47 protein-coding genes and 1 pseudogene are annotated in these 54,768 nt (G+C 70.2%); 18 read left to right on the top strand and 30 right to left on the bottom strand.

What is annotated here, in order from left to right; translation table 11 throughout:
• Positions 1–219: 219 nt before the first annotated feature.
• The 5 genes from FFK22_RS26965 to FFK22_RS26945 all read right to left on the bottom strand — a co-directional run bounded on the left by FFK22_RS26965 (position 220) and on the right by FFK22_RS26945 (position 4,976).
• Complete coding sequence (locus tag FFK22_RS26965; protein WP_138890823.1) at positions 220–1,164, bottom strand: PLP-dependent cysteine synthase family protein; 945 nt, start codon at positions 1,162–1,164, stop codon at positions 220–222.
• Positions 1,165–1,232: 68 nt separating this feature from the next.
• Positions 1,233–2,204 carry a TauD/TfdA family dioxygenase gene (locus FFK22_RS26960; RefSeq protein WP_138890822.1) on the bottom strand — a complete coding sequence of 324 codons (972 nt, stop codon included), beginning with the start codon at positions 2,202–2,204 and terminating at the stop codon, positions 1,233–1,235.
• Positions 2,205–2,250: 46 nt separating this feature from the next.
• On the bottom strand, positions 2,251–3,342 hold the full coding sequence (locus tag FFK22_RS26955; protein ID WP_186002670.1) for a PhnD/SsuA/transferrin family substrate-binding protein: 1,092 nt from the start codon (positions 3,340–3,342) through the stop codon (positions 2,251–2,253).
• A gap of 34 nt (positions 3,343–3,376) precedes the next feature.
• Entirely contained in the window at positions 3,377–4,087 is a 711-nt protein-coding gene (locus tag FFK22_RS26950; RefSeq protein ID WP_138890820.1) for an ABC transporter ATP-binding protein, read from the bottom strand.
• The gene (locus FFK22_RS26945; protein WP_306770176.1) at positions 4,077–4,976 is read right to left on the bottom strand and encodes an ABC transporter permease; all 900 of its coding nucleotides are present in this window, start codon (positions 4,974–4,976) and stop codon (positions 4,077–4,079) included. Before FFK22_RS26945 ends, FFK22_RS26950 begins: the two co-directional genes overlap by 11 nt.
• 284 nt (positions 4,977–5,260) lie before the next feature.
• On the opposite strand from FFK22_RS26945, the gene FFK22_RS26940 reads away from it, so the two are divergent.
• From FFK22_RS26940 to FFK22_RS26895, 10 genes are read left to right on the top strand one after another with little or no spacing between them, the layout of a single operon-like run.
• Positions 5,261–6,889, top strand: coding sequence for an ABC transporter substrate-binding protein (locus tag FFK22_RS26940; protein WP_221938882.1), 1,629 nt, complete (start codon positions 5,261–5,263; stop codon positions 6,887–6,889).
• A gap of 44 nt (positions 6,890–6,933) precedes the next feature.
• Positions 6,934–8,568, top strand: coding sequence for an ABC transporter substrate-binding protein (locus tag FFK22_RS26935; protein ID WP_221938881.1), 1,635 nt, complete (start codon positions 6,934–6,936; stop codon positions 8,566–8,568).
• A 33-nt stretch (positions 8,569–8,601) separates the two neighbouring features.
• On the top strand, positions 8,602–9,603 hold the full coding sequence (locus tag FFK22_RS26930; RefSeq protein WP_138890818.1) for an ABC transporter permease: 1,002 nt from the start codon (positions 8,602–8,604) through the stop codon (positions 9,601–9,603).
• Between the two features lie 10 nt (positions 9,604–9,613).
• Positions 9,614–10,468 carry an ABC transporter permease gene (locus FFK22_RS43990; RefSeq protein WP_221938880.1) on the top strand — a complete coding sequence of 285 codons (855 nt, stop codon included), beginning with the start codon at positions 9,614–9,616 and terminating at the stop codon, positions 10,466–10,468.
• Complete coding sequence (locus tag FFK22_RS26920) at positions 10,462–12,129, top strand: ABC transporter ATP-binding protein (protein WP_221938879.1); 1,668 nt, start codon at positions 10,462–10,464, stop codon at positions 12,127–12,129. The genes FFK22_RS43990 and FFK22_RS26920 overlap by 7 nt, the downstream gene beginning before the upstream one ends.
• Before the next feature lie 17 nt (positions 12,130–12,146).
• Positions 12,147–12,773 carry a GNAT family N-acetyltransferase gene (locus FFK22_RS26915; protein ID WP_138890815.1) on the top strand — a complete coding sequence of 209 codons (627 nt, stop codon included), beginning with the start codon at positions 12,147–12,149 and terminating at the stop codon, positions 12,771–12,773.
• A 22-nt stretch (positions 12,774–12,795) separates the two neighbouring features.
• A complete protein-coding gene (locus FFK22_RS26910; protein WP_138890814.1) occupies positions 12,796–13,755 on the top strand; it encodes an LLM class flavin-dependent oxidoreductase in 960 nt (319 codons plus the stop codon).
• Positions 13,756–13,775: 20 nt separating this feature from the next.
• Positions 13,776–15,098: an LLM class flavin-dependent oxidoreductase gene (locus FFK22_RS26905; RefSeq protein ID WP_138890813.1), complete on the top strand. Its 1,323-nt coding sequence runs from the start codon at positions 13,776–13,778 to the stop codon at positions 15,096–15,098.
• Between the two features lie 8 nt (positions 15,099–15,106).
• Positions 15,107–16,177 (top strand): LLM class flavin-dependent oxidoreductase, encoded by a 1,071-nt coding sequence (locus FFK22_RS26900; RefSeq protein WP_138890812.1) that lies wholly within the window; start codon positions 15,107–15,109, stop codon positions 16,175–16,177.
• Positions 16,178–16,200: 23 nt separating this feature from the next.
• Positions 16,201–17,529, top strand: a complete 1,329-nt coding sequence (locus FFK22_RS26895; RefSeq protein ID WP_138890811.1) for an NtaA/DmoA family FMN-dependent monooxygenase — start codon at positions 16,201–16,203, stop codon at positions 17,527–17,529.
• 29 nt (positions 17,530–17,558) lie between these two features.
• Here the strand turns inward: FFK22_RS26895 and FFK22_RS26890 are convergent, their stop codons facing one another.
• Genes FFK22_RS26890 through FFK22_RS26860 form a run of 7 tightly spaced genes read right to left on the bottom strand, consistent with a single transcriptional unit; the run spans position 17,559 to position 25,020 of the window.
• A complete protein-coding gene (locus tag FFK22_RS26890) occupies positions 17,559–18,380 on the bottom strand; it encodes a sulfurtransferase (RefSeq protein ID WP_221938878.1) in 822 nt (273 codons plus the stop codon).
• Positions 18,371–19,396, bottom strand: coding sequence for an ornithine cyclodeaminase (locus FFK22_RS26885; protein ID WP_138890810.1), 1,026 nt, complete (start codon positions 19,394–19,396; stop codon positions 18,371–18,373). The genes FFK22_RS26890 and FFK22_RS26885 overlap by 10 nt, the downstream gene beginning before the upstream one ends.
• A 7-nt stretch (positions 19,397–19,403) precedes the next feature.
• Positions 19,404–20,399 (bottom strand): 1-aminocyclopropane-1-carboxylate deaminase/D-cysteine desulfhydrase, encoded by a 996-nt coding sequence (locus tag FFK22_RS26880; RefSeq protein WP_138890809.1) that lies wholly within the window; start codon positions 20,397–20,399, stop codon positions 19,404–19,406.
• Entirely contained in the window at positions 20,396–21,757 is a 1,362-nt protein-coding gene (locus tag FFK22_RS26875; RefSeq protein ID WP_138890808.1) for a M20/M25/M40 family metallo-hydrolase, read from the bottom strand. The genes FFK22_RS26880 and FFK22_RS26875 overlap by 4 nt, the downstream gene beginning before the upstream one ends.
• On the bottom strand, positions 21,754–22,668 hold the full coding sequence (locus FFK22_RS26870; RefSeq protein ID WP_138890807.1) for an ABC transporter permease: 915 nt from the start codon (positions 22,666–22,668) through the stop codon (positions 21,754–21,756). The genes FFK22_RS26875 and FFK22_RS26870 overlap by 4 nt, the downstream gene beginning before the upstream one ends.
• A gap of 7 nt (positions 22,669–22,675) precedes the next feature.
• Positions 22,676–23,530 (bottom strand): ABC transporter permease, encoded by an 855-nt coding sequence (locus FFK22_RS26865; RefSeq protein ID WP_138890806.1) that lies wholly within the window; start codon positions 23,528–23,530, stop codon positions 22,676–22,678.
• Positions 23,527–25,020: an ABC transporter substrate-binding protein gene (locus FFK22_RS26860; protein WP_138890805.1), complete on the bottom strand. Its 1,494-nt coding sequence runs from the start codon at positions 25,018–25,020 to the stop codon at positions 23,527–23,529. The genes FFK22_RS26865 and FFK22_RS26860 overlap by 4 nt, the downstream gene beginning before the upstream one ends.
• A gap of 182 nt (positions 25,021–25,202) precedes the next feature.
• On the opposite strand from FFK22_RS26860, the gene FFK22_RS26855 reads away from it, so the two are divergent.
• Positions 25,203–25,916 carry an FCD domain-containing protein gene (locus FFK22_RS26855; protein WP_221938877.1) on the top strand — a complete coding sequence of 238 codons (714 nt, stop codon included), beginning with the start codon at positions 25,203–25,205 and terminating at the stop codon, positions 25,914–25,916.
• Between the two features lie 13 nt (positions 25,917–25,929).
• Here the strand turns inward: FFK22_RS26855 and FFK22_RS26850 are convergent, their stop codons facing one another.
• Genes FFK22_RS26850 through FFK22_RS26810 form a run of 9 tightly spaced genes read right to left on the bottom strand, consistent with a single transcriptional unit; the run spans position 25,930 to position 37,455 of the window.
• Entirely contained in the window at positions 25,930–26,715 is a 786-nt protein-coding gene (locus FFK22_RS26850; RefSeq protein ID WP_221938876.1) for a carbon-nitrogen hydrolase family protein, read from the bottom strand.
• Complete coding sequence (locus FFK22_RS26845; protein ID WP_138890803.1) at positions 26,712–28,115, bottom strand: aminotransferase; 1,404 nt, start codon at positions 28,113–28,115, stop codon at positions 26,712–26,714. Before FFK22_RS26845 ends, FFK22_RS26850 begins: the two co-directional genes overlap by 4 nt.
• 23 nt (positions 28,116–28,138) lie before the next feature.
• On the bottom strand, positions 28,139–29,746 hold the full coding sequence (locus tag FFK22_RS26840) for an ABC transporter substrate-binding protein (RefSeq protein ID WP_138890802.1): 1,608 nt from the start codon (positions 29,744–29,746) through the stop codon (positions 28,139–28,141).
• Between the two features lie 26 nt (positions 29,747–29,772).
• The gene (locus FFK22_RS26835; protein ID WP_138890801.1) at positions 29,773–31,803 is read right to left on the bottom strand and encodes an ABC transporter ATP-binding protein; all 2,031 of its coding nucleotides are present in this window, start codon (positions 31,801–31,803) and stop codon (positions 29,773–29,775) included.
• Positions 31,800–32,645 carry an ABC transporter permease gene (locus FFK22_RS26830; RefSeq protein WP_138890800.1) on the bottom strand — a complete coding sequence of 282 codons (846 nt, stop codon included), beginning with the start codon at positions 32,643–32,645 and terminating at the stop codon, positions 31,800–31,802. Before FFK22_RS26830 ends, FFK22_RS26835 begins: the two co-directional genes overlap by 4 nt.
• Positions 32,642–33,592 carry an ABC transporter permease gene (locus FFK22_RS26825; RefSeq protein ID WP_138890799.1) on the bottom strand — a complete coding sequence of 317 codons (951 nt, stop codon included), beginning with the start codon at positions 33,590–33,592 and terminating at the stop codon, positions 32,642–32,644. Before FFK22_RS26825 ends, FFK22_RS26830 begins: the two co-directional genes overlap by 4 nt.
• A gap of 2 nt (positions 33,593–33,594) precedes the next feature.
• Positions 33,595–35,247 carry an ABC transporter substrate-binding protein gene (locus tag FFK22_RS26820; protein WP_186002669.1) on the bottom strand — a complete coding sequence of 551 codons (1,653 nt, stop codon included), beginning with the start codon at positions 35,245–35,247 and terminating at the stop codon, positions 33,595–33,597.
• A 43-nt stretch (positions 35,248–35,290) separates the two neighbouring features.
• A complete protein-coding gene (locus FFK22_RS26815) occupies positions 35,291–36,076 on the bottom strand; it encodes a DUF427 domain-containing protein (protein WP_138890798.1) in 786 nt (261 codons plus the stop codon).
• A 20-nt stretch (positions 36,077–36,096) separates the two neighbouring features.
• Entirely contained in the window at positions 36,097–37,455 is a 1,359-nt protein-coding gene (locus FFK22_RS26810) for an LLM class flavin-dependent oxidoreductase (RefSeq protein WP_138890797.1), read from the bottom strand.
• A 576-nt stretch (positions 37,456–38,031) separates the two neighbouring features.
• On the opposite strand from FFK22_RS26810, the gene groES reads away from it, so the two are divergent.
• Both groES and groL read left to right on the top strand, forming a co-directional pair.
• A complete protein-coding gene (groES, locus tag FFK22_RS26805) occupies positions 38,032–38,349 on the top strand; it encodes a co-chaperone GroES (RefSeq protein WP_138890796.1) in 318 nt (105 codons plus the stop codon).
• Positions 38,350–38,375: 26 nt separating this feature from the next.
• Positions 38,376–40,004, top strand: a complete 1,629-nt coding sequence (gene groL / locus FFK22_RS26800) for a chaperonin GroEL (protein ID WP_138890795.1) — start codon at positions 38,376–38,378, stop codon at positions 40,002–40,004.
• Between the two features lie 95 nt (positions 40,005–40,099).
• Here the strand turns inward: groL and FFK22_RS26795 are convergent, their stop codons facing one another.
• Positions 40,100–41,713: an ABC transporter substrate-binding protein gene (locus tag FFK22_RS26795; RefSeq protein ID WP_138890794.1), complete on the bottom strand. Its 1,614-nt coding sequence runs from the start codon at positions 41,711–41,713 to the stop codon at positions 40,100–40,102.
• Between the two features lie 159 nt (positions 41,714–41,872).
• Between FFK22_RS26795 and FFK22_RS26790 the strand changes: the two genes are divergently transcribed.
• From FFK22_RS26790 to FFK22_RS26780, 3 genes are read left to right on the top strand one after another with little or no spacing between them, the layout of a single operon-like run.
• Positions 41,873–42,880 (top strand): LLM class flavin-dependent oxidoreductase, encoded by a 1,008-nt coding sequence (locus FFK22_RS26790; RefSeq protein WP_138890793.1) that lies wholly within the window; start codon positions 41,873–41,875, stop codon positions 42,878–42,880.
• Positions 42,881–42,905: 25 nt separating this feature from the next.
• Positions 42,906–44,246, top strand: a complete 1,341-nt coding sequence (locus FFK22_RS26785) for an LLM class flavin-dependent oxidoreductase (protein WP_138890792.1) — start codon at positions 42,906–42,908, stop codon at positions 44,244–44,246.
• Entirely contained in the window at positions 44,246–45,412 is a 1,167-nt protein-coding gene (locus tag FFK22_RS26780; RefSeq protein WP_138890791.1) for a M20 aminoacylase family protein, read from the top strand. The genes FFK22_RS26785 and FFK22_RS26780 overlap by 1 nt, the downstream gene beginning before the upstream one ends.
• A gap of 186 nt (positions 45,413–45,598) precedes the next feature.
• On the opposite strand, the gene FFK22_RS26775 is transcribed toward FFK22_RS26780, so the two are convergent.
• From FFK22_RS26775 to FFK22_RS43985, 4 genes and pseudogenes are all read right to left on the bottom strand, one after another.
• The gene (locus FFK22_RS26775) at positions 45,599–46,111 is read right to left on the bottom strand and encodes a GNAT family N-acetyltransferase (protein WP_138890790.1); all 513 of its coding nucleotides are present in this window, start codon (positions 46,109–46,111) and stop codon (positions 45,599–45,601) included.
• A gap of 69 nt (positions 46,112–46,180) precedes the next feature.
• Positions 46,181–47,131: an ABC transporter substrate-binding protein gene (locus FFK22_RS26770; protein ID WP_138890789.1), complete on the bottom strand. Its 951-nt coding sequence runs from the start codon at positions 47,129–47,131 to the stop codon at positions 46,181–46,183.
• A gap of 96 nt (positions 47,132–47,227) precedes the next feature.
• Entirely contained in the window at positions 47,228–47,998 is a 771-nt protein-coding gene (locus FFK22_RS44545; protein WP_306770177.1) for an amino acid ABC transporter ATP-binding protein, read from the bottom strand.
• Between the two features lie 165 nt (positions 47,999–48,163).
• A pseudogene (locus tag FFK22_RS43985) lies at positions 48,164–48,802 on the bottom strand (amino acid ABC transporter permease); the annotation flags it as partial.
• A 457-nt stretch (positions 48,803–49,259) separates the two neighbouring features.
• Between FFK22_RS43985 and FFK22_RS26760 the strand changes: the two are divergent.
• Positions 49,260–50,330, top strand: a complete 1,071-nt coding sequence (locus tag FFK22_RS26760) for an LLM class flavin-dependent oxidoreductase (protein ID WP_221938875.1) — start codon at positions 49,260–49,262, stop codon at positions 50,328–50,330.
• Between the two features lie 18 nt (positions 50,331–50,348).
• On the opposite strand, the gene FFK22_RS26755 is transcribed toward FFK22_RS26760, so the two are convergent.
• The 4 genes from FFK22_RS26755 to FFK22_RS26740 are packed head-to-tail and all read right to left on the bottom strand — an operon-like array spanning position 50,349 to position 53,778.
• Positions 50,349–51,143: an ABC transporter ATP-binding protein gene (locus FFK22_RS26755; protein WP_138890786.1), complete on the bottom strand. Its 795-nt coding sequence runs from the start codon at positions 51,141–51,143 to the stop codon at positions 50,349–50,351.
• Positions 51,137–52,159, bottom strand: a complete 1,023-nt coding sequence (locus tag FFK22_RS26750) for an ABC transporter permease (protein WP_138890785.1) — start codon at positions 52,157–52,159, stop codon at positions 51,137–51,139. Before FFK22_RS26750 ends, FFK22_RS26755 begins: the two co-directional genes overlap by 7 nt.
• Positions 52,160–52,195: 36 nt before the next feature.
• Complete coding sequence (locus FFK22_RS26745; protein WP_221938874.1) at positions 52,196–53,206, bottom strand: ABC transporter substrate-binding protein; 1,011 nt, start codon at positions 53,204–53,206, stop codon at positions 52,196–52,198.
• Positions 53,207–53,229: 23 nt separating this feature from the next.
• Positions 53,230–53,778, bottom strand: coding sequence for an OsmC family protein (locus FFK22_RS26740; protein ID WP_143956876.1), 549 nt, complete (start codon positions 53,776–53,778; stop codon positions 53,230–53,232).
• Between the two features lie 313 nt (positions 53,779–54,091).
• On the opposite strand from FFK22_RS26740, the gene FFK22_RS26735 reads away from it, so the two are divergent.
• On the top strand, positions 54,092–54,768 hold a 677-nt coding region (locus tag FFK22_RS26735), incomplete at its 3' end, for an ABC transporter substrate-binding protein (RefSeq protein WP_306770173.1).

The raw sequence follows: 54,768 nt of genomic DNA, 5'->3' as shown, positions 1-54,768 counted from the left end.
CAAAAGCCCCAGCAACTCATTGAGTTGCTGGGGCTTTTGCTTTTTGGGCTCGGGAGGCGAGCCAACAAAATCAACCACTTGCACTCGTAGGTTCAAATCACCCGCAACCAGTTGCAAGCAGTGGTCAGGACCGCGCCTGGTGCCCGGCCCCGCTCCAGGCGCGGAGTGGTCGGGACCGCCAGCAAGGGCGGGCGCACCGAAGGTCGGACCGGAGCGGCGTCAGAACGACGTCAGGTAGCGTTCGCCGAGATCGGGCAGGATGGCGACGATGACCTTGCCGGCATTCTCCCGCCGCGCCGCCAGCCGGGTCGCGGCCCACAGTGCTGCCCCGGAGGAGACGCCGGCAAAGATGCCTTCCTCCGCCACCAGCGCCAGCGCCGCTTCCTTGGCATCCCGGGTGTTCAGGGCGATGACCTCGTCGGCGATGCCGGTGTCGAAGTTCCTCGGCAACTGCTCGGGCGGCACTTCGGTGACCTTGTGCACTCCGTCGATCTGGGCGGGATACGGGTTCTCCTCCGTGGGCAGGGAGTCCTCGGCCGGCTCGGCGATCACCACCTTCAGTCCGGGCTTCTTCGACTTGAGGAACCGGCCACTGCCCGAAAGGGTGCCGCCGGTCCCCACGCCGCCGACCAGGATGTCCACGGCTCCGTCGGTGTCGCGCCAGATCTCCGGTCCCGTGGTCTCGAAATGCACCCGCGGATTGGCCGGGTTGGCAAGCTGGTCGGTGAAGAACGCGCCCGGGTTCTCCTCCTGGATGCGAAGGGTGATCTTCTCGAGGGCCTGGGGGTCGAGGAAGAACTCGTTCCTGACCGGCACCACCTCGGCCCCGAACAGGCGCAGGATCTTGACCTTGTCCGGGCTGATGTTGTCGCTGGCGTAGAACTTCGCCCTGTAGCCGCGTGACGCGGCGACGGCGGCCAGGCCGATGCCGGTGTTGCCGCTGGTCACGTCGACGATCAAGTCCCCGGGGCGGAGCTTCCCGGTCTCCTCCGCGTTCTTCAGGATGGCCCAGGCGATGCGGTCCTTCACGCTGCCTGCCGGATTGAAGGACTCGATCTTGACGAGGATCCGGGCGGGGAGATCGCGCCTGCGGCGGTAGTTGTGCAGCTCGAGAAGCGGCGTGTTCCCGATCAGCTCGGCGATGCTGTTGAAGACTCTCGGCATGGCGGATGTCTCACCTTCTCCGGGTCGTTGGCCGCGAAATTCCGCAACCGCGAGCTGCACAAGGGCAGTCAGTGGGCGTTGCTCGGCGTATAGGCCTCGAAGGGCTCGCCCTTGATCGCGGTCGACGGACGGCCGTCCACCCCGACCGGGACCTCGCCGCGCAGGGTGATGCGGTAGAGCTGCCGGTTGAAATCCAGGCTGTAGATGTCCCGCGGCGCCAGATGCGCCGTCGCGCGATTGTCCCAGAAGGCGATGCTGCCGGGCTGCCAGCGGAAGCGGACGGTATATTCCGGCCGCGCGATGTGCTCGAACAGCAGCTCCAGCAGCTGCTGGCTCTCGCGCGGGTGCAGTCCGGTCACGCGCTTCAGGAAGGACGGGCTCACGAACAGCACGCGCTCGCCGTTCTCCGGGATGACGCGGACCAGCGGGTGCTCGCTGACCAGCGGACGGGCCTGGTTCTTCTTGATGAAGGAGTCGGTCGCCTCCTGGCCCTCCGGCGGCGAGAAGTAATGGACGCCGCGGAGCGTGTCGACGAAGGCGCGGAGAGTCTCCGACAGGCCCTGATAGGCGACGGCGAGATTGGTCCACAGCGTGTCGCCGCCATAGGGCGGGATGTCGACGCCGCGCAGGATCGAGGCGGCGGGCGGGTTGACCGCCGCTGTGACGTCCGTGTGCCAGCCGGTCCAGGGGCGGATCAGCGGCTCGCCGACATGGCGCTCCGCGAAGCGGTCGCGGGCGACCGAATAGACCTGCGGATGCCCCTCGACGAAGCCGAACACCGGATGGCCGACGGTCGGGGCGCCGAAGGCGCTGGCGAAGGCGACGTGCTGGTCATGGGTCAGCGGCTGGTCGCGGAAGAACACCACCTTCCACTTCAGCAGCGCGGCCTTGATCTCGTCGACGACGGCGGCGTCCAGCGGCTGTGTCAGGTCGACGCCCGAGATCTCCGCGCCGATCAGCCCGGTCAGGGGATGCACGCCGATGTGGCGGGGTTCGGCGTCCGGCGCGGGCGTCGAGACGGCGAGGGTGGCGTTGGTCATGGCGGTCTCCATCGTTGGTGCGACAGCGCGCGCGGCTGCGGGGGGATCAGTGGGTGGGCTGGATGAGATCGCGCGGGACGACGCCGTCGGCCTGGTTCTGCCAGGCGACGATGTCGTTGAAGCGCGGGTCCAGGTAAGGCGCGATCCTGATGTCGCGCTTCAGCGCGCCGGTGGCCTTCAGTCCGTCGGCGATCTCCTGGAAGACCTCGGCCGCACGGTCGTCGACGAGGTAGTAGGAGCCGAGCCCGTCATTCTCGAACAGGCGCTTGCCCTGCTCGAAGGTCAGCCCCTGCTGCCCGACATAGCTTGCCTGGATCCAGGCGTCGGGGTTCGCCCGCTGCCAGTTGTAGAACTGGACCGCGCGGCGGACGAAGTCGGCGACCGCGGCCGTCTTGGCAGGGTCGTCGAGCAGCGTCTTGTGCACGACGATGATGTTCCAGCCCCAGTTGTGGCCGCGGCCGTCGGCCAGGATCGGCGGCTCGCCGATGCGGAAATACTGCTGGCCGAGGACGACGGCCGCATCGACCGCGCGGGAGGAGAAGGTGGGGGCGACCTCGGCGCCGGCGAGCTCGACGCCCTTGACGTCGGTCTCCAGCGACAGCCCCGCTTTGTGCAGGATGCTGGCCAGCGCCATGTGCCGGCCGGTGCCGGGCGGGTAGGCGACGGTGCGGCCGCGCAGGTCGGCGACCGAGCGGATGCCGGAATCGGGCTGCGCCACGACATAGTAGTTGCCGGCGGTGCCGGGATTGGCGCTCAGCGCCACCGCGACGAGATCTTCGACGCCGGCCGCGATCGCGATCGGCAGCGGCGCCTCGCCGATATAGCCGATATCGGCGCCGCCGGAGATCAGGGCCTCCAGCACCGCCGGGCCGCCGTTGAAGTTGGCGAACTCAGCCTCGTAGGGGACGCCCTCCGAGGCCTTGGACAGCGTCCACGGGATCGAGGCCTGGTCGTTCTGCTCCGCGATCACGAGGCGCACCCCCGGTGGGACCGCGGCGGCGAGGCGGGCGGCGAGGTCCTCGGCCCGGGCCGTCCCGGCGAGCCCGACGCCGAGGGTGAGCGCTGCGAGGCCGGCGATCAGCGACGCGCGGCGAGAGAGATTGGTCCGTCCGCGGACTGCGAAATGCGGGTCGGTCACGCTGTTGTTCCCCCTTTCAGATCGGATCGTTGGTTCAGTCCGCCGTCACGCCGAGCTCGGCGAGCAACCGGCGGCGCTGGGCGGCGAACCGCGGATCGGACCGGCTGCGCGGCGCGTCGACACCAACGGGAAGGTCCAGCGACAACCGTCCCTTCGTCAGAACCAGGACGCGGTCGGCGAGCAGGATCGCCTCGTCCACATCATGGGTGACGAGCAGCACGGCGGGCCGGTGGCGCTGGTACAGGTCCTGGAGCAGCGCGTGCATGCGGATCCGGGTCAGCGCGTCCAGGGCGCCGAACGGCTCGTCGAGCAACAGCAGCTGGGGCTCGCGCACCATCGCCCGGGCCAGCGCCACGCGCTGAGCCTCGCCGCCCGACAGGGTCCGGGGCCAGGCCTTCGCCTTGGCCTCCAGGCCGACCTCCTCGAGAGCGGCGAGGCCGCGCTCCCGCGTCTCCCGGGTCTGCGGCAGGCCGATCGTGACGTTGCGCAGCACCGGCAGCCACGGCATCAAGCGCGGGTCCTGGAACACGATCGCCCGGCGGCGCGGGACGCGGATGAAGCCCTCGACCTCGGCGTCGAGCGCCCCGAGCCCGCGCAGGAAGGTGCTCTTGCCGGAACCGCTGCGGCCCAGCAGGACGACGAACTCGCCCGGCAGGATGTCGAGATCGACCCCCTGCAGCACCGCTTGATCCTGGAACGACCGGACGACGTCGCGGGCGACGACGGCTGCGGTCTCAAGCGCCATCGAACGCCCTCCGCCAGCGCAGCAGCCGGGCTTCCAGGGCGCGGGCAAGCGACAGCGAGCCGAGGCCCAGGGCGGCATAGACCGCGATCAGCACGAAGATCACGTCGACCCGGAAATACTCGCGCGCGTCGCTCATCATCCGGCCGAGCCCGGTCTTGGCGTTGATGGTCTCGGCGAAGATCAGCGCCAGCCAGGCGGAGGTCAGCGCCAGCCGCAGCCCGACCAGGAAGCCGGGCAGGGCGCCCGGCAGGACGACTGCCGTCACCAGCTCCCGGCCGCGCACGCCGAACGATCGCGCGGCCTCGATCAGCCCGGCATCGACATTGCGGATGGCGCTGTAGGTGTTGATGTAGACGGCGATCCAGACGGTGAGCGCGACCAGCGCGACCTTCGGCTCCTCGCCGATGCCGAGCCAGGCGATCAGCAGCGGCAGGAAGGCGAAGTTCGGGACTGCGTGCAGCACCTCCATATTGGCGTCGACCAAGCTCTCGCCGAGGCGCGAGAGACCCGAGGCCAGCGCGCCGATCACGCCGAGCGACATGCCGACGGCAAGCCCGCGCAACACCCGGTCGAGCGAGGCGAGCAAATGCCCCTGCAACTCGCCCGAGGCGATCAGGGCGATCGCCGTGTCCAGCACCCGGAGCGGGCTGGGCGTCGTGCGCAGGTCGAGGAGTCCGGCCGAGGCCAGGCCCTGCCACACGATCAGCAGGAGAACGGGGCCGGCGAGGCGCTGCAGCCAGCGCGGCACGCGCGAGGTCCTGGACGGGACGACGCCCTCCCGGCGCGGGTCGACCAGATCCGCTTCCGGAACTCCGGCCGCGGCGGGGGTCGCGACGCGCTCCGGCACGGTGAAGACGGCCGGCTTTCGGGACGCGGAGAACATGGTCATCGGCGGATTGCCCACATGGTTCGCGCTGTCTCGTGGCGTGATCCGGGCAGGGCGTCTTCGCATCACGCCGCCCGACGGCTGCCGATCCGATCCAGAGAGGGCAGCCTGAGTCACCGACGATGATCGTTGTTTTTTCGATATATGCAATGCGTAAGTGTTGATACGGACAAAAATTCTACATCATGACGTGAATAACATTTTGACTCACTCACGTTAGTCGTGAAATGACTCAGGCCTTGGTGCGAACGGCCGTTCGGCCCGGACGTGGCGGGAAGGGGATGACTGTGACGGCGAGAACGGGGCTGATCGGGGCTATCCTGGGCGTCGCGATGGCGGTGCTGGGCAGCCAAGCCGCGCTGGCGGAGGGCGAGGGGACGCCGGTGCAAGGCGGGTCGCTGACCTGGGGCGTCGAGACCGAGCCGACCACGCTGAACCCGCATCTCAACGGCCAGGCCAAGGCCAAGCTGTTGCTGCGCAACGTGTTCGAATCCCTGCTGGCCCGCACCGCCGACGGCGGCTACGTCCCTTGGCTGGCGACCGGCTACAAGGTGTCGGACGACGGCAGGACCTACAGCTTTACCCTGCGCGACGACGTCTCCTTCAGCGACGGCCGGAAATTCGACGCCGCTGCCGTGGTCACCAACTTCACCAAGGTCAGGGACCCCGCCTATTCCGCGGCGATCAGCACCGGGCCGATCTCACACCTGGCCGAAGCCAGGGCTGTGGACGACAGGACGGTGGAGCTGACGCTGAAGGACGCCTATGCCCCGTTCCTCGACTACGTCGCGGCGCTGGAGATCATCTCCCCGGCCGCCTTCGCCTCGCCGAAGCTGAAGGCCGGCGGGCCCGAGGTGGCCGGCACCGGGCCCTTCATCCTCGACCGCTACGTCAAGGGCCAGGAGGCCCATTTCGTCCGCAACCCGGCCTACAACTGGGCGCCGGCGACGGCGTCGCATCAGGGGCCGGCCTATCTCGACGAGGTGACCTACCGGTTCCTGTCCGAATCCTCGGTGCGCACCGGGGCGCTGAGCTCGGGGCAGGTCGACCTGATCGAGGGCATCTCCGGCAACGATGCCGGGCTGTTCCGGGACGATCCCGAATTCCGCTACCGGCACGCGCTGAACTCCGGCACGCCCTGCACGCTGTATCTCAACACGACCTACGGCCCGACCCAGGACGTCCGCCTGCGCCGGGCGGTGATCGCGGCGGTCGATGTCGACGCGGTGCTGCAGTCGGTCTACCGCGGCGAGCGCACCCGGTCCTGGGGCATCACCGCGCCGATCGACACACAGCTCTACGACGCCGGCATCGAGGGCAGCTACGGCAACGATCCCCAGTTGGCCAACGCGCTGCTCGACGAGGCGGGCTGGACCGAGCGCGACGCCGAGGGCTTCCGCACCAAGGACGGCCAGCGCCTGCGCATCGAGGCGACCCAGGCCCAGGCCACGCTGCGCGACCAGCGCGACGTGCTGCTGCAGGCGCTACAGGCCCAACTGCGGCAGAAGGCGGGAATCGACCTGACCATCGCTTATGTCGATCCCGGCACCTATGCCGACCGGACCGCCAGCGGCAGGTTCGACGCCATCCTCAACTCGACCACGCCGGCCGGCGACGGCTTCAACATCGAGTACCACTACCTGCCGGTCGATCGGGGCGGCCGCATCAACTACAGCCGCACCGCGGCCCCGGAGGTGCTGGACTGGCTGCAGGCCGCCGCGGCGACGCTGGACCGCAAGACGCGCTTCGACCTCTACGCCCGGCTGCAGCGCTTCGCCATCGTCGAGCAGGGGCTGGGGCTGCCGCTCTACGTACCGGAAGACCAGATCGCCGCTGCCTCGCATGTCCATGGCGAGGGATTCCGCCCGTTCCACCAGATGCCGGAGAACGCCTACGGCATCTGGCTCGACCGCTAGCCCGCATCCGTCATCGCCCGATCGGCCAGCAAGGAGACGTCATCTTGGTCCTGAGCAAGCATCTGCGGAGGCTCGCCGTCGCCGCCGCGTTCGGCGTCTCGGTTCTCGCTCTCGGCGCCAGGAGCCTTCCCGCGGCCGCGGACACGCCCGTCACCGGCGGCTCGCTGACCTGGGGCGTGGAGACCGAGCCGGCGACGCTGAACCCCCATCTGAACGGGCAGGACAAGACCAAGCTGCTGCTGCGCAACGTCTTCGAATCCCTGCTGGCCCGCACCGCCGAGGGCGGCTACGTGCCGTGGCTCGCCACCGGCTACAAGGTGTCCGACGACGGCAAGACCTACAGCTTCACCTTGCGCGACGACGTCTCGTTCAGCGACGGCCAGGCGCTCGACGCCGCCGCGGTGGTGACGAACTTCACCAGGCTCAAGGACCCGGCCTATTCCGGCAGCGCCAGCGCCGGCCCGGTGTCCCATCTGGCCGAGGCCAAGGCCGTCGACGCCAGGACGGTGGAGCTGACCCTGAAGGACACCTACGCCCCGTTTCTCGATTTCGCGGCGGGGCTGGAGATCCTCTCCCCGACCGCCTTCGCCTCGCCGAAGCTGAAGGCCGGCGGGCCGGAGGTGCCCGGCACCGGGCCCTTCATCCTCGATCGCTACATCAAGGGTCAGGAGATCCACTTCGTCCGCAACCCGGCCTATCGCTGGGCGTCGTCCAACGCGGCGCATCAGGGGTCGGCCTATCTCGACGAGGTGACCTATCGCTTCCTGCCCGAATCCTCGGTGCGCATCGGGGCGCTGAGCTCGGGGCAGGTCGACCTGATCGAGGGCATCCCGGGCAATGACGCGGCGGTGTTCCGGGACGATCCGGAGTTCAGCTACCAGAAGGCGCTGAACACCGGCACGCCCTATTCCCTGTTCCTCAACACCGCCTACGGGCCTACCCAGGACATCCGCGTGCGCCAGGCACTGGTCGCGGCGATCGACGTCGATGCGGTGCTGCAGTCGGTCTATCGCGGCGAGCGGACGCGGGCCTGGGGCATCACCTCGCCGATCGACACGCAGTTCTACGACGCCGGCATCGAGCGCAGCTACGGCCACGACCCGAAGCAGGCGAACGCGCTGCTCGACGAGGCCGGCTGGACCGGCCGCGACGCCGAGGGGTTCCGCACCAGGGACGGCCAGCGCCTGAGCATCGAGGTGGTGCAGGCCCAGGCCACGGTGCGCGACCAGCGCGACGTGCTGCTGCAGGCGCTGCAGGCCCAGGCCCGGCAGCAGGCGGGCATCGACCTGACCATCGCCTATGTCGACGCCGGCACCTACACCGACCGGCGCGCCACCGGCAGGTTCGGCTCGATCGCCAACTCCAACACGCCGACCGACGCGATCGACATCGAGCTGCACTACCTGCCGATCGACCAGGGCGGATCGATCAACTACAGCCGCGCCGCGGCGCCGGAGCTGCTGACCTGGCTGCGGCAGGCCTCGGCCACCTTGGACCACAAGACCCGTTTCGACCTCTACGCGCGGCTGCAGCGCTTCGCCATCATCGAGCAGGCCTATGCCCTGCCGCTCTACGAGCCGGAGGACCAGATCGCCGCCGCCGCGCATGTCCATGGCGTCGGCTTCCGCCCGTTCAAGCAGCTGCCGGAGAGCGCCTACGACATCTGGGTCAGCCGGTAGCCGTCCGTCCGCAGCGGACAGGAGCAGGGCAGCATGACGATCGAGAACTCCACCACCATCCGGCCGGCGCCGCTGGCCACCGGGCGCCGGTCGCGCGGCGGGCGCGGCTCGCTGCCGGCGCAGATCCTGGGCCGCGTCGGCTCGGCCGTGCTGGTGCTGTGGGCCGCGGTGACGCTGAGCTTCGCCAGCCTGCAGATCGCGCCGGGCGACATCGTCAACCTCCTGATCGGCGAGCAGATCCGCACGCCGGAGGTCGAGGCCGCGGTCCGCGCCGAATGGGGCCTCGATGACCCGCTGATCGTGCAGTACCTGCGCTATCTCTGGCGCGTCCTGCACGGCGATTTCGGCCGCTCCTACATGCTGCAGACCGATGTCGGCCCGCTGATCCAGTCGCAGCTCTGGCCGACCCTGAAGCTGACCGCCGCGGCGCTGGTCGTGGCGGTCGTCTTCGCCGTGGCGACGGCGGTGCTGACCGCCGGCCGCCCCTGGGCGCGGCGCATCGCCGGCGGGGTCGAGCTGGTGCTGGTGTCGACGCCGTCCTTCTGGCTCGGCATCGTGCTGCTGTTCGTCTTCAGCTTCACCCTCAAGCTGTTCCCGGTGGCCGGGGACCGCAGCTTCGCCGCGCTGGTGCTGCCGGCGCTGTCGCTCGGGCTGTCGCTCGGCGCCGTGGTCGGCCAGGTCCTGCGCGAGGGGCTGGAGCGCGCGTTGGAGGAACCCTTCGCCCTGACCGTCCGCAGCTGGGGCGCCAGCGGCCTGACCTTGCGGCTGCGGCATGGGCTGCGCCACGCCGCGCTGCCGGCGGTGACCCTGACCGGCTGGCTGGTCGGCGGGCTGCTCAGCGGCGCCGTGATCACCGAGCTGGTGTTCGGGCGCCCCGGCCTCGGCAAGGTCACGGTCGACGCGGTGCTCGGCAAGGACCTGCCGGTGGTGCTGGCGGTCGCGATCTTCTCGGCGGCGATCTATGTGGTGCTCAGCACCCTGGTCGACCTCCTCTACCTGGTCCTCGATCCGCGCCTGCGGGTGCGCAGCCGGTGAGGGGGGCGACATGACCGCGGCATCCCTCGCGCTCCGCCCGCGCCGGCTCTTCGCCGGCCTCCGCCATCCCGGCCTGCTGGCCGCGGCGGCCTTCCTGCTGGTCGCCGCCGTGGCGACGGTCTCGCCCGGCCTGCTCACCGGCGTCGATCCGATCGCGGCCGATCCGCTGCAGGCGCAGCTTCCGCCTGGCGCCGGCCACTGGTTCGGCACCGACCAGCTCGGCCGCGACGTGTTCTCCCGCGTCGTCCACGGCGCCCGCTATTCGCTGCTGATCGGCGTCAGCGCCATGCTGATCGCGGTGGTCGTCGGATCGCTGCTCGGGCTCCTCGCCGGGCTGGCGCGTGGGCTGGTCGACGAGCTGATCACGCGCTTCCTCGACGTCGTCTCCGCCTTTCCGGACCTGCTGCTGGCGCTGGTGCTGATCTCCTTCACCGGCCCCGGCACCGTCAATCTGATCGTCGCCCTCGGCGTGGCGTCGGTGCCGCGCTTCGCCCGGGTGGTGCGGGCCCAGACCTTCGTCGTCGCCGAATCCGGCTATGTCGAGCAGGCCAAGACCTTCGGCCTCACCCGGGCGACCCTGGTCTGGCGCCATGTGCTGCCGCACGCCGTGGCCCAGGTGCCGATCCTGGCCACGATCGGCCTCGGCACCGCGATCATCAGCGCCGCCGGGCTCAGCTTCCTCGGCATGGGCCCGCAGCCGCCGGTGCCGGAATGGGGCGCGATGCTCTCCGAGGGGCGGAGCTACCTGCGCAACGCCTGGTGGGTCGCGGTCTGGCCCGGCATCGCCATCACCCTGACGGTGATCTCGGTCAGCGCGCTCGGGCGTCGCTGGCAGGCCGCCTTCGAGGGCAGGAGGGTATGGTGACCGCGTCCGACGCCCTGGTCAGGATCCGCAACCTGACGATCCGCTTCCCGGGCGCCGCGGGGAAGGCGGCCGTGGTCCGCGGGCTCGACCTGACGATCCATCGCGGCGAGACCGTCGCCCTGGTCGGCGAATCCGGCTCCGGCAAGTCGGTCACCGCCCGGTCCCTGGTCGGGCTGACCGGGCCCGGGGCCGAGGTCACTGCCGACGCCTTCGAGATCGACGGCGAGACTGTGCTGCGGTACCGGGAGCGGCACTGGCGCCGGCTGCGCGGCCGGCGGATCGGCTTCGTGCTGCAGGATGCGCTGGTCTCGCTCGACCCGCTGCGGCGGATCGGCCAGCAGCTCTCCGATGCCTTCGGTGCCCGGGGCGGCCTGCGGCGAAGGAGCGAGGTGCATCGGCGCGCCGCGGCGTTGCTGCAGTCGGTCGGAATCCCCGATCCGGAGCACCGGCTGCGGCAATATCCGCACCAGCTCTCGGGTGGGCTGCGGCAGCGCGCGCTGATCGCCACCGCGATCGCCGGGCAGCCGGATTTGGTGATCGCGGACGAGCCGACCACCGCGCTCGACGTCACCGTGCAGCGGCAGATCCTCGAGCTGCTCGAGCAGCGGCAGAGGGCCGGCCACACGCTGCTGCTGATCAGCCACGACCTGGCCGTGGTCTCCCGGCTGGCGGACCGCGTGCTGGTGATGCGTGACGGCGAGGTGGTCGAGCAGGGGCGCACCGCCGACCTGCTCACCGCGCCGGCCCATCCCTATACGCGCCAGCTGCTCGACGCGGTTCCCTCCGCCGCCTCGCGCGGCCATCGCCTGGCACCGGCGTCTGGGGAGGGAAGGGCGCATGGCCGGCCGCGCCTCCCGCTGCCGGCCAAGCGGATCGATCCCCAGCGCCGGGTGCTGGCGGCGGAAGGCTTGCAGAAGCGCTACGGCACCGGCGCCGCGGCGGCGCTGGTGGTCGACGACGTCTCCTTCGCGCTGGCGGCCGGCGAGACCCTGGGCATCGTCGGCGAGTCCGGATCGGGCAAGAGCACGGTGGCCCGGATCGTGCTGGGCCTGGTTGACGCCGATGCCGGCCGGGTGCTGATCGACGGCCAGCCCTGGAGCGAGCTGGACGAGCGGCACCGACGCGCCCGCCGCGCCCGTATCCAGCTGATCGCCCAGGACGCGCTCAGTTCCTTCGATCCGCGCTACAGCGTCGAGCGGATCGTCGGCGAGAGCCTGGATGCGGTGCAGGTGTTCGGCGCCGAGCGACGGCGGCGGGTGCGGGAGGTGCTGGATGCGGTCCGGCTCGGCCCCACCTTCCTCGACCGCCATCCGCGCGAGCTTTCGGGCGGGCAGCGCCAGCGCGTGGCGATCGCCCGGGCCTTCGCGCCGCGGCCGCAGCTGCTGGTGGCGGACGAGCCGGTCAGCGCGCTCGACGTCTCGATCCAGGCCCAGGTGCTGGACCTCCTGGCCGAGCTCCAGGCCGAGTCCGGCACCTCGCTGCTGTTCATCTCGCACGACCTCGGCGTCGTCCATCACCTCGCCGACCGCGTGGTGGTGATGAAGGGCGGCCGGGTGGTCGAGTCCGGCGACGTCGCCGCGGTCTTCGCCGCCCCGCGCCACAGCTACACCCAGGCGCTGCTCGACGCGGTGCCGACCCTGGCCCCCGCGGCCGCAGCCTGATCGCCCAGGACGCATGCATGAGCGACATCATCATCATCCACTCCTCCCCGCTGGCCCCGGAAGCACAGCCGCTGGTGGAAGGCCTGATCGGCGAATATGACGGCCGCTACGGCGACCTGAGCCGTCCGGGCGGCGCCCGCGCGGAATTGCTCCGTTATCCGCCCCAGGCCTTCGCGCCGCCGTTCGGGGACTTCCTGCTGCTGTTGCGCGGCGGCGAGGCGATCGCCGGCGGCGCCTTCATGAGCCATGACGACGAGACGGCGGAGGTGAAGCGCGTCTGGACCCGCGGCGACCTGCGGCGCCAGGGCCTGGCGCGCCGCATCGTCCTCGCTTTGGAGGAGAGCGCCGCCGCGCAAGGCTACACCCGCGCCTATCTGACCACCGGCTTCCGGCAGCCGGAGGCCACCGCGCTGTATCTCTCGCTCGGCTATCGGCCGCTGTTCGATCCCGCGGCCGATCCGGAGCTGTACCGTTCGCTGCCCTTCGAGAAGCATATCGGCGCCAGGGCCGGCCAGCCCGGCCGCTCGCCGGTCCCGGGGCCCGCCGCCTCCTTCGAGGACGCCACCGCCCGCGTGACCGCGATCAAGGCGCAGCAGGAAGCGAAGATCGCCACCCGGCTCGCGCAACGGGAGACGGCGGCGTGATCCTCCAGACATGGGACAGAGCATGACGGACAAGGCTGGACTCCGCCTCGGCTTCGGCCTCGACGTGGCGGCGCTGAAGGGCTCCCGCGGCACCGGATGGCAGGAGCTTTGGAGCGCGGTTGCGGAGCGCATCGACGGGACCGCGGATTTCGTGACGCTGGAGGACGGGTTCGCCCGGCCCGCAGGCGACGGGCCGGACGCCGTGCTGCTCGCCAACTGGCTGGGCGCCCGGACGCGCGACATCGGCATCCTCGCAGGTGCTCCGGTGAATGTCCTCGAACCCTTCCACGTCTCCACCGCCATCGCGACCCTCGACTATGTGACCGAGGGACGGGCGGGCCTGCTGGTCCAGCCGCTTCGCGGCGAACGTGCCGCCGAGGCCGGACGCGCCATCGGCCGCCTCGGCGGCTTCCCGGCGGGCGATCCGGCAGCGCTCGGCCGCGACGCGCTGGATGCGGTCGAGGTCATCCGCCGGCTGTGGGACAGCTGGGAAGACGACGCGGTGATCCGCGACCCGGAGAGCCAACGCTTCCTCGATGGCGCCAAACTGCACAGCATCGACTTCAAGGGCGCCGGGTTCAGCGTGCTCGGCCCCTCGATCACGCCGTGCCCGCCGCAGGGGCAGCCGGTCGTCGCAACGACCTTCGCGGCAGGAGACGATCCGGCGCTTGCCGCCGCGGCGGATCTCGTCTTCCTGCGTCCCGGCGCCGAGGAGCTTCGCGACAGGACCAGGGGTCGCGGCCCACTGCGCTTCGCCGACGTGTCCGTCGGGACCGGCGAAGCGGCGGGCCTGGCCGCGCGGGTCGCGGAATGGTCGGCGGCGGGCCTCGACGGCGTCCGCTTCCTGCCCCGCGACCTGCCGGAACTGGTCGAGACGCTGCTTCCCGCCCTCCGCCAGGCCGGGCTCGGCGCCCGGGGCGGCACCCTGCGCCAACGGCTCGGCCTGCCGCCGGCCATCAACCGCTACGCCACCGCCGCCTGACCGCACACCGGAAGCCGATCATGTCGAAGAAGCAGGTCATCCTCGGGGCGCAGTTCCCCGGCGTGAACAATTTCACCGTCTGGAGCGATCCGGCGGCGGGCAGCCAGATCGCCTTCTCCTCGTTCCGGCACTTCGCCGAGACGGTGGTGCGCGGCAGGTTCGACTTCATCTTCCTGGCCGAAGGGCTGCGGGTGCGCGAGCAGAAGGGCCGCTTCCACGAGCTCGACGTGGCCGGCCGCCCGAACACGCTGGCCATCCTGACCGCGCTCTCCGCCATCACCCGTCATGTCGGGCTGATCGGCACGCTGACGACCACCTTCAACGAGCCCTACCCGCTGGCGCGCCAGCTCGCCACGCTCGACATCCTCTCGGGCGGACGGTCGGGCTGGAACATGGTGACGTCGCCCGGGGCGTTCACCGGCGCCAATTTCCGGCGGGGCGACCATCTGCCTTTCGCCGAGCGCTACGAGCGGGCGCGGGAGTTCCTCGAGGCCGCGCGCAGGATCTGGGCCGAGGGAGACTTCGCCGTCAGGTCGAAGCATGTCGACATCGCCGGGCGCACCGCCCTGTCGCCGCTGCCTCAAGGTGCGCCGGTGATCGCGCAGGCCGGCGATTCCGACACGGGGCGGGAGCTCGCCGCCGCCCAGGCCGACCTGATCTACTCCCGTCACGGCACCCTCGAAGACGGCCAGGCCTTCTACCGGGACGTCAAAGGCCGGCTGGCGCAATATGGCCGCCATCCGGACGAGCTGAAGATCCTGCCGGGCGCCGCCTTCGTCCTCGGCGACAGCGAACAGCATGCGCAGGAGCGGCTGGCCGCCATCCGGCTGCAGCAGGTCAGCCCGAGGAACGCCATCGTGTTCCTGGAGCAGGTCTGGAACCGCGATCTGTCCGCCTACGACCCGGATGGCCCGCTGCCGGAGGTCGATCCCGACGTGTCCCAGCAGGCCATCTCTCAGGGCCGCGCCGCCCGCTACGACCACCGGCTGGAGACCGCCCGCGCCTGGCGCGAGATCGCCGAGCGCGACAGGCTCAGCATCCGCCAGCTGATCATCCGGGTGACGGCGCGCCAGCATTTCGTCGGCACGCCCGAGACCGTGGCCCGCGAGATCAACCGATACGTCCAGTCGGACGCCGCCGACGGCTTCGTCTTCGCGCCGCATCTGACACCCACCGGCTTCGACGAATTCGTCGAGAAGGTGGTGCCCTATCTGCAGGAGTGGGGGGTGTTCCGCCAGGACTACGAACACCCGACCTTACGCGGGAATCTCGGCTTGCGAACCGGCGGACACGGCGAGCGCCGCCGGCTCGCGCAGGAAAAGCAGCCGGCTCCAAGCGAGTAGAGGCCCTCATGAGCGGCACTTCCGAATTCCTCTGGTACATCCCGAACGACGTCAAGGCCGGGCACCGCGGCGACACCGCCGTCGACAACCACAACAGCCTGGACACGCTGACCGGCCACGCCCAGGCGCTGGAGGCGCATGGCTGGAAGGGCGCGCTGATCGGCACCGGCTGGGGCCGGCCCGACACCTTCACCGTCGCCACCGCCCTCGCCGCGAGGACGACGACCTTCGAGCCGCTGATCGCGATCCGGCCGGGATACTGGCAGCCGGCCCCCTTCGCATCCGCCGCGGCGACGCTGGATCACCTGAGCGGTGGCCGGGTGCGGGTGAACATCGTGTCGGGCAAGGATGACCTCGCCGCCTACGGCGACAGCGAGGGCGACCAGGCGCAGCGCTATTCCCGGACCCGGGAATTCATGCGGCTGGTGCGCAGGCTGTGGACCGAAGAGAGCGTCACCCATGAGGGCGAGCATTTCCGGGTGACCGAATCCACCGTGGCGCCGCGCATCCAGCTCCGTGGCGACCGGCGGCACCCCAGGCTCTATTTCGGCGGCGCCTCGGACGCGGCGGAGCGGGTGTCCGCCACCGAGGCCGATGTCCAGCTGTTCTGGGGTGAGCCGCTCGACGGCGTCCGCGAGCGGATCGAGCGCCTCAAGGCGCTGAGCCGGCAGCTCGACCGCTACCTCCCGCCGCTGGAGTTCGGGCTGCGGATCACCACGCTGGTCCGCGACACCACGGAGCAGGCCTGGGCCGATGCCCGGGCGAAGGTCGCGGAGATGGCCAGGATCAAGGGCGCCGGCTGGCACGACCATCGGCAGTCGGTCGCAGTGGGCCAGCAGCGGCTGTTCGACGCCCATGCGCGCGGCGAGGTGCTGGACGACAACCTCTACACCGCGCCGGGCCGGTTCGGCGGCGGCGGCGCCGGCACCACCTGGCTGGTCGGCTCGGCGGCGGACGTCGCCCGGTCGCTGCGCAGATACCGGGATCTGGGCATCACGCATTTCGTGCTCTCGGACACGCCGTACCTGTTCGAGATCAGGCGGCAGGGCGACCAGCTGCTGCCGCTGCTGCGGAATTAGACAGCCACATCAGGAGTTCACCCATGCCTGGCGATCGTTCTCGCCGCCTCAAGACCCTGGTCGGGGCCGGCAATGTCGTCTTCGCCTCCGGCGACCTCAGCCCGGTGACCGGCGCGCGCCGGGCCGCGGAGCTCGCGCGCAAGGCGGAGGCGGAAAAGATCACCGGCCTGTTCACGGCCGATCTGCTGCAGGCGGACCCCGTCGGCCTGTCCGGCACGACCGGAACCCAGGAGCCGATCGTCGCCCTGGCGGCCTTGAGCCAGGTCACGGCACGGATCGGCCTGGTCGCGACCGTCTCGACCACCTATCACCACCCCTACAACCTGGCACGCCTGATCGGCACGCTCGATCATGTCAGCGGCGGGCGTGCCGCCTGGAACGCGGTGACATCCTCGGTCGGCGAGGAGAATTTCGGCGGCGCGCTGCCCAATCCGGCGACGCGGTATGCGCGGGCCGGCGAGTTCATCGAGATCGTCAACGCGCTGTTCGACGCCAACCACCCGGATGCCGTGCGCCGGAAGGGCGGGGCGATCAGCGTGGATCCGGGCAAGCTGGGCCGCATCGACTATCACGGCGAGCACTTCCAGGTTCAGGGCCCGCTCAACGTCCCGCCTCCACCGCAAGGCCGGCCGGTACAGTTCCAGGCCGGCCAGTCCGCCGAGGGCATCACGTTGGGGGCGCGCCATGCCGAGGTGGTCTATACATCGCAGCCCACCCTCGAGGAGGCTGTCGCCTTCGTGGCGGAGCTCCGTCGGCAGGCGAGGGGATTCGGGCGGGCCGCCGATCTGCCGCTGGTGATGAACTCCTTTCATTCCGTCATCGGCGAGTCCGAAACCGACGTCGCCCGCCGGCTTCGTGAGAAGCACGAGAAGATCGACTATCAGCAGGGCCGCCTCAAGCTGGCCGACATGCTCGGCGGCACCATCGACCTGTCGGACCTGCCCCTGGACCAGCCGCTTCCGGACAGCCTGCTGCCCGAGGTCGACAGCATCAATCGCCGGCGCGGGCGCGTGGAGGTTTTCCGGCGCTATGCGCAGCGGGGTCTGACCCTCCGTGAGCTCATCATCCAGGCGCAGGAGACGGGCCATTGGTCGGTTGCCGGCACGCCGGAACAGCTCGCCGACGCGATCGAGGAACGCTTCCGGGCCGGTGTGCTCGATGTCATCTCGCTGCACGGCCTTGGTAATCCGGATCAGGAGGATCTGCTGCTGAACGGCCTGCTTCCGGAGCTGCGGAAGCGCTTGTTGCTGGATACCGATTATCCCGGCGGCGATTTCCGCTCCAACCTCGACCTGCCAAGGCCGTCTGTCCGGGCGGCAACACAGCCTGTCAGACTGGCCCACCGGGGTTGAATGCCCGATGGGCCTGCCATGACGGAAGGCTACTCCATTTCGGCCGCCAGGTCCGCTCGCGCCGCCCATTCGTGCCAGGAGCCGACGAAGACCGCGACATCCCGATACCCCGCCTGCCGCAGCGCGTAGAGCGCCGTCGCGGCGCGGGCACCGCGGTGGCAATAAGTGATCACCTTTCGGTCCGGTGACAGCCCGGCCGCCGCGGCAAGGGCGGCGATCTCGGCTGCCGGCCGGTAGTGGCCGCCGTCCAGCAGATCCTCCCAGAACAGGAAGGCGGAGTGCGGGATGCGCCCGGGGCGGGCGCAGCAGGGATGGACGAAGCTGCCCTCATGCTCGCTGCGGCGGCGGACGTCGAGCAGCGTGGTCCGCTCCGGATCGAGCCCGGCGACCTCGTCGATGGTGGCGACCAGGTCCAGCCGCGGCGCCGGCGGTTGCGGCAGGGCCGCGCCGGCTGCCACTGCCAAGGCCGGGCCGGTCCCGGGCTGCGTTGGGCCGCCGGCGGCGATCCAGGCGTCGATGCCGCCGTCGAGGATCAGCCCGCCGGGCAGGCCGAGGAACTCCTGGAACCACAGCCCGCGCGGCGAGATCATGCCGGTGGCTTGCTCGAAATGGACGACCGGGACGCTTCCGTCGATCCCTGCCGCCGCGAAGGCGCCGGCCGCGGCGCCCGCCATGGCGGCGATGCCGGGCCTGTCGCTCTGCGGGATGAAGTAGTCGTAGACGTTCAGCCCGATCGCGCCGGGGATGGTGGCCCGCCGCCACTCCGCCTCGGGCCGCACATCGGCCAGGATCAGGCGTTCGCCGGCGGTGAGCCGGTCGCGCAGCTCGGCGGCGCCGATGGTCACGGCCATGGCCAGTCTCCTCTCTCGTCTCCCGACATCGGCAGCAGCCAGCCGATGCCCTCCGCCTCGGCCCGCGCCAGGACCCGGGCGGCCAGGGCGATGTCGAACACGTTCAGGCCGAAGCTCGACGTGTAGACGGCGGCGCCCGGCGCCGGTCGCCAGCCGTCCAGCACCGCCGCCGCGAGGTCGGCCGCCACCCGCTCCGCCGGGAACCGCCCGGCGCGGTGCATCTGGAACAGGCTCTTGGCGCTGGTCCGCGCGAAGTCGCCCCACAGGTCGACGACGACCGCGTCGGCATCGTCGATCGCGTCGAACTCGACCTCGTGATAGCCGATCTGCAGTAGGATCCGCCCCGGCCGGACCGCGCCACGGCCGAGGATCGGCTGCGGCGCCCCGGTGCAGGCGAGGATGGCGTCGACATCGCCCGAGGTGATCTCGGAGAGGTCGTCGGCGAGGCGGATCGGCCAGGGCGCGGCCGGGCGGATCGCCGCGACCAAGGCCTTCCGCCGGTCCGGGCTCCGGTTCCAGATGGCGACTTCCTCCACCGTCGGGAACAGCGCCGCCAGCATGGCGAGATGCGCCCGGGCCTGCACCCCGGCGCCGAGCACGGCGACGCGCCGGGGCCGCTGCGGCGCGACGGTGCACAGGGCCAGGGCCGAGACCGCCGCCGTCCGGGTCGCGGTCAGGAGAGCACTCTCCACCAGGCCGCGCGGCCGGCCGGTGGCGAGGTCGTTGACCAGGGTCAGCGACAGGATCTGCGGTGCCCCGTCCAAAGCTGGCGGCCGGTGCGCCGTCCACTTCACCCCGGCGGCGCCGAACCGGCCGGCGACCCGGGCTGCCAGGGCGTAGGCCTTGGCCTGCTGCGACCCCGCCAGCGCGACCGCGGTCTCGGCCGGCATCGCCGCCTCGCCGGCCCGCATCAGGCGCAACACCTCGGTCACGTCCTCGACCGCGCGGGCGATGTCGCCGCCGCCGAGCGCGATCACGTCCCGGCGCGAGAGGTGGCGGAGCTCGACCTCGGCCATGACCGCCTCACGCCTCGATCAACGTCTTGGCGAAGGGGTACAGCGCCGGCGACCCGCCGCAATGGACGAAGACGACCCGCGATCCCGGCCGGATCTCGCCCCGGCGGCACAGGGCCGTCAGACCGTCCACCGCCTTGCCGGTGTAGACCGGGTCCAGCAGCACGCCTTCGGTCCGCGCCATGCGGTGGATCGCGGCGACGCCGCCTTCCGACGGCATGCCGTAGCCGGGGCCGACGAAGCCGTCCTCGATCGAGATGTCGGCCGGCGACCAGGCCTGGTCCCAGCCCAGAAGCCGGGCGCAGTCGGCCGCCATGCCCGAGATCCGCTGCTGGAACCAGGCGGCGTCGCGGCTGACGCTGATGCCGATCACGCGGGTGCCGGGCCAGTACCGGCGGGCGCCGACATGCAGCCCGGCCAGCGTGCCGCCCGACCCGGCGGGGACAACGACGACATCGGGCGCGGCCTGGCCGGCGGCGCGGAGCTGTGCGTCCATCTCCGCCACCGCCCGGACATAGCCGAGCGCACCGGTCGCGTTGGCACCACCCAGCGGGATGATCTGCGCCTTCTGCCCGCGCTCGCGGGCGGCGGCGGCATGGGCCTCCATCCGCGGGTCGACCTGGGTGAAGTAAGCGGTGGGCTCGAGGAACTCGAGCTCGGCCCCGAACAGCCGGTCGAGCAGCAGGTTGCCCTGGAATTCGGCCGGCGGGTTGCCGCGCAGCACCAGCACCGCCTTCATGCCGAACTTGCAGGCGGCGGCGGCCACCATGCGGGCATGGTTCGACTGGTGGCCGCCGGTGGTGATGATCACCTCGACCTTGTCGGCCAGCGCCTCGGCCATCAGGAATTCCAGCTTGCGGACCTTGTTGCCGCCGCCACCGAAGCCGGAATAGTCGTCGCGCTTGATCGACAGCTCGATCCCCAGCTCGGCCCCCAGCCGGGGCAGCGCCTCGATCGGAGTCGGGAAGAAGCCGAGCGGGACCCGTGGGAAGTCGTCCGGTGTCATGTCTCTCGTCCTGGAGTGTCGGGAAGGGAAGGGGCGCCGAGGCGGAGCAGCCAGCCCTCAATCGAGCGCAGGAAGCGCGACAGGCCGTCCAGCGTCACGAACTCGTCGATGCTGTGGGCGTTGCCGCCATGGCCCAGCCCGCCGATCAGGAAGGCCGGGGCGATACGGGCGAAGGCATAGCCGGGCGCACTGCCGATCGCCCAGGGCCAGATCTGCGGCTCGGCGCCGAGGTTGCGATAGGTGCCGGCCAGCTCCGCCACGCCGATCGCGGCTTCCGGAAAGCGGCAGCCGGGATAGGCATCGGCCAGGTCGATCGCGACACCGTCCGACAGCCCGGTCCGGCGCAGGCGGCCGCGGATGTCGTCCAAGGCGGCATCGGGGGCGAGGCCCGGCGGCAGCCGCAACTCGAATCCCGCGGCGGCCGCGTGCGGCGTCACCGCCTTGCCGTCCGGCGGGTCGGTGCGCAGTGTGGACAGGTTCAGCGAGGCGGTCGCCAGCACGGCCGCCAGCCTCTCCTCCGCCGTGCCGTCGATGGCATAGCGCCGGCTGAGGCGGAAGCGCAGCTCGGCCTCCGGGTCGAACCGTTCCGCCAGACGCGCGGTGATCGCCTGCGCCTCAGTGTCGAGCGCGACCTCGCCGATCGTGCCGGTGTCGCCGCCGGCGATGGCCGCCAAGGCCGAGACCAGCCGCCAGGCCGGGTTGGCGATCCAGGGGGCGTTGCTGCTGTGGATCGCCGCTGCCGGCCCACCCCAGGCGCCGCCCTCGACCCGGATCTCGCCGGTGGCGATGCCTTTGAAGCCGAGATAGATCCGCGGCGGTCCGCCGCCATACTCGCAGAGCGACGGGAACAGCACCGCATCGGCCGGGCCGGCCGGGCAGGGATCGGTGGCCAGATAGCGCCGCAGCGCGCCGCTGCCGCTCTCCTCCTGCCCCTCGACCAGGATCTCGAGATTGACGCCGAGCCGGCCCGCCTGCAGCAGGCGCCGGGCGGCGACCAGCATTCCGGCCAGCGGGCCCTTGTTGTTCTCGGTGCCACGGCCGAGGAAGGCGGGGCCGAGCCCCGGCAGCTCCGCCTCGCCGCCGGTGAAGGGATCGACGCTCCAGCCCGCCGGGTCGGCCGGCATGACGTCGTACATGTTGTAGAGCACGACCGTGCGCGGCGCGCCGAGGTCGAGCCGGGCGTGGACGATCGGCGGATCGGCTGCGGCGGCGCCGGGAACGAGGGTGGCGCCGAGCTCGTGGACCAGCCAGTCCGACAGCGCCGCGGCCATCCGCGGCAGCCCGTCCCGGTCGCCGGCGACCGACCGGATCGGCGTCCAGGCGCGCAGCAGGTCGAGGGTCTCAGCCACCGCGGTCATAGCCGGATCCTCGGGTTCAACGCGGCATAGGCGAGGTCGACCAGGATGTTCATGGCGACGAAGGTGACGGCGGCGAACAGCACCACCGCCTGGACCAGCGGGAAGTCGCGGTTCTGGATCGCCTGCACCGCCAGCCGGCCGATGCCGGGCCAGGCGAAGATGATCTCGGTGACCAGCGCGCCGCCCAGCAGCGCCGCGAAATACATGCCCTGCACCGTCAGCACCGGGATCATGGCGTTGCGCAGCGCGTGCCGGGTGACCACGCCCCAGGCCGACAGCCCCTTGGCGCGGGCGGTGCGGATGTAGTCCTGGTCCAGCGTCTCGATCAGGCTGGCGCGCACCAGCCGGGTGACCGCGCTCATGTAATAGGCGCCGAGCGAGACCGCCGGCAGCACCAGGTGGCGCAGCTCGCCATAGCCGCTGGTCGGCAGCCAGCGCAGCCGCAGCGAGAACAGGATGATCAGCAGCAGGCCGAGCCAGAACACCGGCACCGCCTGGCCGGCTAGCGCCACCAGCCGGACCAGCAGGTCGACCCAGCTGTCGCGGCGGATGGCGCCGACGATGCCCAGCAGGAAGCCGGCCAGGGTGCTCCAGGCCAGGGCCGCGACCGCCAGCAGCGCCGTGGCCGGCAGCCGCTCCAGCACCAGCCCGAGCACCGGCTGCTGGAACCGCAGCGAGGTGCCGAGGTCGCCCTGCAGCACGGCGCCGAGATAGCGCAGATACTGCAGCAGGAGCGGGGCGTCGAAGCCCATGGCGGTGCGGAACCGCTCGATCTCCTCCCGGGTCGCGTCGGGCGGCAGCATCAGCGCCGCCGGATCGCCGGTCAGGTGCAGGGCGAAGAACACGATCGCCGAGACGCCGAGCAGGACGACGACGGATTGCAGGGCGCGGTCGAGCAGATAGCGGGTCATCGGCGCCTCAGTCGATCCGCACGTTGGTGCGGCGGATCAGCCAGTCGCCGACCAGGTTGCAGCCGACCACCAGCGCGGCGATCACCAGCCCGGGATACAGCACGATCCAGTCCGCCATCAGGATGTACGAGCGGCCCTCGCCGATCAGGTTGCCCAGCGTCGCGGTCGGCGGCTGTACGCCGAGGCCGAGGAAGCCGACCGACGCCTCCAGCACCACCAGCCGCGGCAGGTCGAGCGTCATCAGCACGATCTGCGGCGTCAGGATGTTGGGCAGGACGTGGCGGAACAGGATGCCTGAGGTCGGCACGCCCAGCGCCCGCGCCGCGCGGACGAAGTCGAGCGCCTTGACCTCCAGCGTCTTGGCGCGCGCCATGCGGGCGAAGATCGCCCAGCCGGTGATGCCGAGGATCAGCACCAGGTTCAGGATGCTGGGGCCGACCACCGCGACCACCAGCAGGATCAAGAGGATGAAGGGGATCGACAGCTGGATGTCGACCAGGCGCATGACGATCCGGTCGGTCCAGCCGCCGAAGAAGCCGGAGACCAGCCCCAGCAGCGTGCCCAGGATCACCGCGATGGTCCCGGCCAGCAGCACGATGACCAGCGACAGCCGGGTGCCGGCGATGATGCGGGCCAGCAGGTCGCGGCCGAGCTGGTCGGTGCCCAGCGGGTGCAGCGCCCCGGCCACCACCGTCATCGGCGGCTTGAAGGTCGCGGTGATGTCGGCGGTGATCGGATCCGGCGGCCACAGCAGCGGGCCGAAGGCCGCCAGAGCGAGCACGGCGAGCAGCAGCGGGGCGCCGACCAGGACGTCGCCCGTGAAGCTCCGGCGCCGCCGCCGTGCTGGCGTCGCACGGATCAATGGAGGCGGATGTCGTAGACCGGGATGCGCGCATCCGGCCGTCCAACGAAGTCGACCGACTTGCTCTTGGCGTAGAGCGAATCCTCCTGGTAGAGCGGGATCACCGGCACCTGCTCGGCGGTCACGGTCTGGATCTTGTGCAGGACCTCCGCCCGTGCCGCCGGGTCGATGGTGCGGCGGCTCTGGTCGAGCAGGGCGTCGAGATCCGGCAGCGACACGGTCGAATAGGGCTCGCCCGAGCGCAGTATCGCATAGGTCGCGGCATCGGCGTCCAGCGTCTGGGTCGACCCCCAGCCTAGCATGTAGACCGGCGCCTGCTGGCCGGCCGGCACCTTCTGCGAATAGACCGACCATTCGGGGATATCGAGCGCGGCCTTGACCCCGACCGCGGCGAATTGCTGGACGATCGCCTGGGCGACCTCGGCGCTGTTGATGTAGCGCCGCGGCGCCTGCATCTGGATCTCGAAGCCGTCCGGGTAGCCGGCCTCGGCCAGTAGGGCCTTCGCCTTGGCCGGGTCGGCGGCCGGCGCATCGACCGGCAGGTAGCCGAAATCATGCGTCCCGACCGGGGTGCCGCTCGGGGTCGCCAGGCCGTGCAGCAAGTTGTCGACGATCGCCTTGCGGTCGATGGCCAGCGATAGGGCCTGGCGGACGCGGACGTCGTCGAGCGGCTTGGCCGCGGATTTGAGGCCGAGATAGATGGTCAGCCCGCCGTTCTTGACCTGGATCAGGTCGGCGTCGCCGCTCTGGCCCACCGTGTCGACCATCTCGGCCGGCACGCCTTCGATCAGTTGGGCCTCGCCGGTCAGCAGGGCGGCGACGCGGGCGGTCGCTTCCGGGATCGGCCGCCACACCACCCGGTCGATCGCCGGCTTGCCGCGCCAATAATCCGGATTGGCCTCGAGCACGACCCGGTCGTCGGGCACGAACTCGGTCAGCCTGTAGGGGCCGGTGCCGACCGGCTTGCGGGCGAAGGCCTCGGGCCCGACCTCCTGCAGGTATTTCGGCGGCACGATATAGGCGGGGTAGCGGCTCATCCGCGTCGGCAGCAGCGGGTCCGGTGCCGTGGTCCGGATCCGCACCGTGTGCTCGTCGACCACGTCCACGCCGGCGATGGTGCGGATGTAGGAAATGGTGGGCGCCTTGGCCGCGGGGTCGAGGATGCGGTCGAGGGTGAACTTCACCGCCGCGGCGTCGAAGGGCTCGCCATTGGTGAAGCGCACGCCGGGCCGCAGCTTGAACTCCCAGGTCGTGTCGTCGACCGCCGACCAGGATTCGGCCAGCCCCGGCACCAGCTTCATGTCCGGGTCGCGCAGCACCAGCGTGTCGAAGATGTTGTCGACGATCGTCGCCGCCTCGCGCAGGAAGCCCGGATCCATCGCCGCCGGCGAGACCGGCCGGGCGATCACCAACTCGTTGCCGAAGGCGGCGCCCGTGCCGACCGCCCAGGCGAGAAGGGCCGCAGCGGCCAGTTGCCTCGAAGTCCTCATCCTGTTCCTCCGAACGGGCCTGTTGGCCACGAGCAAGAAAGACAAATTTCTTATGGGATTATTTTCGGCGATGCATCCTCGCCTGTGAAAATACGATATATCATGTATCCGAGGCCGACAACGGCTATATTGCCGGTCGAGTTGACGAGGGTGCGCGGGGTGTCGGCGATGGAGAAACGGTGGTGAGCTTCGTGCTGAGCGAGGCGCCGCGCGCCAGCCTGACGGCCTTCGTCGAAAGCCAGCTGCGCGAGGCGCTGATGTCCGGTGCGCTCAGGCCCGGCCAGCGGCTGAACACCCGCGAGCTGGCGCGCCAGCTCGGGACCAGCCTGACCCCGGTGCGTGAGGCGCTGCTGAAGCTGGTGGCGGCCGGCGCCCTCGACGCGGCGCCGGCGCAGGCATTCCAGGTGCCGGTGGTGACCCGCGAGCGCTATCGCGAGATCGCCACCATCCGGAAGTCACTGGAAGGGCTGGCGGTCGAGGCGGCGTGCGGCCGGATCGACGCGGACGGTTTCGCGACGCTGGACCGATTGAACGAGGCCTTCCGCGCGGCCAAGGCGGATGGCCGGGCCGGCGACGCGCTCAAGGCCAACCGGGCATTCCGCTTCTCCCTCTACGGCCTCGCCGGGATGCCGGCGCTGCTCGGCCTGATCGAGCAGCTGTGGATGCAGATCGGACCGTGCTTCAACTACCTCTATCCGCAGCCGCGGCTCGAGGCCGGCGGCCGGCACAATCACGACGTCCTGCTCGAGGCGCTGCGGGCGGGGGACGCCCCACGCGCCCGGGCAGCGCTGGAGCAGGCGATCGACGACGGCACCTCGCTGGTGATGGAGCATTTCGGCTTCGACGAGCCGGCGGCAGCCGAGCGGCAGGACCTGCCGTTGCTGGTCGTGCCCTGACATTGACGGCCGCTCAATCGGCGTCGGCGACATAGCAGGGATATTCCGCCTTCTGCCGTCGTGCGGCCGCGACATCCAGGGCGATGATCTTCACGGGCTCCACGGCCGATGTTTCAGCGAGAGGGCTGCCGTCCGGAGCGAAGGCGAAGCCGCGGCCGCCGAAGGCCGGGCCGCCCGCCCCGTCGCCGACACGGTTCGAGCTGACGACATAGCTGCCCGACACGATCGCCGCCATGGCGCCGGCGGTGAACCAGCTGGCGTTCGCCAGCCCCGTGGCCCGCGGCACCACGATCAGATCTGCCCCGGCGCGGCGATAGCGGCGGGCGCGTTCGTTGAACATCAGCTCGGTGCAGAGCAGGACGCCGACCCTGAGGCCGGCCACCTCATGGATGGCGAAGCCGCCGGCGTCACCGCGGAACCAGGTCGCCTCGTACCAGCCCGCCTCCTCGGGGAAATACTGCTTGCGGTGCAGCGGCGTGACCCGGCCGCCGGCGAGGGCGAAAGCCTCGTTCGCCAGCCGGTCGCCCGCCCAGACGGGCCGGGACGAGATCACGGCCGGCACCCCGATCGCGGCGAGGGCATCGATCCCGAGCTCATGCAAAGACACGCTGCAATGCGCCGCATCGGCGTCGAAGCTGTCCGCATCCGGAAGCCACCGACCGAACGGCATCTCGTTTGTGACCAGGATGTCCGGCCGCAACGCCTCGATTTGCCGGCGCAGGACGTCCCACCGGGCGCCGGCCGGTTCGAGCCCCTCGGGCCATTCGACGAACGCGCAGGTCGTCGCGCAGGTCGTCACGACCATCCGCCCCGGCGGGCATGGTCCAGCCCTTCGTCAAGCGCCCTGGCGAAGCCGTCGAACAGGAGGTCGATCTCGTCCTCGGTGATGATGAGCGGCGGGCAGAAGGCGATGGCGTCGCCGAGATTGCGCAGGATGATTCCGTGCTCCAGCGCCCGGTCGGCGACGAAGCGGCCGAGCCCGGACTTGGCCTCGAAGGGTTGCCGCCGGCCGGCTTCGCGGCTCAACTCGACCGCGCCGAGCAGGCCGACGCCGCGGGCCTCGCCGACGATCGGATGGCCGCTGAAGCCGCGCAGGCGTTCCTGGAACCGGCGCGAGACCTGCCGGACATGGCCGACGATGTCGCGCTCCTCATAGATCTTCAGGGTCTCCAGCGCGACGGCGGCGGCCACCGGATGGGCGGCATAGGTGACACCGTGGGCGAAGGCGCCGTTCCTGGCGCTGCCGGCGACCAGGCTCTCATAGATCGCGTCGGTCAGGAGCACGGCCGAGATCGGCAGGTAGGAGGAGGACAGCGCCTTGGCCGCGGTCAGGATGTCCGGCTTCAGGTCGTAGGTGAAGGAGCCGAAGATCTCGCCGGTGCGGCCGAAGCCGGTGATCACCTCGTCGACCACGAACAGGATGTCGTATTTGCGCAGCAGCGCCTGGATCCGCGCGAAATAGCCGGGCGGGGGCACGATCACGCCGCCGCCGCCATTGACCGGCTCGGCGAAGAAGGCGGCGATCGTCTCCGGCCCCTCGCGCTGGATCAGCGCCTCCAGATTGCCGGCGATGCGGTCGAGGAACTCGTCCTCGGTCTCGCCGTCGTGGCCATAGTGGTAGCGGCTGGGCGCGTCGGTGTGCAGGACCCCGGGCAGCGGCAGGTCGAAATCCGCATGCACCGGGGTGAGCCCAGTCAGGCTGCCGGACAGGACGGTGACGCCGTGATAGCCGTGGTAACGGGCGATCAGCTTCTTCTTCGCCGGCCGGCCGATCTGGTTGTTGTGGTACCAGACGATCTTGCCGGCCTGGTCGTTCGCCTCCGAGCCGGAATTGGCGAACAGGACGTGATTCAGCCCCGCCGGCGCGATCTTGACCAGGGCCTCGGCCAGGTCGATGCCCGGCTGGTGCGACCGGTTGTTGAAGATCGGGGCATAGGGCAGCCGCTCGAACTGGCGGGCGGCCGCCTCGGCCAGCCGCTTCTCGGAATAGCCGAGCGAGACCGACCACAGCCCGGCCATGCCTTCCAGATAGCGCCGCCCGTGCTCGTCCTGGACGAACACGCCCTCGCCGCGCTCGATGATCAGCGGCCCGACCTGCCGGTGCTCCGCCAGGTTGGTGTAAGGATGGACGACATGGGCGATGTCGCGCGCCGCGTCGGCGGTCAGGTTCCGTCGGGTCGTCGACAGCTCGGAAGGCATGGTCGGTTCTCGCGGTCGAAGGATTACTTTGAAGCCTGCCAGTAGACCGGCGTGTCCCAGCTCGGCCCCAGGACGAAGCCCTTCACGTCGCGGCGGAGCGCGATCTGCTCGATCTGCTGGAACAGCACCACATAGGGCGAGTCCGCCTGCACCTTGCGCTGCAGCTCGAGATAGCGGGCGGCGCGCCGGGCGGCGTCGTTCTCCAGCAGCGCCGCGTCGGTCTCCTGGGTCAGCTCCGGGATCAGCCAGTGATTGCGCCAGGCCGCGTTCTTCGCCGCCGCAGTGTCGGAATCGTCGGTGTTGCGGGTGAAGAAGTCGGCGGTGGAGTGGATGTCGAGATAATCCGGCGACCACGGCACCAGCACCGCCTCGTGCTGCCGGGCCCGGTACTTGGTGAACAGCTGCTTCTTCTCGCTCGGGACCAGGGTCAGGGTGATCCCGGCCTGGGCGAAGGTCGATTGCAGCGACTGCGCGATCTCGGTGTCGGGCGAGGAGCTGGCGGTGTGGAGGCTGAGGGCGAAGCCGCTGGCATAGCCCGCCTCCGCCAGCAGCGCCTTGGCCTTAGCGATGTCGAGGTGGAACGGCGTGTCGTCGAGCGAGCCGCCCGAGCCGCGGCCCCAGAAGGCCTGGTGGACGATGAACTGCCCCTTCAGCAGGTTGGCGGCGATGCCCTGGTAGTCGATCGCCCAGCGGATCGCCTGCCGCACCTTCGGGTTGGCCAGCGCCGTGACGCTCTGGTTCAGGCCGAGATACTGGATGTTGGTCTTCGGGCTCGAGGCCAGCGCCAGCGCGGCATCGGCCTGAGCGGTCTTGACTTGGTCCGGGGTCAGGTCGCGGGCGATGTCGGTGTCGCCCTTCTGCAGCAGCAGAAGCTGCGACGCCGGCTCCGGCACATGGCGCAGCACCACTCGCTTCAGCGGCGCCGCGCCGCGGTGGAACTGCGGGTTGGCCTCCAGCGTCACGGATTCGTTCGGCTTCCAGCCGACCAGGCGATAGGCGCCGGAGCCGGCGGAGTGGTTCTGCAGCCAGGCGGAGCCGAGATCGCCGCCGGCCTGATGGGCCAGCACCTCCTCGCGATCGACCACCGAGGCGACCGCCGCCGACAGCGCCGTGAGCACGAAGCTGGGCGCATAGGATTTGTCGATGGCGATGCTCAGGGTCTGCGGATCCTTGGCCGTGACCCGCTCGGCGACATTGTCCTTGGTCCAGCCGAACTGGGTCAGGATGAAGGCCGGAGTCTTGCCGAGCTGGACCACGCGCTGCAGCGAGAAGGCGGCGTCGCCTGCCGTCACCGGCCGGCCGGAATGGAAGATCAGTCCGGGCCGGATCCGGAAGGTGAAGGCCCGGCCGTCATCGGCGATGGTCCAGCTCTCGACCACGTCGCCGACCAACTTTGTGAAGTCGCCAGGCTCGTAGGTGAACAACCGGTCATAGATGTTGTTGACCAGCTCGCCGCCCGAATACTCGTACACCTCGGCCGGATCCAGGCTGATGATGTCGTCGATGTTCTTGGCGATGACCAGCGTGTCCTTGGGTGTCGCCGCCGGCGCCGGGGTGGGGAGTGCCAGCGCCGCCAGCACGGCGATCACGGCGGGCAGGCGGACTTTCCAGGCGTTGAAATGCGTCGTCATGGAAGCCTTCCTTTGGGCAATGAGGTCTATGAGGCCATCCGGCGGGCGCTTTTCGCCGGCGTCTCGCCGCGCGCGATCCGTTCCAACTGCTCGACGGCCAGGTGGCAGCGGATGCCGTGCCCCGGCCCGGCATCCCGCAGCGGCGGCTCGACCTGCTCGCAGACCGGGCCGAGCTTGTGCGGGCAGCGGCTGTGGAAGGGACAACCCGGCGATCCCGCGGCCGGCGCCGGACCGGCGGGGATCGACGCCGCCGCACCGTGGGCGGCGGCCGACAGCAGCGCCTCGGAGTAGGGGTGGTGCGGCCCGGACCAGACCCGGTCGGCCGGTCCGATCTCGACCAATCGGCCGCGATACAGCACGCCGATCCGGTCGGCCAGGAAGCGGACCACGCCCAGGTCGTGCGAGATGAAGACGTAGCTGACGCCGCGCCGGGCCTGGAGGTCGGCCAGCAGGTTCAGGATCGAGGCCTGGACCGAGACGTCGAGCGCCGAGGTCGGCTCGTCGCAGACCACCACCTTCGGCTCGCCGGCGAAGGCGCGGGCGATCGCGGCGCGCTGCTTCAGCCCGCCCGACAGCCGGCGCGGCCGGGCGGCGAGGTGGTCCGGCCCCAGCCGCACCGCCTGCGCCAGCTCGCGCAGCCGGTCGCGGCGTGGGCCGGCGGCGCGCAGCCCGGCCAGGCGGCGCAGCGCCCGCCCCAGCACCCGGCCGACGCTGCGCGACGGGTTCAGCGACGCCCCGGGATTCTGGAACACGATCTGCAGCGCCTTGACCTGGGCCCGGCTGCGCCGCACGGCGCGGGGGGGCAGGGCGGCGCCGTCCAGCTCGATCCGGCCGCCGGGATCGGGGGCGGCCAGCCCCAGCAGCAGATGGGCCAGGGTCGACTTGCCGCTGCCGGATTCGCCGACCAGGCCCAGCGTCTCGCCCGGCCGGAGGTCGAAGCTGACATCGTCCAGCGCCTTCGCCTGGCCGTAGGTCTTGGACAGGTTTCGCACCGCCAGCACCGGCCCCCCGGCCGCGGCCGCCGGATGCGCTGCGGGGGCGGGCGGCGGCGCCAGGAACAGCTCCGGCGTCCGGTCGTGCAGATGGCAGCGGCTGCTGCGCCCGTCCACCAGACGATGCAGGGGCGGGGCCTCGTCCCGGCAGCGCGGCTGGACCAGGGCGCAGCGCTCGGCGAAGACGCAGCCGCGGGTTCCGGTGCCGGGGGCCGGCAGCCCGCCCGGAATCACGTCCAGCCGGTTGCGCGCCTTGTGCCGTCCCGGCTGGGGCAGGCAGCGCAGCAGGCCGGCGGTGTAGGGGTGGCGCGGCTGGTCGAACAGCGCCCGGGTCGGGCCTTCCTCGACCAGGGCGCCGGCATACAGCACGCCGATGCGGTCGCAGATCCGCCCGACCAGCGGCAGGTTGTGGCTGATGAACAGCAGCGCGGTCCCGAACTCGCGCCGCAGCCGGCCGATCAGCTCTAGGATCTCGGCCTCGACCGTGGCGTCCAGGCCGGTGGTCGGCTCGTCCAGGATCAAGAGCGACGGGTCGCCGGCCAGCGCCATGGCGATCACCACCCGCTGCTGCATGCCGCCGGACAGCTGGTGCTGGTACAGGTCCATCACCCGGCCGGGATCGGCGATCTGCACCCGCTGCAGCATGTCGTGTGCCCGGTCGCGCGCCTCGGCCGGCCGGGCGCCCGCGGTCTCGAAGGCCTCGGCGATCTGGCGGCCGATGCTCAAGCCCGGGTTCAGGGCGTGGCCCGGATCCTGGTAGACCATCGACACCGGCCCGGCCCGCAGCCGGCGCAACTCGCGCGGGGCGAGACCGGCGATGTCCTGCCCCGCCACCAGGATGCGGCCGCCGCGCACGTGCCCGTTCGCCGGCAGATAGCGCATCGCCGCCAGGGCCACGGTGCTCTTGCCGCAGCCGGATTCGCCGACCAGGCCATAGGCCTCGCCCGGCGCGATGGCGAAGCTGACGTCGCGCAGCACCGCGCGGTCCCGGCCGCGGACCCGGTAGGCGATTTCGAGCGCATCGATCGTCAGGGCGGCGGGGGGCAGGGCGTCGGGCGCGGTCATTCGGCAAGGGCCCGTTCGACGCCGTCGGCGGCGAGGTTGACCCCGACCACCAGCGAGATCGTCGCCAGCCCGTCGAACAGCACGGTCCACCAGTAGCCGCCGCCGATCAGGGCGTAGTTCTCGGCGATCGACAGCCCCCAATCGGCCGAAGGCGGCTGGATGCCGAAGCCGAGGAAGCTCAGCGTCGCCACCGAGAAGATAGCGTAGCCCAGGCGCAGCGTGACCTCGACCATGATTGGCGGCAACACATTGGGCAGGATCTCGGCCAGCATGATGGTCAGCGGGTTCTCGCCGGAAAGCTGGGCCGCGGCGACATACTCCTTCTCCCGCTCGGCGCGGACGGCGGCCCGCACGGTGCGGGCGATCAGCGGGGCGTAGAGCAGGCCGATCACCACGATGACGGTGACATTCGAAGCGCCCAGCGCCGCCAGCGCCATCAGGGCGACGATCACCGTCGGCAGGGCCAGCAAGGCATCCAGGACGCGGCTGATCGCGCCGTCGACCAGTCCCGCGAAATAGCCGGTGATGAGGCCCAGCAGCGTGCCCAGCACCGCGCCCAGCAGCGTCGCCAGCGGCGCCACGGCCAGGATGTCGCGGGCGCCGACGACGACGCGGGAGAACACGTCGCGGCCCAAGCGGTCGGTGCCGAACCAGTGCTCCGCCGAGGGCGGCGCCAGCGCATTCATCAGGTCGTCGGCGTAGGGGTCGAACGGCACGAACCGGTCGCCGAGCACGGCGCAGGCGGCCCAGACGCCAATGATCAGGATGCCGACCACCAGGGTGGCGGAGGGGGCGAAGGATCGCGCCGGGACGCGGATGGCGGATTCGGTCTGCGCGGTCATGCGGCGGCCCGGCGCAGCCGGGGGTCGAGGGCGGTGGCGACGACGTCGCCGACCAGCCCGGCCACGGCATAGGCCGCGCCGGCGACCAGCACCCCGGCCTGCAGCATCGGGAAATCCTTGGTCCTGGCGGCGCCGTAGATCAGCCCGCCGATGCCCTGGTAGCGGAACAGGGTCTCGACCACGACCAGGCCGCCGATCAGGTTGCCGGCCTGGGTGAAGACCACCGCGATCGTCGGCGTCAGGGCGTTGCGCAGCACGTGGCGCCACACCACGGTGTGCTGCGGCAGACCCTTCAGCACGGCCGTGCGGGTGTAGTCGGCGGCCAGCGCCTCGACCGTCCCGGCCCGGGCCATCCGGGCGATGTAGCCGAACAGCACCAGCACCAGCGGCAGCGCCGGCAGGATCAGATGCGTGACCTGGGTGCCGATCCCGGCCCCGGCCGGCGCGGTGGCGCTGATCGGCAGCCAGCGCAACCACACGCCGAAGGCCATGATCAGCAGCAGGGACGACACGAATTCCGGGATCACCGAGGTCGACAGGCCGAACAGACTGATGACGCGGTCGGGCGCCCGGCCGGCCCGCAATGCCGCCACGACGCCGCCGGCGATGCCGAGCGGCACGACCACGACGATCACCACCGCGGCCAGCTTCAGCGAGTTCTCCAGCGCCGTCGCGACGAAGGGCGCGACCGGCCGGCGGAAGGCGAGGGAGTTGCCGAAATCGCCCTGCACCGCATGGCTCAGCCAGTCCCAGTACTGGACGACCGCGGGCCGGTCGGCGCCGAGCTGGTGGTTCAGCGCCTCGACCGCACGGGCATCCGCGAAGGGCCCCAGGATCGCCCGCCCGACATCGCCGGGCAGCAACTGGCCGCCGGCGAAGACCAGCACGCTGAGGATCCACAGCGTGGCCAGCAACTGGAGCAGCCGGACCAGCAGGGGCCGGGCCATTCTCACGCGAAGGAGGCCTGGTCGAAGTAAAGCTGCGAGATGGCGGTGTAGCGGACGCCGCTGAGCGCCGCGCTGGTCACCTTCAGCGAGTCGGAGAAGTAGGAAATGATGACCGGCGTCTCCTCCAGCAGGAAGGCCTGCAGCCTGCCCGCGGCGGCGCGTTGCGCCGGCAGGTCCAGCGCCGAGGTGTAGTCGGCCAGCAGCCGGTCGTAGTCCGGGTTCTTGAAATGCGCGGCGTTCCAGCTGCCGGTGCTGCGGAAGGCGGCGTTCAGCACCGCGTTCGGCGTGCCGCGATGGCCGTAATCGGTGATGCCGAGCACGGAATCCAGCCAGTCCGACTGGCCGAACACGGCCTTGCCGTAATAGGCCGCCTGGTCCTTGACGTTCAGGTCGATGGCGATGCCGATCTGGCGCGCCGCGTTCTGGATCAGCACCGCGTAATCCGGGATCTCGTCGAACTTCTGCGTGGTCAGGGTGACGGCGAAGCCGTCCGGCACGCCGGCCTCCGCCAGCAGCGCCTTCGCCTTGGCGACGTCCTGCTTGCGCTGCGGCACGGCCGGGTCGGTCGACGGGAACAGCGGCGAGAACGGGCTGTCGTTGCCGACCACGCCGTCGCCTTGCAGCAGCCCCTTCACCAGCCCCTCGCGGTTCAGGGTCAGGGCCAGCGCCTGGCGGATCCGCTTGTCCTGGAAGGGGCCCTGGTCGGTGCGCAGATGCACCTGGGTGTGCGCGCTCGATCCGACCCGGAGGATCCGGTAGGCCGGGTCGTTCAGCAGCGCCTGCCCGCCCTGGGGCGAATAGTTGATGATATCGACCTGGCCGGCCTGGATCGCCAGCACCTGCGACGGCTCGTCGGCGAAGAAGGTGAACTCGACCCGGTCGGGCAGCGCCTTCGGGCCCCAATAATCCGGGTTGCGGACGAAGCTGGCGCCGACCTTCGGCGTGTACTGCTCCAGCTTGAACGGCCCGGTGGCGTTGAAGTTCGACTCGAAGTCGCCGGCATAGTCGGCCGGCAGGATCACCGCGTTGTAGGTGTCGGACGAGATCAGGTAGGGGAAGTTCCCGTTCGGCGCGTCCAGCCGGAACTCGACGGTGTCGTCATCGACCTGCCGGGTGCCGCCCTTCGACAGGATGCCGGCCAGGATCGACAGGGCGTGGGAGCCGGTGGCCGGGTCGGTCAGCCGCTCGAAGGTGGCGACCACGTCGCGGGCGCTCAGGGTCCGTCCGTCATGGAACTTGACGCCGCGGCGAATGGTGACGGTCCAGACCTTGGCGCCGGCATCGCTCTTCCAGCTCTCGGCCAGGCCCGGGCGCAGCGTCAGGTCCGGGTCGTCGACGATCAGATACTCGCCGACCTGGGCCACGAGGCCGATGCTCGGCGGGTCGGCCAGGGTCACCGGGTTGATCGCGCCGGTCGGCGTCAGCAGCCCGACGCGGACCGTGCCGCCGGGCTTGCCCGCGGGCGTCTGGGCCCGCGCGCCCGGTGCCGCCAGCCCGGTTCCGGCCAGGCCCAGCAGGGCGGCGTAGCGCATCAGATCGCGGCGGCCGATGGCGCCGGCGGCGAATTCGTCGACCGCCGCGTTCCACAGCGGCGCGGAGGGCAGGGCGCCGGCGCGGCGGCGTAAAACATCGAGGGTCCGGCGACGCGTGATCATGATCGGTCTCGCTTGTCGAAAGGGAAGGGCAGGGACGGCGGGATCAGGCGACGGGTTCGCCGTCGCGGGTGATGCTGTCGACGGCGTCGGGGTAGAACGAGATCAGCCCGGCGATCCGGATCGCCTCCGGGATCGGCGTCAGATAGTCCCAGGCGATGTCCTGGTGCCGCTGGCCGGCGATCTCGGCCGACCAGTAGCTGGCGGTGCCCTTGTAGGGACAGCGCGTGGTCTTGTCGGACCGGTGCAGCAGGTCCAGCCGGACATCCTCCGGCGGCAGGTAATAGCGCGTCGGCAGATGCGTCTCGAACAGCAGCACGGGCCGGGCGCTGCGGGCGATCAGCTCGCCGTCCAGCCGCACCTCGACCAGGCTCGACCCCTGCAGGATGTCGATCCGGGCATAGGGATCGCGGGCGTGGACGAAGACCTCCTCATCCTCCTCGAACCAGGCGTCGACCGCGTTCCAGCGGAAGGCGACGTGGCCCTGCAGCGCGCCGAGCCCCGCCGGCTCGGGTGCTTCATAGCCCCAGGCCGCGTCGGCCGCGGTGCGGTCGCCGACGGTGAGGTTCCAATAGCGGGCGATGCCGCCCTGCTCGTGCCGTTCGTGGTGGTCCGACGGACGCAGCGCCTCGGTCCGCACCTCGGCCAGCGGGAAATAGTAGACCGGCAGGAAATGATTGCCGCGCAGCACCAGAACGCTGCGGCTGTCGGCGATGGTGGCGCCGTTGAACACGGCGCGGATCCGCTTCGGGCTGGCCAGCAGGTTGAACAGCGGCGGGGTCGATTTCTCGCGCGGCACCAGGCGGGGAAGTTGGATCGGCACGACGGACATGACGGGTCTCCCCTGGGTGATCAGGAGGCGGCGCGGCGGGCATCGCGGGCGGCGGCGAAGCGGTTGGCGGGGCGCGGCAGGCCCAGGCGGTCGCGCAGCGTGCCGGGCTCGTACTCCTGCCGGACCAGGCCTCGGCGCTGCAGCTCTGGCACGACATCCCGGGTGAAGTTGATCCAGTCGTCGGGCAGCAGCGGGAACATCAGGTTGTAGCCGTCGACGGCGCCGGAGACGAACCACGCCTCCAACTGGTCGGCGACCTCCCTGGCCGTGCCGGCCACCGTCGGCACCGACCCGCTGTTCGACAGCTTGCGGGCGATCTGGCGGATCGAGGCGTTCTGCCGAGCCAGATCCTTGACCCGGTTCAGCGCGGTGCGGCCGCCGTTGAAGGTGCTCTCGTCCGGCAGGTCCGGCAGCGGCCCGTCCGGCGGATAGGCGGACAGGTCGATGCCGGCCCAGCTCGACAGCAGGTCGATCCCGACCTTGTCGAGCATCAGCGTCTCCAGGAACTCCTGCCGCTCCTTGGCCTCGGCGGCCGACGCCGCCACCACCGGCAGGATGCCGGGCAGGATCTTGAAGCTGTCGGGCGCGCGGCCGTGCCGCGCCAGGCGGGCGTTGATGTCGGCGCGGTAGCGCAGCCCTTCCTCGTTGCTGCGGATGATGGCGAAATGGACGTCGGCATAGGCGGCGGCGAGATCCTTGCCGGCCTCCGACGATCCGGCCTGGACGATCAGCGGGTGGCCCTGCGGCGGCCGCGGCACGTTCAGCGGCCCGCGCACCCGGAAATGCGGCCCGGCATGGTCGATGCGGTGGACCCGCTGGGGGTCGGCGTAGAAGCCGGAATCCTTGTCGATCAGCACCGCCTCGTCTTCCCACGAATCCCACAGGGCCGTGGCGACGTCGAGGTACTCGGCCGCCCGGTCGTAGCGGTGGGCGTGCTCGATATTGCCGTCGCGGCCGAAGTTCAGCGCCTCCTCGTTCATCGCCGAGGTGACGACGTTCCAGGCGGCGCGGCCGCCGCTGAGATGGTCGAGCGAGGCGAAGAAGCGCGCCAGGTTGTACGGCTCGCTGTAGGAGGACGACGCGGTCGCGATCAGGCCGATATGGCGGGTCACGGCGGACAGCGCCGACAGCAGCGTCAGCGGCTCCAGCCGCGCATTGGCGTAGTGGGCGACGCCGCTCTCGACCGAATCCCAGATCGCGACATGGTCGGCGATGAACAGCGTGTCCAGCTTCGCGCGCTCCGCCGTCTCGGCCAGCTCACGGTAGTAGTCGAGGCCGAACACCTCGCGGCCCGGCGCCCGGGGATGGCGCCACGACATGCGGTGGTCGCCCTGCGGATTGAAGAAGAACGCACTCAGGATGAGGTGCCGGCGCGACATCGCGCACTCCTTGCAAATCGGGAGCGGTTGGCGGCAATCGCTGTGAGCAAACCGCCTTTCCAGTAGTTCATCGGAATAACATGTGAATCAAGAGTAAAATTTTTACTAATAAACATCTATAATGTGTAATTTTGAATTACGGCGTGCTGCCGCCTGTGGTGGTTGCCTGCGTGGTGGATTGCGACGACCATGGCGGAGCTGTGCGAGGAGCAGGATATGGGCTTGGCTTGGGTCAAGCGGTTCGGCGATCCCACCCGGCCGGTGCTGCTCGTCCCCTTGGTTATATGAACATAAGTATAATGTATTAAAATTCATATTGACTTAAGGAAATGACATTTTCTACGGTATTCACATGCCGACCTTCGTCGGCACCATTGCCGTCGGCCGGATTCGCCTGATGACCGCTTTCGCCAGCCTGCCTGCCTCGATCCCGGCCGCCTCCGGGCGCCGGTGTTGTCGCGGCCGCTGTCGCTCGGTCTGATCCGCCGACCAACCCCTTCCAGTCCGAACCGGAAGCGCCGCCTGCCCCGCGGGTCGCCGCGGCTGCGCGCCTTCCGATATCCGAGGAGCACATCCATGTCGTTTCGCCCGCTGCACGACCGTGTCCTGATCCGCCGCCTCGACCAGGACGAGAAGACCAAGGGCGGGATCATCATCCCCGACACCGCCAAGGAGAAGCCGCAGGAGGGCGAGGTGATCGCCGTCGGCCCCGGCCTGCGCGACGAGGCCGGCAAGCTGCAGCCGCTGGACGTCAAGGCCGGCGACCGCGTGCTGTTCGGCAAATGGTCGGGCACCGAGATCAAGCTGGAGGGCACCGACTACGTGGTGCTGAAGGAATCCGACGTCATCGGCGTGTTCGAGGCGGCCAAGCGCCCCTCGAAGAAGGCCGCCTGAGACCGCGAGAAGGAAGGAACACCATCATGGCAGCCAAAGACGTCAAGTTCAGCGCCGACGCCCGCGACCGCATCCTGCGCGGCGTCGACATCCTGGCCAACGCGGTCAAGGTCACGCTCGGGCCCAAGGGCCGCAACGTCGTGATCGATAAGTCGTTCGGCGCGCCGCGCATCACCAAGGACGGCGTGACCGTGGCCAAGGAGATCGAACTCTCCGACAAGTTCGAGAACCTGGGCGCCCAGCTGGTGCGCGAGGTCGCGTCCAAGACCAACGACCTGGCCGGCGACGGCACCACCACCGCCACGGTGCTGGCCCAGGCGATCGTGCGCGAGGGCGCCAAGGCGGTCGCGGCCGGGCTGAACCCGCTCGACCTCAAGCGCGGCATCGACAAGGCGGTCGAGGCCGTGGTCAAGGCGGTCGAGGCCCGCGCCAAGAAGATCTCGACCAATGACGAGATCGCCCAGGTCGGCACCATCTCGGCCAATGGCGAGGCCGAGATCGGCCGCATCATCGCCCAGGCGGTGAAGCAGGTCGGCAATGAGGGTGTGATCACGGTCGAGGAGGCGAAGAGCCTGGAGACCGAGCTGGACGTGGTCGAGGGCCTGCAGTTCGACCGCGGCTACCTGTCGCCCTACTTCATCACCAATGCCGAGAAGCTGATCGCCGAGCTCGAAAACCCCTACATCCTGATCCACGAGAAGAAGCTGACGGCCCTGCAGCCGCTGCTGCCGCTGCTGGAGGCGGTGGTGCAGAGCGGCCGGCCGCTCCTGATCATCGCCGAGGATGTCGAGGGCGAGGCACTGGCCACGCTGGTGGTCAACAAGCTGCGCGGCGGCCTGAAGATCGCGGCGGTCAAGGCCCCGGGCTTCGGCGACCGGCGCAAGGCGATCCTCGAGGACATCGCCGTCCTGACCAAGGGCCAGGTGATCTCCGAGGATGTCGGCATCAAGCTGGAGAATGTCACGCTCGACTATCTCGGCACCGCCAAGCGGATCCGGATCGCCAAGGAGGAGACCACGATCGTGGACGGGGCCGGCGGCAAACGGGAGATCGAGGGCCGCATCGCCCAGTTGCGGGCGCAGATCGGGGAGACCTCCTCGGACTATGACCGCGAGAAGCTGCAGGAGCGGCTGGCCAAGTTGACCGGCGGCGTCGCGGTGATCCGGGTGGGCGGCGCCACCGAGGTCGAGGTGAAGGAGCGCAAGGACCGGGTCGACGACGCTGTGCATGCGACCCGCGCCGCGATCGCGGAAGGCGTCGTGCCGGGCGGTGGCGTCACCCTGCTCTACGCCACCAAGGCGCTGGAGAAGCTGAAGGCCGCCAATGACGACGAGCGGGTCGGCATCGACATCGTCCGCCGCGCCCTGCAGGCGCCGGTGCGGCAGATCGTCGAGAATGCCGGCGGCGACGCGTCGATCGTGGTCGGCAAGCTGCTCGACGGCGCCGACATCAACCGCGGCTACGACGCCCAGAAGGGCGAGTTCGCCGACCTCTTGAAGGCCGGCATCATCGACCCGGCCAAGGTGGTGCGGATCGCGCTGCAGGACGCGGCCTCGGTCGCCGGCCTGCTGATCACCACCGAGGCGCTGATCGCCGAGAAGGTGGAGAAGAAGCCGGCCGCCCCGGCCGCGCCGGGCGGCGATTACGACTTCTGAGACCCGAACCGAGCATCGTGAAGAACAGCCGCGGATCTTTCCGCGGCCGTTCTGCCGTCAGGCTCCGGGGACGCCGCGGCGGCCGGCGCGGCCGGTCACTCGGCCTTGACCACGGCGGCGTAGCTGGTCTTCGGCTGCAGGACCAGGCCGTCGACGCCGGTGCGGTGGGCGGCCACCAGGGTCTGCTGGAACAGCAGGACATAGGGGCCTTCCGCCTGGACCTCGCGCTGCAGCCGGCCGTAGAGGGCGGCGCGCTTGGCCGCGTCGGGCTCGCGCAGCGCCTCGGTCACGGTCCGGTTCCAGCCGGCATCTTGCCAGCGGTTGCGCCAGGCCAGCGTCTTCGGCGCGTTGGCGTCGTCGGCATCCTTGTCGAAGGCGAAGGCGTCGGCGTTGCTGTGCGGGTCGCGATAATCCGACACCCAGGTGCCGATATAGATGTCGTGCTGACGGGCCCGGTACTTGGTGATGGTCTGCTTGCCGTCGCCGGGCAGGATCTCCAGCTTGATCCCGGCCTTGGCGAAGCTGGCCTGCAGCGCCTGGGCGATGTCGGCGAAGGGGGCGACGTTGCGCACGTCGATGGTGACAGAAAAGCCATTGGGCAGCCCGGCGCGGGCCAGCAGGGCGCGGGCCCGGTCGACGTCCAGCCGGTACGGTGCGTCGTCGACGGCGCCGAGATAGCCGGTCGGCAGGAAGCTCTGATGCGTCGTGAACGTGCCGCTCAGCAGGCTGTCCTCGATGCCCTTGTAGTCGACCAGCCATTTCAGCGCCTCGCGCACCTCGGGCTTGGCCAGGTTCGGGTTGGACTGGTTCAGGCCGAGATACAGCAGCGGGTCGCCGGCCTCGCTCTGCACCGCCACGCCGGAGGCATCCTTCAAGGCCAGGATCTGGTCGCGGGTCAGGTCGCGGGCATAGTCGACATCGCCCTTCTCCAGCAGCAGCCGCTGGCTGGCCGGCTCGGGCACATGCAGGATCACCAGATGCGGCGTCTTCGGCCCCGTGGCCTGCCCCCCACTGCCTTGCCCCCCACTGCCCTGCCAATGCGGGTTGCCGTCCAGCACCACCCGCTCGTTCGGCACCCAGCGCTGCACCGCATAGGGGCCGCTGCCGGCGCTGTGGGCCTTCAGCCAGCCATTGCCGAGGTCGCCCTGCGCCTCGTTCGACTGTACCAGCCTGGCATCGACCACCGAGGCCACGCCGGCGGTCAGGGTGTTGAGGAAGAAGGTCGGCGCCACCGGCTGGTCGATCCGGATCTCCAGCGTGCGGTCGTCGACCGCCCGGATCCGGTCCGCGGCGTTGTCGGGAGTGAATCCGAACTGGGTCAGGATGAAGGCCGGCGACTTGTTCAGCCGCACCGCGCGCTGCAGCGACCAGGCGGCGTCCTGCGCCGTCACCGGGTTGCCGCTGGCGAAGGCCTGGCCGGGCTTCAGCGTGAAGCGGAAGGTCAGCCCGTCATCGGCGACCGACCAGGATTCGGCCAGGTCGCCGACGATGGTCGGGTCGGTGGCGCTGCGATAGCCGACCAGCTGGTCGTACAGGTTGCCCGTCACCTCGCCGACGCCCGGCTCGAACGCCTCGGCCGGGTCCAGCGAGATGAACTGGTCGATCTGCTTGGCCACCACGATGGTGTCGCGCGGCGTGCCGGCGATGGCGCCGCCGAGAACGGGCAGAAGCAAGAGGGCGCCGAGCAGCGGCGCCGTAAGGCGTCTCATGGGACTCTCCTGGAGCGGATTAGATTGGACGGTGTAATTTTGTGTAATTTATATTCTATTGACAGTAGAGTGTGTATTTATTGAGATAACAACACGAATCTTCGTGTCCATGACGGCCCGTCACGGACCTGCCCGCACGTCATCCCGGGGATGATCGGCATGAGTTATCTGTTGAGCCTGCTCGACAAGAGCCCGGTCGCCGAGGGCGAGGGCGCCACCGAGGCGCTGGCGCGCACCGTCGCTTTGGCGCGGCGGGCGGAGCACTGGGGCTTTCACCGCTTCTGGGTGGCCGAGCACCACGACACGCCGAAGCTGGCCAGCCCCTCGCCCGAGGTGCTGATCGCCTATCTGCTGGCCCACACCACGCGCATCCGCGTCGGGTCCGGCGGCGTCATGCTGCAGCACTACAGCCCGTACAAGGTGGCCGAGAACTTCAACCTGCTGGCGGCGCTGGCGCCGGGGCGGGTCGATCTCGGCATCGGCAAGGCGCCGGGCGGGCTGCCGCTGTCGACCCGGGCGCTGCAGAGCGCGATCGACCCGGCGCGCAGGCCCTCCTTTGCCGAGCAGCTGGCGCAGCTGGACGCTTTCCTCGACGACACCATCGCCGACGCCGACCCGTTGGCCGGCGTCGTCGCCACGCCCCGGCCGGCGGTCAAGGCCGAGCGCTTCCTGCTGGGCGCCAGCGTCGAGAGCGCGCAGCTGGCGGCGGCCGAGGGCTGGGCCTTCGTCCATGCCGGCCACCTGAACGGCGACCCGGCGCTGCTGGAGCGCGTCTTCGCCGCCTATCGCGCCGTCGGCGGCGGCAAGGCGCCGCTGCTCGCCGTCGCCGTGATCGCGGCCGAGACCGAGGCGCGGGCCGAGCGGCTGGCCGCGGGCCTGCGCATGTTCAAGGTGCATGTCGACACCGGCCAGAGCGTCACCGTCGGCAGCGTCGCCCAGGCCGAGGAATTCGTCCGCCAGGCCGGCGCCCGCGAGTACCGGATCGAGGAGAAGGCGCCGAGCGTGATCCACGGCACGGCGGAGCGCGTACGGGCCGAGCTGGAGCGGCTGCACCGGCAGCACGGCGTGCGCGAATTCGTCATCGACACCCCGATCGCCGACGGCGCCGAGCGCCAGACCTCGATCGAATTGCTGGCCAAGGCGCATTTCACCGCAGTCGCGGCCTGAGCCCCGCATCCAAGGACATCATCCGATGAGCAAGCGTCAGATCACCTTCGGCGTCATGCTGCAGGGCCCCGGCGGCCACATGAATGCCTGGAAGCACCCCAGCGTGCCGCCCGACGCCAGCGTCAATTTCGGCTTCTATCTCGACAACGCCCGCAAGGCCGAGGCCGCGGGCATCGCCTTCGCCTTCATCGCCGACGGCCTCTACGTCAACGAGAAGTCGATCCCGCATTTCCTGAACCGGTTCGAGCCGATCTCGATCCTGTCGGCGCTGGCCGCGGTGACCTCGAAGATCGGCCTGGTCGGCACGCTGTCGACCTCCTACAGCGACCCGTTCACCGTCGCCCGGCAATTCGCCACCATCGACGCCATCAGCGGCGGCCGGGCCGGCTGGAACGCCGTGACCTCGCCGCTCGAAGGCTCCGGCCGCAACTACAGCCGCGAGCATCCGGAGCACGGGCTGCGCTACGAGATCGCCCAGGAGTATCTCGAGGTCGTGAAGGGCCTGTGGGACAGCTGGGACGACGACGCCTTCATCCGCGACCGCGCCACCGGCCGCTTCGCCGACTTCGGCAAGATGCGCCGGCTGGATCACAAGGGACGGTTCTTCTCGGTCGAAGGGCCGCTGAACATCGGCCGCTCGGCCCAGGGCCAGCCGGTGCTGTTCCAGGCCGGCGCCTCGGATGACGGCATCCGGCTGGCCGGCAGCCATGCCGACGCCGTCTTCACCAATGGCGGGCCGATCGAGGACGCCAAGGTCTTTTACAAGCAGGTCAAGGACAGCGCGGTGGCCCATGGCCGCCGGCCCGACGACGTCAAGATCTTCCCCGGCATCGGGCCGATCGTCGGCGCCACGGCGGCCGAGGCGGAGGAGAAGTACCGCGCCATCCGCGATTTGCTGTCGATCGACGAGGCGCTGTTGTATCTCGGCCGCTTCTTCGACCATCACGATTTCAGCCAGTATCCGCTGGACGGGCCGTTCCCGGATCTCGGCGACATCGGCAAGAACAGCTTCCGCGCCACCACCGACAGCATCAAGCGCACCGCCAGGGAGCGCAACCTGACCCTGCGCGAGGTGGCGCTCGAGACGGCGACGCGGCGGACCCTGATCGGCACGCCGGAAACGGTGGCCGACGAACTGGTCCGCTGGGTGGAGGAGGGGGCGTCCGACGGCTTCATCCTCGGCTTCCCGGTGCTGGGCCAGGGGTTGGACGACTTCATCCGCCACATCCTGCCGGTGCTGCAGGAGCGCGGCCATTTCGACCCGGTGCTGCGCGGCACGACTTTGCGCGACCATCTCGGCCTGCCCTATCGCGAGAGCCGCCATGCCGGAGAGCCGGCGCGGGAGCCCGCCCGGGCCGTCCGCTGATGGCGGATGACGGCATCGCCGCGGGCGTCGAGGCCCATCGCGAGGCGATGGTGGCGCTGCGCCGCGATCTGCACCGCCACCCGGAGCTGGCCTATCGCGAACGGCGCACCGGCGACCTGGTGGCGGAGGCGCTGACGGCCTGGGGCTACGAGGTCCATCGCGGCCTCGGCGGCACCGGCGTGGTCGGCACGCTGGCGCTGGGCGAAGGCTCGCGCCGCGTCGGCATCCGTGCCGACATGGACGCGCTGCCGATCGTCGAGGCCACCAACCTGCCCTATGCCAGCGGCACGGCCGGGGTGATGCATGCCTGCGGCCATGACGGGCACACCGCCAGCCTGCTGACCGCCGCCCGCGTCCTGGCCGAGCGGTGCGGTTTCTCCGGCACGCTGCATCTGATCTTCCAGCCGGCGGAAGAGGGCGGCGCCGGCGCCCGCCGGATGATCCGCGACGGGCTGTTCGACCGCTTCCCCTGCGACGCCGTCTACGGGCTGCACAATTGGCCCGGCGTGCCGAGCGGGCAGTTCGGCTTCATCGCCGGCCCGGCCATGGCCGCGGCTGACCGGGTGACGATCCGCGTGGTCGGCAAGGGCGGCCACGGCGCCGTGCCGCAGCAGACCGTCGACCCGGTGGTGGCCTCGGCCTCGCTGGTGATGGCGCTGCAGAGCGTGGTGTCGCGCAATGTCAGCCCGCTCGACGCCGCGGTGGTGACTGTCGGCACCATCCATGGCGGCCAGGCGGCCAACGTGATCCCGGATGCGGTCGAGCTGCGGCTGACCGTCCGCACCTTCAATCCGGAGGTGCGGGAGCGGATCGAGGCGCGCATCACCGCTTTGGCGAAGGCCCAGGCCGAGAGCTACGGCGCCACGGCCGAGATCGAATACCTACACGGCTATCCGGTGCTGGTGAACCACGCGGCGGAGACCGACTTTGCGCGCCAGGTGGCGGCGGAGCAGTTCGGCGCCGACCGGATCGAGGCCGGGTTCCCGCCGATCACCGCCAGCGAGGATTTCGCCTACATGCTGGAGGAGCGGCCGGGCAGCTATCTCTTTCTCGGCAACGGCGACAGCGCCGCTTTGCACAGCCCGAACTACAACTTCAACGACGAGATCCTGTCCGTCGCCGCCCGCTACTGGGTGGCGCTGGCGGAGCGGTATCTGGCGGCGTAGGGGCAGGCCATTCGGGTGGCTTCTCCCACGAGCGAGACCCTTTCAGAATTCCCCACCCGTCATCCCCGCGGAAGCGGGGATCTCGTAACACCTTGACCGGAAAGAGATTCCCGCTTTCGCGGGAATGACGACAAAGGGATGGGTCGCTGTCCTGAAAGAGCCTCACGAGCGAGAGAGGCCACGCGATCACGCCGTCTTCCGCACCGCCGGGGCCACAACGCCGAGGTCCTTCTCGAAAGGCAGCTTGCCATGGAGCTCCGGGTCGATCGCGGTGTCGAACAAGGCGGTGTAGCCGGAGCGGAGATAGAGGGTCGCGGCCTCCGGCTGGCGGAAGCCGGTGGTCAGGTAGATCCGGCTGTAGCCCTGCCGCACCGCCTGGGCCTCCAGCTCCACCAGCACCCGGCGCGCCAGGCCCTGGCGGCGCAGGTCGACATGGGTCCAGACCCGCTTCATCTCCGCAGTGTGCTCGTCATAGCGCTTGAAGGCGGCGCCGGCGATGGCGGCACCGTCGCGCAGCAGCAGCAGGAAGGCGCCGTCCGGTGGCGCGAACAGCTCGGCCGGATAGCGATTCATTTCCTTGACCCCATCCCCCGCGCCCCAATAGTCGCCATAGCGCGTCTCGTACTCATGGGTCAGGGCCTGGATCAGCGGCTGCGCCAGCGGGTCCAGCGGCGTGGTGTAGAGGAATCGGTCAGTCATCGCGGTGTTGCCTGTTCGGGGCGGGGAAGGGCGGCCGCGACCCCGATGGGCGCGGCCGCAGGTTCTGGTTCAGATCTTGGGCAGGCCGGGCGGGTTGGTACGCGACTGCTCGATCGCCTCGGCGGTCAGGTTCCAGCGCTCCAGCGCCGCGCGGTACGTGCCGTTGGCGATCAGCGCGTTGATCGCCAGGGTCAGGGCGTCGGCCAGTCCGGCGCCCTTGCGCGTCGTGATCGCGATGTCCGCCGTCAGCGGCCAGCCGCCGTTGATCACGCCGACCGGGCGGGTCTTGCCGCTGACGGCCGCGGCATAGGCCAGGCGGGAGTTCGGGTTGATCTCCACATCCGCACGGCCGGAGATGAGCGCCAGTTGGGACGCGCCGTTGTCGTCGAAATACAGGAACTCGGCCGGCTTCAGCTCGGCGGCCACGTTCTGGCGGTCCCACTCGACCACGATCTTTTCCTGGTTGGTGCCGGCGCCGACGATGACCTTGAGCCCGGCGATGTCCTTCGGCTCCTTGATCGACTGGATCGGGCTGTTCAGCGCGACATAGGCGCCGAGCACGTCCTGGCGGTAGGTCGAAAAGTCGAACCGCTCCTTGCGCGCCTCGGTCACCGTCACATTGCTGATCACGGCGTCGAACCGGCCCGAGACCAGGCCCAGCGGCCAGTCGGCCCAGGCCACCGGCACGAACTCGACCTTCCGCCCCAGCGCCTCCGCCACCAGCGAGGCCAGGTCGGCATCGGTGCCGACCACGGTCTTGGCGTCGACGGCATAGGTGTTCAGCGGCGGGTCGCCGACGCTGACGCCGACGGTGAACACACCGTCCTTGACGAATTTGAAGCCGGGCGAGACGGCGGCGACCGCGGCATCGACCTTCTGCGTATGCACCCGGCCGGCCTGGTCCGGGGTGAGGTCGAAGGCCTTGGTCTGCGCGTCGGCGCCCGTTGCGGTGAGGAGGGCGGCGGTGAGAAGGGCGGCGATGCCGATGGCCGCGGCGGCCGTGGTCCGGCGGATGGACATGGGTGGGCTCCTGATCTCTGGTCTGGTGGAACCGGCTGTGGGATGGCCGGCGGGAAGCGACGGCGTGGGGAACCCGGCGGCGGGGCCGGGAAGGGGCTAGAGCACCTTGGCCAGGAACTCGGCGGTCCTGGGGTGGTTCGGCGCGGTGAAGACCTGGGACGGCGGGCCCTGCTCCAGGATTCGGCCGCCATCCATGAACACGACGCTGTCGGCGACCTCGCGGGCGAAGCCGATCTCATGGGTGACGATCACCAGCGTGGTGCCGGAGCGGGCCAGGGCGCGGATCACGTCCAGCACCTCGCCCACCAGCTCGGGGTCGAGGGCCGAGGTCGGCTCGTCGAACAGCAGCACTTTGGGCTTCAGCGCCAAAGCGCGGGCGATGGCGACGCGCTGCTGCTGGCCGCCGGAGAGCTGTCGCGGATAGGCCTGCGCCTTGTCGCTGAGCCCGACCCGGGCCAGCAGCGCCAGGGCCTCCTCCGTCGCCTCGGCCTTCGACCGGCGGCGCAGCGCGACCGGTGCCTCGATCACGTTCTCCAGCACCGTCAGATGCGGGAACAGGTTGAAGGTCTGGAACACCATGCCGACATCGACGCGGCGCTTCAGGATCTCGGCTTCCTTCAGCTCGTACAGGATGTCGCCGCGCTCGCGGTAGCCCAGCAGCGCGCCGTCGACGGTGATGAAGCCGGCATCGACCTTCTCCAGATGGTTGATGCTGCGCAGCAGCGTCGACTTGCCGGAGCCGGAGGGGCCGAGGATCACGGTGACGTCGCCGGACGGGATGGTCAGGCTGACCTCGTCCAGAACCTTCAGCGACCCGAAGCTCTTCGACACGCCCTGGACCCGGACCTCGCCTTTGGCGCTGGACAGCGGTTGCCAGGCCCCCCGCAGCGCCGTGGCGACCGGCGGGGCGATCTGCGCTGTCGGCGGTTCGGCCGCGACCGGCTCGAGCCGGCGGCCGGCCCGCCAGTCCTTCAGCCGCTGGAGCGGCGTCGGCGGCAGGGTGCGCAGCGCGCCGCGGGCGAAGTGCCGCTCGATGTAGAACTGGATGACCGACAGCACGATCATGATGATCAGGTACCAGACGGTCGCGACCATCAGCAGCGGGATCACCGCCAGGTTGCGGCGGTAGATCACCTGCACCGTGTAGAACAGCTCCGGCAGCGCCAGCACGTAGACCATCGACGTGCCCTTGGCCAGGCCGATCAGCTCGTTGAAGGCGGTCGGCAGGATCGCCCGCATCGCCTGCGGCAGGACGATGCGGAAGGCCTGGCGGCGGCGCGGCAGGCCCAGCGCCGCCGCGGCCTCCAGCTGGCCCTGGTCGACCGACAGGATGCCGCCGCGGATGATCTCGGCCGAGAAGGCGGCTTGGTTCAGGCTCAAGCCCAGGATCGCCGCGGCATAGGGGCCCAGCAGCGAGACCGTCGGGTATTCGAAGACGATGTCGGTGAAGGGGATGCCCAGCCGGATCGACTCGTACAGGTAGCCCAGGTTGAACAGGATCAGCAGCAGCACGATCAGCGGGATCGACCGCAGCAGCCAGATGTAGCCCCAGGCCAGGCCGGACAGCAGCGGCGACTTCGACACCCGCGCCAGGGCCAGCCCGGTGCCCAAGAGGAAGCCGAGGGCGGAGCCGGCCGCCGTCAGCAGGATGGTGCGGCCCAGCCCGTCCATCACCGGCTCGGCGAAGAACCACTCGGCGAAGACGCCCCATTCCCAGCGCTCGTTGGTCAGGATCGAGTGCAGCACCGCGACGATGACGGCCGCGGCCGCAAGGGTGCCGGCGGTGCGGCCGGGGTGGCGGGCGCCGACGACCCGGTGGCGGGAATAGTCGCGCGCCTCCGGCTGGTCGCGGCGGCGGACGGAATCGGGCGCGGCGTCCGCCAGGCGGGGCAGGAGGCGCGGGCGGTCCTGCAGGTCGATGTCTTGGCTGGTCATCGCAATCCGCTGTCGCTGCGTGGGCGCCGCCGGACCGCCTATCGGTCCGCCTATCGGTCCGCCGATCTTAATAACTGTAAAAAACTGCATAATTTGTAGTTTCAACATCACTATTGCGCATATATGATTTCATACTGTCAACTGAGTCTGTATATGGGCCGGCGCTATCGGCCTAGCGATGAGGAATCGGACCATGGCATCGATCGACCATGCGGGGTTCCTGACCCCCGGCAGCTTCCCGGAGGCCGATCCGCTGGACGGGCTGGAGAAGGCGCTCCGGCTGTTCGCCTTCGGCGAGCGGCTGGGCTTCGACAGCGCCTGGATCCGCCAACGGCATCTCGAGCCCGGCGTGTCCTCGGCCGCCGTGTTCCTGGCCGCGGCCAGCCAGCGCACCCGCCGCATCCAGCTCGGCAGCGCGGTGATCCAGATCGGCTATGAAAGTCCGTACCGGTTGGCCGAAGACCTCGCCACCGTCGACGTGCTGTCGGGCGGCCGGCTGAATGTCGGGCTCAGCGCCGGGGTGCCGCCGCATGCCGACCTGCTGGGCCCGCGGATCTTCGACGGCGACTGGACCGGCTACGACCTGTCCTACGGAAGGGTGGAGCGCCTGGCCGACAACCTCCGCGGCAGCTATCTCGGCGATCCGGACCGGGTCGTGGTCAACGCCGCCGGCCGCCATCGGCCCCGTCTGCAGCCCGTCGCCGAGGGGCTGGTCGACCGGCTCTGGTACGGCGGCGGATCGCTGCGCTCCGCCGGCTGGGCCGGGCGCACCGGTCTCAACCTGCTGATCGGCAACGTCACCTCGGGCGAGGACACCGACGATTTCTTCACCGCGCAGCGGCGGCAGCTCGACGCCTATCGCGAGGCTTATAGCGGGTCGCGCCCGGCCCGCGTCGCCCTGGGCCGGGTGATCGTGCCCTTCGACGGCGCCGATGCCTGGACCCGGGCCCGCTACACCGAATACGCCGCCAGCCGGCGCGAGCGCACGCTGGCGCCCCAGGGCGAGCGGCGGACCCTGTTCGCGCCGGATCTCGTCGGGACGTCGGACCAGATCCTCGAAGCCCTGGCCCGGGATCCCGTCCTGGCGGAGGTGTCGGAGCTGAGGCTGGAGCTGCCCTACGAGTTCCGGCCGTTCGAGTACGAGCAGATCCTGGGCGACGCGGTGCGCCACATCCTGCCGCAGCTCGGCTGGAGGGCGGCGGCACCGGAGCGCCACCCGGCCCCGCAGCCCGTGCCCGAGAGCTGGGGAGCGCAGGGGAAGTAGCGCGCGCTCTCCATCATCTCACCAGCCGGCGTCGAGGCCGAGCAGCCGCAGCGCCTCGTGCCGCAGCGCCGCCAGATGCGGGTCGCCGCGGTGCCGGGGATAGGGGCGGTCGTTGACGATCTCGGCCAGGATCCGTGCGGGGCGGTCGCTCAGCACGATCACCCGGCTGGCCAGGATCAGCGCCTCCTCGACGTCATGGGTGACCAAGAGGGCGCTGAAGCCGCGGCGACGCCAGAGATCGACTAGTTCGCCCTGCATGGTCAGGCGGGTCAGGGAATCGAGCTTGCCCAGCGGCTCGTCCAGGATCAGCAGGCTGGGGTCGTTGACCAAAGCGCGGGCCAGGGCCACCCGCTGGGCCATGCCGCCGGACAGCTGGCGCGGCCAGGCGCGGTCGAACCCCGCCAGCCCGACCAGCCGCAGCGCCTCGTCCACTCGGCCACGCCGGCTGCGCAGCAGGCCCTGGGCCTGCGGGCCGAGCGCGACATTGTCCCAGACCGTGCGCCAGGGAAACAGTGTCGGGTCCTGGAACACCACGACGCGCGACGGCGAGGTCGAGCGGATCTCGGCGCCATCAGCGAAGATCGCGCCGGAGGTCGGCGGCTCCAGCCCTGCCACCAGCCGCAGCAAAGTGGACTTGCCGCAGCCCGAGGGGCCGAGCAGGGCGACGAGCTCGCCCGGCTCGATGGTCAGGCTGATCCGGTCCAGCACCGGCAGGGCCGCGCCCTCCAGCTCGAACTGGTGGCTGACGTCGTGGATCTCGATCCGGGCGCCCTCCGTCCCGGTTGCGGCCTCGCGGATCGCCGCGGCTACCATCGCACCACCCCCTTCTGCCAGGCCAAGAGCCGGTCGCGCAGCCGGAACAGCAGCGTGATCAAGCCGGAGAACACCAGCGCCATCACGATCAGCGCCGCATACATGTTGGAGTAGGAGGCCCAGCCCTGCGCCCATTGCAGGTACCAGCCCAGGCCCGACTTCACCCCCATCATCTCGGCCGCGACCAGCACCGAGAAGGACGCGCCGAGGCCCATGAACAGGCCGACGAAGACATGCGGCAGGGCGGCGGGGATGGCGACGCGCAGCACCAGGAAGCGCCCGCCCGCGCCGAGGGTGCGGGCGACGTCGTAATAGGCCCGGTCGACGCTGGCGACGCCGGACCAGGTCAGCACGGTGACCGGGAACCAGGTGGCCAGCGCGATCAGGAACACCGCCGCCGCCCAGCTGGACGGGAAGAAGAAGAAGGCCAGCGGCAGCAGCGCCGTCGACGGGATCGGGCCCAGCAGCCGCAGCACCGGATGCACCCAGTAGCCCAACGCCCGCGACCAGCCGACCGCGACGCCGGTCAGGAAGCCGGAGACGGCGCCGAGGACATAGCCGTTGGCGAGCAGCCAGAGCGAGTTGACCAGGCTGTCGCCGAGCCGTGGCCAGTCATCGGCATAGACCTCGATCAGCGCCTGCGGCGGGGCGAAGAACGGGATGGGCAGGAGGGCCAGCTTGGCCGTCACCACCTCCCACACCGCGAACAGCACCGGCAGCGCCACCAGCCAGGGTCCGGCGGGCCTGATCCAGGCGAAGACCGGCCCCAGCCGCCGGCCCAGCATCGCCGTGGCGGCCAGCAGGGCGGCGAGGACGGCGACGCCGATCGCGAACTCGGCGGTGTAGGTCCAGTCGGCGAAGCCGACCTTGCGGTTCGGCCATTGCCAGGTCAGCGCCGCCAACGCCAGCCAGGCGGCGGCGGCGACGAACCCGACGGTCCAGAGGCGGTCCGGCTGGGCCGGCCGCGCGGCGGCGGCCGGCGGCGCGCCGGCCAGGGTTTGATCAAGCGAGGACATCGGGGGCGACCCCCTTGGCGAATTCGGTGGCGTCGGTCATGACAGCACGTCCTCGGTGACGGTTTCGGCGAACAGCGCGGGGTCGGTGCTGGAGCGCAGCACCTTCACCAGCTTGAGGTCCTCGGCATAGGCCTTGATCTCGTTGCGCAGCTCCAGCCCGGCCGGGTGATGGCCATGGGTCAGGGTGCGCAGCACCGCGGTCAGGTCGGCCGCGCTGGCGGTCGACATCGAGGTGCAGATCTCGGCCGTCGCCTCCGGGTGCTGCACCACCCAGTCCGACGCCTCCAGGATGGCGCGGCTCAGCGCCGCCGCGGTCGGCCTGTCGTCCTGGATCAGGCTGCCGCGGATGCCCAGCACGCAGCACACCTTCTCGCGGTACTCGCCGGACAGGTTGGTGGCGATCTCGACCAGGTCGGGCTGGGTCTTCTGCAGCAGGAAGAGGTTCGGGTCGCCGTCGGCGATCGCCTGGATCTCGCCCTTCTGCACCGCCAGCCCCAGCAGGTTGGCCGGGTATTGCCGCCAGGTGATCTCCTGCTCCGGGTCGATGCCGTGCTTGGTCAGATAGATGGCGAAGAAGTTCTTGCCCGGGCTGGCCAGGTCGCTGACCCCGACGGTCTTGCCGCGCAGGCTCTCCAGCGTCGTCACCCCGGCGGCCTGGGAGCCGACCAGGCGCGAGCAGCCGCCATGTGAGCTGGCGGTCAGCTTGACGTCGAAGCCCTGCTCCAGCGCCTTCAGCCAGCGATGCACCATGCCGATGCCGGCATCGGCCTTGCCGGTGGCGATCGCCTCCAGCAGCTGGTCGGTCGAGCCGGCGAAGTTGATCAGCTCGACGTCCAGATTGTGCTTCTGGAAGATGCCCTGGGTCACCGCGACCGGGATCGGCGACAGGCAGATCGCGGTGGCGTTCCAGGCCAGCTTGACCGGCACCGGCTGGGCCGGGGCGCCCTGCGCCCACACCTTGGTGCCGAGCGCCGCCACCGGCGCCGCGGCCGCGGCGAGGCCGCCGGCGCGCAACAGGTCGCGGCGGGACAGGTCTATTCGTGCCATGGGATGTCCTCCTCGTCGCGACGTCATTCCGCCGCCACGGCGGTCGGGGCCTGGGTCAGCCGGATCTCGCCGGCGATCGCCTGCGGCTGGCGCAGCAGGTTCAGGATCGGGCAGTTCCGCTCCACCGCCTGCTGCAGCGCCTCGATCTCGGAAGGCGCGGCAGGGGAGGCGATCGACACCGCATAGCGAATGCCGTGCGGATAGATCGGCACCGCCTCGAAGCCGGGGGAGCCGGCGCGCGGGTCGATCGTGCCGGTCACCTCGAGCTCCAGCGAGTCGAGCGGCACGCCCAGCGCCGCCGCCTGGATCAGGAAGGTGTGGGTCAGGCAACTGCCGAGCACGCCGAGCTGCAGCTCCGGCGAGCTCGGCCCCAGGTCGTAGCCGGCGAAATCCGCCTCGCTGTCGCTGATCACCTGGAAGTCGCGGATGCGGATGCGGCGGACGCCGCTGCGCCCCTCGGCCCGCACCCGCGCCGTCAGCGTCCTGGGGCCGGACTCGCCGGCGGCGACATGGGCCTTGCGGGCGGTGATCGCCTCGCGCTTCTGGCCGAGATACTCGTTGAGCGTGGTCATCCTCTGGTCCTTACGGCAAGGGGCCCTCTCGGCGGCGTCAGGGCGGGGCGTCAGCGTCTCGGGAGAGCGTCTTCCGAGATATGTGCTGATCAAATGTGTAAAATTAACTTTCAACTCAGTATGAATTGGTAATTATGATTCAGACAACATGAATCTTTCGAGTTTATGGCTCGCGGGGGCGCTTGCCGATCCTATTGATCATATAAAATTTGTAATTTTTTACAAAAAAGACGCAGTGTACGGTGAATTATGCCGAACAAGCGGGACGGTCGGAGAGCCCGGCTGTACGGGATTTCTGCGTGCTGAAAGTACGTTGGAAAATCGAAAATCACGGCGATCACGCATATGCGGAAGGGGTAATCTTGTCGATCAACACTCATCTGGGCCGCGCGCTGGCCCTGGCGGTCGCGCCCTGGCCGCAAGCCCTTCCCTTGCGGCTGACGAGGCGCCGGTCACCGGCGGCACGCTGATCTATCTGGAGCAGCAGGCCCACACCAACCTGTACCCCCCGGCCGGCGGCTTCTATCCGAATGGCGGGATCCTGAACCAGATCACCGACAAGCTGACCTGGCAGGACCCCAAGACCCTCGAGATCAAGCCCTGGATCGCCGAGTCCTGGACCGTCAACGCTGCCGCCACGGAATACACCTTCAAGATCCGCAAGGGCGTCACCTTCTCCGACGGCACGCCGCTCGACGCCGCGGCGGTGGCGAAGAACTACGACACCTATGGCAAGGGCAACCCGGCGTTGAAGCTGCCGGTGTCCGAGGTCATCAACAACTACGACCGCAGCGAGGTGGTCGACCCGCAGACCGTGCGCTTCTTCTTCAGGAAGCCGTCGCCCGGCTTCCTGCAGGGCACCTCGGTGATCGGGTCCGGCCTGGTCTCGCTGGCGACCCTGGCGCGGCCGTTCGACGAGCTTGGCGACGCCACCAAGATCATCGGCTCCGGTCCCTTCACGGTCGAGAGCGAGACGCTGGGCAAGGAGCT

The sequence above is a fragment of the Mycobacterium sp. KBS0706 genome (assembly GCF_005938675.2).
In the GTDB taxonomy this organism is placed as follows: Bacteria; Pseudomonadota; Alphaproteobacteria; order DSM-16000; family Inquilinaceae; genus Inquilinus.
Note: the sequence above shows the minus strand (reverse complement) of the source record. Positions and strands in the feature narration are given on the sequence as shown.

Bases quoted from the DNA above. Each gene is read 5' to 3' on its own strand.
- FFK22_RS26790 (WP_138890793.1), top strand. From the start codon at position 41,873: ATGAGTTATCTGTTGAGCCTGCTCGACAAGAGCCCGGTCGCCGAGGGC.
- FFK22_RS26750 (WP_138890785.1), bottom strand. From the start codon at position 52,159: ATGTCCTCGCTTGATCAAACCCTGGCCGGCGCGCCGCCGGCCGCCGCC.
- FFK22_RS26945 (WP_306770176.1), bottom strand. From the start codon at position 4,976: ATGACCATGTTCTCCGCGTCCCGAAAGCCGGCCGTCTTCACCGTGCCG.
- FFK22_RS26795 (WP_138890794.1), bottom strand. From the start codon at position 41,713: ATGAGACGCCTTACGGCGCCGCTGCTCGGCGCCCTCTTGCTTCTGCCC.
- FFK22_RS26755 (WP_138890786.1), bottom strand. From the start codon at position 51,143: ATGGTAGCCGCGGCGATCCGCGAGGCCGCAACCGGGACGGAGGGCGCC.
- FFK22_RS26835 (WP_138890801.1), bottom strand. From the start codon at position 31,803: ATGACCGCGCCCGACGCCCTGCCCCCCGCCGCCCTGACGATCGATGCG.
- FFK22_RS26860 (WP_138890805.1), bottom strand. From the start codon at position 25,020: ATGAGGACTTCGAGGCAACTGGCCGCTGCGGCCCTTCTCGCCTGGGCG.
- FFK22_RS26770 (WP_138890789.1), bottom strand. From the start codon at position 47,131: ATGTCCATCCGCCGGACCACGGCCGCCGCGGCCATCGGCATCGCCGCC.
- FFK22_RS26950 (WP_138890820.1), bottom strand. From the start codon at position 4,087: ATGGCGCTTGAGACCGCAGCCGTCGTCGCCCGCGACGTCGTCCGGTCG.
- FFK22_RS26845 (WP_138890803.1), bottom strand. From the start codon at position 28,115: ATGCCTTCCGAGCTGTCGACGACCCGACGGAACCTGACCGCCGACGCG.
- FFK22_RS26775 (WP_138890790.1), bottom strand. From the start codon at position 46,111: ATGACTGACCGATTCCTCTACACCACGCCGCTGGACCCGCTGGCGCAG.
- FFK22_RS26745 (WP_221938874.1), bottom strand. From the start codon at position 53,206: ATGGCACGAATAGACCTGTCCCGCCGCGACCTGTTGCGCGCCGGCGGC.
- FFK22_RS26840 (WP_138890802.1), bottom strand. From the start codon at position 29,746: ATGACGACGCATTTCAACGCCTGGAAAGTCCGCCTGCCCGCCGTGATC.
- FFK22_RS26820 (WP_186002669.1), bottom strand. From the start codon at position 35,247: ATGATCACGCGTCGCCGGACCCTCGATGTTTTACGCCGCCGCGCCGGC.
- FFK22_RS26885 (WP_138890810.1), bottom strand. From the start codon at position 19,396: ATGGCCGAGGTCGAGCTCCGCCACCTCTCGCGCCGGGACGTGATCGCG.
- FFK22_RS26825 (WP_138890799.1), bottom strand. From the start codon at position 33,592: ATGGCCCGGCCCCTGCTGGTCCGGCTGCTCCAGTTGCTGGCCACGCTG.
- FFK22_RS43990 (WP_221938880.1), top strand. From the start codon at position 9,614: ATGACCGCGGCATCCCTCGCGCTCCGCCCGCGCCGGCTCTTCGCCGGC.
- FFK22_RS26905 (WP_138890813.1), top strand. From the start codon at position 13,776: ATGTCGAAGAAGCAGGTCATCCTCGGGGCGCAGTTCCCCGGCGTGAAC.
- FFK22_RS26965 (WP_138890823.1), bottom strand. From the start codon at position 1,164: ATGCCGAGAGTCTTCAACAGCATCGCCGAGCTGATCGGGAACACGCCG.
- FFK22_RS26920 (WP_221938879.1), top strand. From the start codon at position 10,462: ATGGTGACCGCGTCCGACGCCCTGGTCAGGATCCGCAACCTGACGATC.
- groES (WP_138890796.1), top strand. From the start codon at position 38,032: ATGTCGTTTCGCCCGCTGCACGACCGTGTCCTGATCCGCCGCCTCGAC.
- FFK22_RS26890 (WP_221938878.1), bottom strand. From the start codon at position 18,380: ATGGCCGTGACCATCGGCGCCGCCGAGCTGCGCGACCGGCTCACCGCC.
- groL (WP_138890795.1), top strand. From the start codon at position 38,376: ATGGCAGCCAAAGACGTCAAGTTCAGCGCCGACGCCCGCGACCGCATC.
- FFK22_RS26830 (WP_138890800.1), bottom strand. From the start codon at position 32,645: ATGACCGCGCAGACCGAATCCGCCATCCGCGTCCCGGCGCGATCCTTC.
- FFK22_RS26910 (WP_138890814.1), top strand. From the start codon at position 12,796: ATGACGGACAAGGCTGGACTCCGCCTCGGCTTCGGCCTCGACGTGGCG.
- FFK22_RS26870 (WP_138890807.1), bottom strand. From the start codon at position 22,668: ATGACCCGCTATCTGCTCGACCGCGCCCTGCAATCCGTCGTCGTCCTG.
- FFK22_RS26815 (WP_138890798.1), bottom strand. From the start codon at position 36,076: ATGTCCGTCGTGCCGATCCAACTTCCCCGCCTGGTGCCGCGCGAGAAA.
- FFK22_RS26810 (WP_138890797.1), bottom strand. From the start codon at position 37,455: ATGTCGCGCCGGCACCTCATCCTGAGTGCGTTCTTCTTCAATCCGCAG.
- FFK22_RS26880 (WP_138890809.1), bottom strand. From the start codon at position 20,399: ATGACACCGGACGACTTCCCACGGGTCCCGCTCGGCTTCTTCCCGACT.
- FFK22_RS26915 (WP_138890815.1), top strand. From the start codon at position 12,147: ATGAGCGACATCATCATCATCCACTCCTCCCCGCTGGCCCCGGAAGCA.
- FFK22_RS26780 (WP_138890791.1), top strand. From the start codon at position 44,246: ATGGCGGATGACGGCATCGCCGCGGGCGTCGAGGCCCATCGCGAGGCG.
- FFK22_RS26740 (WP_143956876.1), bottom strand. From the start codon at position 53,778: ATGACCACGCTCAACGAGTATCTCGGCCAGAAGCGCGAGGCGATCACC.
- FFK22_RS26960 (WP_138890822.1), bottom strand. From the start codon at position 2,204: ATGACCAACGCCACCCTCGCCGTCTCGACGCCCGCGCCGGACGCCGAA.
- FFK22_RS26930 (WP_138890818.1), top strand. From the start codon at position 8,602: ATGACGATCGAGAACTCCACCACCATCCGGCCGGCGCCGCTGGCCACC.
- FFK22_RS26760 (WP_221938875.1), top strand. From the start codon at position 49,260: ATGGCATCGATCGACCATGCGGGGTTCCTGACCCCCGGCAGCTTCCCG.
- FFK22_RS26785 (WP_138890792.1), top strand. From the start codon at position 42,906: ATGAGCAAGCGTCAGATCACCTTCGGCGTCATGCTGCAGGGCCCCGGC.
- FFK22_RS26875 (WP_138890808.1), bottom strand. From the start codon at position 21,757: ATGACCGCGGTGGCTGAGACCCTCGACCTGCTGCGCGCCTGGACGCCG.
- FFK22_RS26895 (WP_138890811.1), top strand. From the start codon at position 16,201: ATGCCTGGCGATCGTTCTCGCCGCCTCAAGACCCTGGTCGGGGCCGGC.
- FFK22_RS26900 (WP_138890812.1), top strand. From the start codon at position 15,107: ATGAGCGGCACTTCCGAATTCCTCTGGTACATCCCGAACGACGTCAAG.